This is a genomic window from Cupriavidus phytorum, from assembly GCF_003254285.1.
Classification (GTDB): Bacteria; Pseudomonadota; Gammaproteobacteria; order Burkholderiales; family Burkholderiaceae; genus Cupriavidus; species Cupriavidus phytorum.
Genome location: NZ_QKZN01000008.1, coordinates 1 through 54,190 on the forward strand (window position 1 = coordinate 1; position 54,190 = coordinate 54,190).

The 54,190-nt window shown below is 68.6% G+C and carries 59 protein-coding genes (1 of these 59 cut by a window edge); 18 read left to right on the forward strand and 41 right to left on the reverse strand.

From position 1 onward, the window contains the following. From C7416_RS19745 to C7416_RS19805, 13 genes are all read right to left on the reverse strand, one after another. Positions 1-290, reverse strand: a 290-nt coding sequence (locus C7416_RS19745; RefSeq protein WP_309250941.1) for a carboxyl transferase domain-containing protein, incomplete at its 3' end; no start/stop codon positions are given. A gap of 61 nt (positions 291-351) precedes the next feature. After that, complete coding sequence (locus tag C7416_RS19750) at positions 352-1,029, reverse strand: glutathione S-transferase family protein (protein ID WP_111520504.1); 678 nt, start codon at positions 1,027-1,029, stop codon at positions 352-354. Continuing rightward, the gene (locus C7416_RS19755) at positions 1,026-1,484 is read right to left on the reverse strand and encodes a YchJ family protein (protein WP_111520505.1); all 459 of its coding nucleotides are present in this window, start codon (positions 1,482-1,484) and stop codon (positions 1,026-1,028) included. The genes C7416_RS19750 and C7416_RS19755 overlap by 4 nt, the downstream gene beginning before the upstream one ends. Further along, positions 1,481-2,167 (reverse strand): HAD family hydrolase, encoded by a 687-nt coding sequence (locus tag C7416_RS19760; RefSeq protein ID WP_018006630.1) that lies wholly within the window; start codon positions 2,165-2,167, stop codon positions 1,481-1,483. The genes C7416_RS19755 and C7416_RS19760 overlap by 4 nt, the downstream gene beginning before the upstream one ends. Beyond that, a complete protein-coding gene (locus tag C7416_RS19765; RefSeq protein ID WP_111520506.1) occupies positions 2,164-2,820 on the reverse strand; it encodes a 2-hydroxychromene-2-carboxylate isomerase in 657 nt (218 codons plus the stop codon). The genes C7416_RS19760 and C7416_RS19765 overlap by 4 nt, the downstream gene beginning before the upstream one ends. A 106-nt stretch (positions 2,821-2,926) precedes the next feature. Next, complete coding sequence (locus C7416_RS19770; protein ID WP_111520507.1) at positions 2,927-4,057, reverse strand: acyl-CoA dehydrogenase family protein; 1,131 nt, start codon at positions 4,055-4,057, stop codon at positions 2,927-2,929. 32 nt (positions 4,058-4,089) lie between these two features. After that, positions 4,090-4,770, reverse strand: coding sequence for an SDR family oxidoreductase (locus tag C7416_RS19775; protein ID WP_111520508.1), 681 nt, complete (start codon positions 4,768-4,770; stop codon positions 4,090-4,092). A 79-nt stretch (positions 4,771-4,849) separates the two neighbouring features. Continuing rightward, positions 4,850-6,028, reverse strand: a complete 1,179-nt coding sequence (locus tag C7416_RS19780; protein WP_111520509.1) for an acetyl-CoA C-acetyltransferase — start codon at positions 6,026-6,028, stop codon at positions 4,850-4,852. 51 nt (positions 6,029-6,079) lie between these two features. After that, on the reverse strand, positions 6,080-6,751 hold the full coding sequence (gene can / locus C7416_RS19785) for a carbonate dehydratase (RefSeq protein WP_012351453.1): 672 nt from the start codon (positions 6,749-6,751) through the stop codon (positions 6,080-6,082). Then, positions 6,748-8,601, reverse strand: a complete 1,854-nt coding sequence (gene aceK / locus C7416_RS19790; protein WP_111520510.1) for a bifunctional isocitrate dehydrogenase kinase/phosphatase — start codon at positions 8,599-8,601, stop codon at positions 6,748-6,750. Before aceK ends, can begins: the two co-directional genes overlap by 4 nt. Positions 8,602-8,722: 121 nt before the next feature. Beyond that, positions 8,723-9,904 (reverse strand): isovaleryl-CoA dehydrogenase, encoded by a 1,182-nt coding sequence (locus C7416_RS19795; RefSeq protein ID WP_111520511.1) that lies wholly within the window; start codon positions 9,902-9,904, stop codon positions 8,723-8,725. Between the two features lie 75 nt (positions 9,905-9,979). Then, positions 9,980-10,456 carry a PaaI family thioesterase gene (locus C7416_RS19800; RefSeq protein ID WP_111520512.1) on the reverse strand — a complete coding sequence of 159 codons (477 nt, stop codon included), beginning with the start codon at positions 10,454-10,456 and terminating at the stop codon, positions 9,980-9,982. Between the two features lie 124 nt (positions 10,457-10,580). After that, positions 10,581-11,021, reverse strand: coding sequence for a MerR family transcriptional regulator (locus tag C7416_RS19805; protein WP_111520513.1), 441 nt, complete (start codon positions 11,019-11,021; stop codon positions 10,581-10,583). 212 nt (positions 11,022-11,233) lie between these two features. On the opposite strand from C7416_RS19805, the gene C7416_RS19810 reads away from it, so the two are divergent. Beyond that, positions 11,234-12,310: an MBL fold metallo-hydrolase gene (locus C7416_RS19810; protein WP_111520514.1), complete on the forward strand. Its 1,077-nt coding sequence runs from the start codon at positions 11,234-11,236 to the stop codon at positions 12,308-12,310. A 5-nt stretch (positions 12,311-12,315) separates the two neighbouring features. Here C7416_RS19810 and C7416_RS19815 read toward each other — a convergent pair whose 3' ends face one another. The 5 genes from C7416_RS19815 to argS all read right to left on the reverse strand — a co-directional run bounded on the left by C7416_RS19815 (position 12,316) and on the right by argS (position 17,457). Next, positions 12,316-13,149, reverse strand: coding sequence for a helical backbone metal receptor (locus tag C7416_RS19815; RefSeq protein WP_111520515.1), 834 nt, complete (start codon positions 13,147-13,149; stop codon positions 12,316-12,318). 1 nt (position 13,150) lies between these two features. Next, on the reverse strand, positions 13,151-13,957 hold the full coding sequence (locus C7416_RS19820; RefSeq protein WP_111520516.1) for an SDR family oxidoreductase: 807 nt from the start codon (positions 13,955-13,957) through the stop codon (positions 13,151-13,153). Positions 13,958-14,059: 102 nt separating this feature from the next. Beyond that, the gene (locus C7416_RS19825) at positions 14,060-14,695 is read right to left on the reverse strand and encodes a thiol:disulfide interchange protein DsbA/DsbL (protein ID WP_062796259.1); all 636 of its coding nucleotides are present in this window, start codon (positions 14,693-14,695) and stop codon (positions 14,060-14,062) included. Positions 14,696-14,832: 137 nt separating this feature from the next. Continuing rightward, positions 14,833-15,546, reverse strand: a complete 714-nt coding sequence (locus C7416_RS19830) for an SPOR domain-containing protein (protein WP_111520517.1) — start codon at positions 15,544-15,546, stop codon at positions 14,833-14,835. A 123-nt stretch (positions 15,547-15,669) separates the two neighbouring features. Continuing rightward, positions 15,670-17,457: an arginine--tRNA ligase gene (argS, locus tag C7416_RS19835; protein WP_111520518.1), complete on the reverse strand. Its 1,788-nt coding sequence runs from the start codon at positions 17,455-17,457 to the stop codon at positions 15,670-15,672. A 277-nt stretch (positions 17,458-17,734) separates the two neighbouring features. Between argS and C7416_RS19840 the strand changes: the two genes are divergently transcribed. Further along, positions 17,735-18,058, forward strand: coding sequence for a DUF1840 domain-containing protein (locus tag C7416_RS19840; RefSeq protein ID WP_111520519.1), 324 nt, complete (start codon positions 17,735-17,737; stop codon positions 18,056-18,058). Positions 18,059-18,250: 192 nt separating this feature from the next. Here the strand turns inward: C7416_RS19840 and C7416_RS19845 are convergent, their stop codons facing one another. Both C7416_RS19845 and C7416_RS19850 read right to left on the reverse strand, forming a co-directional pair. Next, positions 18,251-18,679 carry a DUF883 family protein gene (locus C7416_RS19845; RefSeq protein WP_111520520.1) on the reverse strand — a complete coding sequence of 143 codons (429 nt, stop codon included), beginning with the start codon at positions 18,677-18,679 and terminating at the stop codon, positions 18,251-18,253. Positions 18,680-18,732: 53 nt separating this feature from the next. After that, positions 18,733-18,900, reverse strand: a complete 168-nt coding sequence (locus C7416_RS19850) for a DUF1328 domain-containing protein (RefSeq protein WP_010812883.1) — start codon at positions 18,898-18,900, stop codon at positions 18,733-18,735. 332 nt (positions 18,901-19,232) lie between these two features. On the opposite strand from C7416_RS19850, the gene C7416_RS19855 reads away from it, so the two are divergent. After that, positions 19,233-20,636, forward strand: coding sequence for a sensor histidine kinase (locus tag C7416_RS19855; protein ID WP_111520521.1), 1,404 nt, complete (start codon positions 19,233-19,235; stop codon positions 20,634-20,636). Positions 20,637-20,670: 34 nt separating this feature from the next. On the opposite strand, the gene C7416_RS19860 is transcribed toward C7416_RS19855, so the two are convergent. The 5 genes from C7416_RS19860 to C7416_RS19880 all read right to left on the reverse strand — a co-directional run bounded on the left by C7416_RS19860 (position 20,671) and on the right by C7416_RS19880 (position 26,714). Beyond that, on the reverse strand, positions 20,671-21,078 hold the full coding sequence (locus C7416_RS19860; protein ID WP_111520522.1) for a response regulator: 408 nt from the start codon (positions 21,076-21,078) through the stop codon (positions 20,671-20,673). Positions 21,079-21,133: 55 nt separating this feature from the next. Next, on the reverse strand, positions 21,134-21,766 hold the full coding sequence (locus C7416_RS19865) for a response regulator (RefSeq protein ID WP_018006648.1): 633 nt from the start codon (positions 21,764-21,766) through the stop codon (positions 21,134-21,136). A 395-nt stretch (positions 21,767-22,161) separates the two neighbouring features. Next, the gene (locus tag C7416_RS29195) at positions 22,162-22,623 is read right to left on the reverse strand and encodes a hypothetical protein (protein WP_181461279.1); all 462 of its coding nucleotides are present in this window, start codon (positions 22,621-22,623) and stop codon (positions 22,162-22,164) included. 263 nt (positions 22,624-22,886) lie between these two features. Further along, entirely contained in the window at positions 22,887-25,634 is a 2,748-nt protein-coding gene (gene metH, locus C7416_RS19875; protein ID WP_111520523.1) for a methionine synthase, read from the reverse strand. Between the two features lie 18 nt (positions 25,635-25,652). Next, positions 25,653-26,714, reverse strand: coding sequence for a homocysteine S-methyltransferase family protein (locus C7416_RS19880; protein ID WP_111520524.1), 1,062 nt, complete (start codon positions 26,712-26,714; stop codon positions 25,653-25,655). 210 nt (positions 26,715-26,924) lie between these two features. On the opposite strand from C7416_RS19880, the gene C7416_RS19885 reads away from it, so the two are divergent. Then, positions 26,925-27,317, forward strand: a complete 393-nt coding sequence (locus C7416_RS19885; RefSeq protein ID WP_111520525.1) for a rhodanese-like domain-containing protein — start codon at positions 26,925-26,927, stop codon at positions 27,315-27,317. A gap of 107 nt (positions 27,318-27,424) precedes the next feature. On the opposite strand, the gene C7416_RS19890 is transcribed toward C7416_RS19885, so the two are convergent. The 4 genes from C7416_RS19890 to C7416_RS19905 form a co-directional block, all read right to left on the reverse strand. Further along, positions 27,425-27,682, reverse strand: a complete 258-nt coding sequence (locus C7416_RS19890; protein ID WP_012351433.1) for a BTH_I0359 family protein — start codon at positions 27,680-27,682, stop codon at positions 27,425-27,427. Between the two features lie 237 nt (positions 27,683-27,919). Further along, the gene (locus tag C7416_RS19895) at positions 27,920-28,762 is read right to left on the reverse strand and encodes an alpha/beta fold hydrolase (RefSeq protein WP_111520526.1); all 843 of its coding nucleotides are present in this window, start codon (positions 28,760-28,762) and stop codon (positions 27,920-27,922) included. 53 nt (positions 28,763-28,815) lie between these two features. Continuing rightward, positions 28,816-29,823: a DUF3108 domain-containing protein gene (locus C7416_RS19900; protein ID WP_240988131.1), complete on the reverse strand. Its 1,008-nt coding sequence runs from the start codon at positions 29,821-29,823 to the stop codon at positions 28,816-28,818. Between the two features lie 58 nt (positions 29,824-29,881). Then, positions 29,882-30,715: an IclR family transcriptional regulator gene (locus tag C7416_RS19905; protein WP_111520527.1), complete on the reverse strand. Its 834-nt coding sequence runs from the start codon at positions 30,713-30,715 to the stop codon at positions 29,882-29,884. Between the two features lie 180 nt (positions 30,716-30,895). On the opposite strand from C7416_RS19905, the gene C7416_RS19910 reads away from it, so the two are divergent. The 7 genes from C7416_RS19910 to rfaE2 all read left to right on the forward strand — a co-directional run bounded on the left by C7416_RS19910 (position 30,896) and on the right by rfaE2 (position 38,040). Beyond that, the gene (locus C7416_RS19910) at positions 30,896-31,894 is read left to right on the forward strand and encodes a Bug family tripartite tricarboxylate transporter substrate binding protein (protein ID WP_111520528.1); all 999 of its coding nucleotides are present in this window, start codon (positions 30,896-30,898) and stop codon (positions 31,892-31,894) included. A 74-nt stretch (positions 31,895-31,968) separates the two neighbouring features. After that, positions 31,969-32,949 carry a fumarylacetoacetate hydrolase family protein gene (locus C7416_RS19915; protein WP_111520529.1) on the forward strand — a complete coding sequence of 327 codons (981 nt, stop codon included), beginning with the start codon at positions 31,969-31,971 and terminating at the stop codon, positions 32,947-32,949. 128 nt (positions 32,950-33,077) lie between these two features. After that, positions 33,078-33,911 carry an enoyl-CoA hydratase/isomerase family protein gene (locus C7416_RS19920; RefSeq protein ID WP_111520530.1) on the forward strand — a complete coding sequence of 278 codons (834 nt, stop codon included), beginning with the start codon at positions 33,078-33,080 and terminating at the stop codon, positions 33,909-33,911. A 65-nt stretch (positions 33,912-33,976) separates the two neighbouring features. Then, a complete protein-coding gene (locus tag C7416_RS19925; RefSeq protein ID WP_111520531.1) occupies positions 33,977-34,807 on the forward strand; it encodes a PhaM family polyhydroxyalkanoate granule multifunctional regulatory protein in 831 nt (276 codons plus the stop codon). A gap of 32 nt (positions 34,808-34,839) precedes the next feature. Then, positions 34,840-36,117: a patatin-like phospholipase family protein gene (locus C7416_RS19930; RefSeq protein WP_111520532.1), complete on the forward strand. Its 1,278-nt coding sequence runs from the start codon at positions 34,840-34,842 to the stop codon at positions 36,115-36,117. A 201-nt stretch (positions 36,118-36,318) separates the two neighbouring features. Continuing rightward, a complete protein-coding gene (locus C7416_RS19935; protein WP_062796223.1) occupies positions 36,319-37,182 on the forward strand; it encodes a ferritin family protein in 864 nt (287 codons plus the stop codon). A 363-nt stretch (positions 37,183-37,545) separates the two neighbouring features. Beyond that, positions 37,546-38,040: a D-glycero-beta-D-manno-heptose 1-phosphate adenylyltransferase gene (gene rfaE2, locus C7416_RS19940; RefSeq protein WP_111520533.1), complete on the forward strand. Its 495-nt coding sequence runs from the start codon at positions 37,546-37,548 to the stop codon at positions 38,038-38,040. A gap of 29 nt (positions 38,041-38,069) precedes the next feature. Here the strand turns inward: rfaE2 and C7416_RS19945 are convergent, their stop codons facing one another. From C7416_RS19945 to C7416_RS19955, 3 genes are read right to left on the reverse strand one after another with little or no spacing between them, the layout of a single operon-like run. Further along, positions 38,070-38,282 carry a hypothetical protein gene (locus C7416_RS19945; protein WP_111520534.1) on the reverse strand — a complete coding sequence of 71 codons (213 nt, stop codon included), beginning with the start codon at positions 38,280-38,282 and terminating at the stop codon, positions 38,070-38,072. Positions 38,283-38,316: 34 nt separating this feature from the next. Continuing rightward, a complete protein-coding gene (locus tag C7416_RS19950) occupies positions 38,317-39,168 on the reverse strand; it encodes a type III pantothenate kinase (RefSeq protein WP_111520535.1) in 852 nt (283 codons plus the stop codon). Beyond that, entirely contained in the window at positions 39,165-40,040 is an 876-nt protein-coding gene (locus C7416_RS19955) for a biotin--[acetyl-CoA-carboxylase] ligase (protein ID WP_111520536.1), read from the reverse strand. The genes C7416_RS19950 and C7416_RS19955 overlap by 4 nt, the downstream gene beginning before the upstream one ends. Before the next feature lie 183 nt (positions 40,041-40,223). On the opposite strand from C7416_RS19955, the gene C7416_RS19960 reads away from it, so the two are divergent. The 5 genes from C7416_RS19960 (at position 40,224) to C7416_RS19980 (ending at position 45,143) form a co-directional block, all read left to right on the forward strand. Then, positions 40,224-41,360: an MlaE family ABC transporter permease gene (locus tag C7416_RS19960; RefSeq protein ID WP_111520537.1), complete on the forward strand. Its 1,137-nt coding sequence runs from the start codon at positions 40,224-40,226 to the stop codon at positions 41,358-41,360. Further along, the gene (locus C7416_RS19965) at positions 41,357-42,217 is read left to right on the forward strand and encodes an ABC transporter ATP-binding protein (RefSeq protein WP_181461280.1); all 861 of its coding nucleotides are present in this window, start codon (positions 41,357-41,359) and stop codon (positions 42,215-42,217) included. Before C7416_RS19960 ends, C7416_RS19965 begins: the two co-directional genes overlap by 4 nt. After that, positions 42,214-43,158 (forward strand): MlaD family protein, encoded by a 945-nt coding sequence (locus tag C7416_RS19970; protein ID WP_111520539.1) that lies wholly within the window; start codon positions 42,214-42,216, stop codon positions 43,156-43,158. Before C7416_RS19965 ends, C7416_RS19970 begins: the two co-directional genes overlap by 4 nt. A gap of 65 nt (positions 43,159-43,223) precedes the next feature. Continuing rightward, the gene (locus C7416_RS19975) at positions 43,224-43,874 is read left to right on the forward strand and encodes an ABC-type transport auxiliary lipoprotein family protein (RefSeq protein ID WP_404851325.1); all 651 of its coding nucleotides are present in this window, start codon (positions 43,224-43,226) and stop codon (positions 43,872-43,874) included. A gap of 18 nt (positions 43,875-43,892) precedes the next feature. Next, positions 43,893-45,143, forward strand: coding sequence for a VanZ family protein (locus C7416_RS19980; protein ID WP_111520541.1), 1,251 nt, complete (start codon positions 43,893-43,895; stop codon positions 45,141-45,143). A 37-nt stretch (positions 45,144-45,180) separates the two neighbouring features. Here the strand turns inward: C7416_RS19980 and pcp are convergent, their stop codons facing one another. From pcp to pxpB, 6 genes are all read right to left on the reverse strand, one after another. Continuing rightward, entirely contained in the window at positions 45,181-45,831 is a 651-nt protein-coding gene (gene pcp / locus C7416_RS19985; protein ID WP_111520542.1) for a pyroglutamyl-peptidase I, read from the reverse strand. A gap of 16 nt (positions 45,832-45,847) precedes the next feature. Continuing rightward, on the reverse strand, positions 45,848-46,798 hold the full coding sequence (locus tag C7416_RS19990; RefSeq protein ID WP_012351412.1) for a DUF979 domain-containing protein: 951 nt from the start codon (positions 46,796-46,798) through the stop codon (positions 45,848-45,850). Between the two features lie 10 nt (positions 46,799-46,808). Then, positions 46,809-47,546 carry a DUF969 domain-containing protein gene (locus C7416_RS19995; protein ID WP_111520543.1) on the reverse strand — a complete coding sequence of 246 codons (738 nt, stop codon included), beginning with the start codon at positions 47,544-47,546 and terminating at the stop codon, positions 46,809-46,811. Positions 47,547-47,653: 107 nt separating this feature from the next. Then, positions 47,654-48,394, reverse strand: a complete 741-nt coding sequence (gene pxpA / locus C7416_RS20000) for a 5-oxoprolinase subunit PxpA (protein WP_111520544.1) — start codon at positions 48,392-48,394, stop codon at positions 47,654-47,656. Positions 48,395-48,428: 34 nt separating this feature from the next. Next, positions 48,429-49,448 carry a 5-oxoprolinase subunit C family protein gene (locus C7416_RS20005; protein ID WP_111520545.1) on the reverse strand — a complete coding sequence of 340 codons (1,020 nt, stop codon included), beginning with the start codon at positions 49,446-49,448 and terminating at the stop codon, positions 48,429-48,431. Then, positions 49,445-50,092, reverse strand: a complete 648-nt coding sequence (pxpB, locus tag C7416_RS20010; RefSeq protein WP_111520546.1) for a 5-oxoprolinase subunit PxpB — start codon at positions 50,090-50,092, stop codon at positions 49,445-49,447. Before pxpB ends, C7416_RS20005 begins: the two co-directional genes overlap by 4 nt. A gap of 211 nt (positions 50,093-50,303) precedes the next feature. Here pxpB and C7416_RS20015 point away from each other — a divergent pair, with 211 nt between their 5' ends. Further along, complete coding sequence (locus C7416_RS20015) at positions 50,304-50,582, forward strand: ribbon-helix-helix domain-containing protein (RefSeq protein ID WP_012351407.1); 279 nt, start codon at positions 50,304-50,306, stop codon at positions 50,580-50,582. A 103-nt stretch (positions 50,583-50,685) separates the two neighbouring features. Here C7416_RS20015 and lipA read toward each other — a convergent pair whose 3' ends face one another. From lipA to C7416_RS20030, 3 genes are all read right to left on the reverse strand, one after another. Next, positions 50,686-51,690 (reverse strand): lipoyl synthase, encoded by a 1,005-nt coding sequence (gene lipA / locus C7416_RS20020; protein WP_111520547.1) that lies wholly within the window; start codon positions 51,688-51,690, stop codon positions 50,686-50,688. Positions 51,691-51,730: 40 nt separating this feature from the next. After that, entirely contained in the window at positions 51,731-52,459 is a 729-nt protein-coding gene (gene lipB / locus C7416_RS20025; RefSeq protein WP_111520548.1) for a lipoyl(octanoyl) transferase LipB, read from the reverse strand. 159 nt (positions 52,460-52,618) lie between these two features. Next, positions 52,619-52,987, reverse strand: a complete 369-nt coding sequence (locus C7416_RS20030; RefSeq protein ID WP_111520549.1) for a DUF2917 domain-containing protein — start codon at positions 52,985-52,987, stop codon at positions 52,619-52,621. A gap of 247 nt (positions 52,988-53,234) precedes the next feature. Here C7416_RS20030 and C7416_RS20035 point away from each other — a divergent pair, with 247 nt between their 5' ends. Then, a protein-coding gene (locus C7416_RS20035) for a transcriptional regulator GcvA (RefSeq protein WP_018006681.1) crosses the window boundary here: on the forward strand, positions 53,235-54,190 show its 5' portion. 1 nt of this gene lie beyond the right edge of the window; only the first 956 of its 957 coding nucleotides appear in the window; it begins with the start codon at positions 53,235-53,237; only part of the stop codon is in view: it crosses the right edge, with 2 bases visible at positions 54,189-54,190.

Sequence of the window (54,190 nt, forward strand, 5' to 3'; positions counted from 1 at the left end):
CGGCCGATGCCGGTGATGATGCCGGCGCCGGGCGCGGCATCGTCGTACATGTCGTACGCGGCCAGCTGCGACAGCTCCAGGAACGGCGTGCCGGGATCGAGCAGCTGCTGCACGCGCTCGCGCGGCAGCAGCTTGCCGCGCGCCAGGTGCTTGTCGCGCGCGGCCGCGCCGCCGCCTTCGGCCAGCTTCGCGATCTTCGCCTTGAGGTCGGCCACCAGCGCCCGCATGGACTCGGCATTGGCCTTGAAGGATTCGGAGCGGGCGTTCAGTTTGCTTTCGAGCGTGGGCATCTCGGAGTCTCTTGCCAGATTGGGTTGTGCGCCGCCTGCCGCCGTCCTGCCGCGGCCGGCCTCAGCCGGCTGCCTTGGGCAACGGGTGCCCGGGCATCAGCTCATACGGATGCTTCCAGCCCGGCAAGGCGCGAAAGCGCTCGGTCCACGCGTGGATATGCGGATATTCCTTGCGCCAGTGCACGCCGATCTCGTCATCGAAGAAGACGTAGCCGGCCAGCGAGAAGTCGGCGATGGTGGGGCGCTCGCCCAGCACGAAGTCGCGTCCGTCCAGGTGTGCGTTCAGTACGTTCCACGCGCCTTCGCAGCGCGCGCGGAAGAACTCCAGCACGGCCGGATCGGGCGACCTGGCGAAGGTGCGCATGAAGCGATAGGTGGCGGTGTACGAGGTGAACTTGTGGTTGTCGAACAGCAGCCAGCGCAGCACCTCGGCGCGCTCGACTTCGTTGCGCGGGCCGAACGCATCCAGGCGCTTGGCCAGCGTCTCGAGGATGGCGCCGGACTGCGACAGGCGCTGGCCACCGAACTCCAGCACCGGCACCTCGCCCATCACGTTGATGGCACGGTATTCCGGGGTGCGGGTCTCGCCGTTGAAGAAATCGACAAAGCGCGCCCGCCACAACGGCTGGCCGCGCTGCACGCCGACGGTTTCCAGCAGCTGCGCCACCTTGTAGGCGTTGCCGGACTGGGCAAAGCAATACAGCAGGTACTCGGGCTCGTTCTGCTTGTCGGTGCTCATGGTCTCTCCCCGATGATGTCGCCATCCACATAAAGCCAGCGCGGCGCCTCGCCCGGGGCGCGCGCCTCGCAGACAAAGCGGCTGCGCTCATGCAGCCGCCAGGCGCGACCGCCTACCTTGTAGCGCGCCACGAATTCCACTTCGGCATGCGTGTCGTCCTGCTGCGCATGCGCCTTGACCGCCAGGCCGAGCCAGCGCGTCGCGGTGTCGGGCACCAGGTCGGCCGGGCAGGTGGACGCATGCCAGGTCTGGCGCAGCCAGTCGATATCGTTCAGCACATAGGCGCTGTAGCGCGAGCGCATCAGCGCCTCGGCATTGGGCGGCAGCGCCTCGCCGCGGTGAAAGCGGCCGCAGCAGGCGTCATAGTCAGCGCTGCCGCACGGGCACGGCACCGGGCCGGCCTTGGGCAGGCGCTGCGCCGCCTTGGTTGCCTTCGCCGCCCTTGCGCCCGTCATCCCACCAGCTCCGGCAGCTCGCGCATGTCGGTGAAGATGATGCGCGCGCCGGCCTCGCGCAGCTGCGCGGCATCGTTGCGCGCGGCGTAGCCGAACACCGTCATGCCGGCCGCCACACCCGCGGTCACGCCGGTCGGGCTGTCTTCCACCACGGCGCAGCGCGCGGGCTCGACGCCCATGGTGCGCGCGGCCAGCAGGTACACGTCCGGTGCCGGCTTGCTGCGGGCCACCTCGGTGGCCGAGAAGATATGCTCGCGCTGGTCCTGCTGGAACAGCTCGACCAGCCCGGTCTTGGTCAGCTGCAGCTTGACCTTGACGCGGTCCGCGCCCGACGCCACGCACACCGGCATGCCGGTAGCGGCGACCGCGCGGATGGCTTCGCGCACATGCGCCACCGCCGCGACCTCTTCTTCCAGCACCGCATTGCGGCGCGCCAGCCAGGTTGACAGCCAGTTCTCGGGCAGCGGCGCGCCGCGCATGCGTTCGATCATGTCAAGTTCTTCGCGCACCGCGCGGCCCAGGAACAGGCGCGTGGAGTCTTCCAGCGAGATCTCGATGCCGAGCTCGTTCAGCATCTGGTTGAGCACGCGGTTGACGATGGGCTCGCTGTCGACGAGCACGCCGTCGCAATCGAAGATCACACAATCGAAGCGGCCGGAATGGCCGGGGGTTGCTGCAGTCATGCGGGTTTCTTTTCCTTGGTTTCGGGGTTGGGCACGGCCCTGAGCTCGGTCTGGCGGCGGCTCTTCAGGTGGGCCTCGACCTGGTCGAAGCGGTCGAAGCCCCAGAACGGCTCGCCGTCGACGATGACGAAGGGCGAGCCGAACACGCCCTTGGCCATCGCCACTTCGATCTCGGCCTTGAGCTGGTCCTTGATCTGGTAGCTGGTGGCGCCGGCATCGAGCGCCTGCACGTCCACGCCCAGCGGCTCGGCCAGCTTCATGATCTCGGCCGGCTCGGCGATGTTGATATCGTCGACGAACAGCGCGCGGTACACCGAGCGGGCAAAGGCCGCGGCCAGGTCGTCGCCGTGATGGTTCTGCAGCCACAGCATGGCGCGCGCGGCATGCGTGGTCGGCAGCGGGAAATGCGTGGGGCGCTTGTAGTCGATGCCGTGGAAGCGCGCGGTGCGCTCGAAGTCGCGCCAGCTGTAGTCGCCCTTGAGCGGCAGCTGCGGCAGCGGCGACGCGCCGGTGGTCTTGAACACCACGCCCAGCAGGATCGGATGCCAGGCGACGTTGCGCCCGTACTTCTGCGCCAGGTCGTCGATACGGGTGCTGGCGAAGTAGCCGTACGGCGAAGAGAAATCGAAGTAGAAGTCGATCGCTGCGGTCATGTCGGGGCCCTATTCTTGTGGTTGCAGGTCCGGTTGCGGGGGAAAACGTGACGCGGGCGTGACGCCGGCGCGGCACGCCTGCCCATCGTACGCGCAAATGGCGGCGCTAGGCCAGCGCGCGCGCGATCAGGATCTTCTGGATGTCGCTGGTGCCCTCGTAGATCTGGCACACGCGCACGTCGCGGTAGATGCGCTCGACCGGGAAGTCGCTGACATAGCCGTAGCCGCCGAACACCTGGATCGCATCGGAGCAGACCCGTTCGGCCATCTCGCTTGCGAACAGCTTGGCCATCGCCGCCTCCTTCAGGCACGGGCGCCCGGCATCGCGCAGCGCGGCGGCGTGCCACACCATCTGGCGCGCGACGTCGATGCGCGTGGCCATCTCGGCCAGGCGGAACTGCACCGCCTGGTGCTGGAACAGCGGCTGGCCGAAACTCTCGCGTTCCTTGGCATACGCAAGCGCCGCTTCAAACGCGGCGCGCGCCATGCCGATGCTCTGCGAGGCGATGCCGATGCGGCCTCCCTCCAGCCCCGACAGCGCCATCTTGTAGCCGCCGCCCTCGTCGCCGAGCAGGTTGGCGGCCGGCACGCGGCAGTCCTCGAACAGGATCTGCGCGGTGTCCGACGAATGCTGCCCGAGCTTGTCCTCGAGCCGCGCCACCACGTAGCCCGGGGTCGAGGTCGGCACGATGAAGGCGCTGATGCCGCGCTTTCCGGCGGCCTTGTCGGTCACCGCCAGCACGATCGCCACGTCGGCGTTCTGGCCGCTGGTGATGAACTGCTTGACGCCGTTGAGCACGTAGTGGTCGCCGTCGCGGACCGCCGTGGTGCGCAGCGCCGCGGCATCGGAACCGACGTGCGGCTCGGTCAGGCAGAACGCGCCCAGCATCTCGCCGCGCGCCAGCGGCACCAGCCACTGCTGCTTCTGCGCCTCGCTGGCGAACGACATCAGCATGCTGCACACCGGGCAGTTGTTGACGCTGATGACGGTCGAGGTGCCGCCGTCGCCGGCCGCGATCTCTTCCAGGATCAGCGCCAGCGACAGGTAGTCGAGCCCGGCGCCGCCATACTGCTCCGGCACCGCCACGCCATACGCGCCCAGCGCTGCCAGCTCGCGATGCACGTCCTTGGGGAAGGTCTTGTCGCGGTCCCACTGCGCGGCCTGCGGCGCGATCACTTCCTGCGTGAACTGGCGCACGGCGTCGCGGATCATTTCCTGTTCGGGGGTCAGCAGCATGTCGGTTCGGTGATGAAGTGTGCGGGCCGCCCTTACCAGGGGATGGGCGTGCCGTCGTAGTTGTGGAAGGTGCCGTTGTCGCGGCGCTTGACGCCGGCCAGCACCTGGCGCATGCCCTTGACGCTCTGCTGCACGGTCAGGTCGGCTTCCTGGCCGCCCATGTCGGTCTTGACCCAGCCCGGATGCAGCGCGACGCAGGTGGCGTGGCGCGCATCCAGCGCCACCGCGCGCAGCGCCGCGTTGGCGCCGGCCTTGCTGACGCGGTACAGCCAGCTGGTGCTGTGCTCCATCGCGCCGATGCTGCCCATGCGCGACGACAGCACCGCCAGCACGCCGCCATGGCCCGACTGCCCGGCCTCGACATAGGGCAGCAGCAACGGCAGCGCCATCATCGGCCCGAGCACGTTGACATGCATGACGCGGTCGAACTCCGGCGGCGTGACCGGTTGCGCGCTCTCGGTGCGCGGCCCCATCACGCCGGCGTTGTAGATCGCCACGTCGAGCGCCTCGCCATCGAGCTTCCAGCCCAGGCCCGCCACCGCGCCGGCATCGGACAGGTCGGCCTGGTGCGCCTCGGCGCCGAGCGCCTCCAGCGCACCGACGCCTTCGGGCGTGCGCGCCGCCGCGATGACGCGCCAGCCGTCGGCACGGTACTGGCGCACGAATTCAAGGCCGATGCCGCGCGAGGCACCGAGGATGAGGGCGGTTGGCAAGGTGGGCCTCCTTTTTCTGGTTTCGCTCCCCTCTCCCATTTATGGGAGAGGGGAGCAAACAAAGCGGGAACGGATCGCGTTACAGGATCTCGATCCCCACCGCCGTCGCCTCCCCGCCGCCGATGCACAGGCTCGCCACGCCCCGCTTGCCGCCGGTCTTGCGCAGCGCGCCGATCAGCGTGGTCATGATGCGCGCGCCCGAGGCGCCGATCGGGTGGCCCAGCGCGCAGGCGCCGCCGTGGATATTGACCTTGTCGCGCGGGATCTTGAGGTCGTGCATGGCCGCCATCGGCACCACGGCGAAGGCCTCGTTGATCTCGAACAGGTCGACGCTGTCGGTGTTCCAGTCGAGCTTGCGGTACAGCTTGGCGATGGCCTCGACCGGCGCGGTAGTGAACCAGCCCGGTGCCTGCGCATGAGTGGTGTGGCCCAGCATGCGCGCGATCGGCTGCAGGCCCAGCGCCTTCGCGGTCGAGGCGCGCATCATCACCAGCGCCGAGGCGCCGTCGTTGATCGACGACGACGAGGCCGCGGTGATGGTGCCGTCCTTGGCAAACGCCGGCTTGAGCGACGGGATCTTGTCGAGCTTGATGCGGCGCGGGCCCTCGTCGGTATCGATCACCGTGTCGCCGCCCTTGCCCGATACCGTTACCGGCGCGATCTCCCAGCGGAAGTCGCCGTTCTCGGTGGCCTGCTGCGCGCGGCGCACGCTTTCGATTGCAAATTCGTCCTGCTGCTGGCGCGTGAAGCCGTACTTGGCGGCGCAGTCCTCGCCGAAGGTGCCCATGGCGCGGCCCTTGTCATACGCGTCTTCGAGGCCGTCCAGCATCATGTGGTCGTAAATCATGCCGTGGCCGATGCGATAGCCGCCGCGACCCTTCGGGATCAGGTACGGCGCATTGGTCATGCTCTCCATACCGCCGGCGACGGCAATGTCGAACGAACCGGCGACCAGGCCGTCATAGACGGTCATGGCCGCGCGCATGCCCGAGCCGCACATCTTGTTGACGGTGGTGCAGCCCGTGCCCAGCGGCAGGCCCGCGCCGAGCGCCGCCTGGCGCGCCGGGGCCTGGCCCTGGCCGGCGGGCAGCACGCAGCCGAACACCACTTCCTCTACCTGCTCGGGCTTGAGCCCGGCGCGCTCGACCGCCGCGCGGATGGCCACGGCGCCGAGCTGCGGCGCGGTGACGCTGGCGAATTCGCCCTGGAACGCAGCCATCGGCGTGCGCGCGGCTGAAACGATGACGATCTCTTCCATGTCGGGTCTCCTGGATCGGTAGCTAGGTATCGGTGGTGGCGGATAGATGGTTTAGCGAATCGAGGCCTGCGGCGGCTCGCCGTACTGGCGGTAGGCCGCGGCCAGCTGCTCGTGCAGCTCGTCGTTGTTGCTGGCGGCCATGCCGAGGTCGCGCAGCAGGCCGTCGGACACGCCGTAGATCCAGCCGTGCACGGTGATGGCCTGGCCGCGGGCCCAGGCGTCCTGGATCACGGTGGTCTGGCAGACGTTGTTGACCTGCTCGATCACGTTGAGCTCGCACAGCCGGGTATGGGCGTCTTCCTCGCGCAGGATGGTGCCGAGGTAGGACTCGTGCTTGTCGGCCACGTCGCGCACATGGCGCAGCCAGTTGTCGGCCAGGCCGATGCGCTCGCGCTTGAGCGCCACCTTGACGCCGCCGCAGCCGTAGTGGCCGACCACGGTGATATGGCGCACCTTGAGCACTTCGACCGCGAACTGGATCACCGACAGCGCGTTCAGGTCGCTGTGCGCGATCACGTTGGCGATGTTGCGGTGGACGAACACCTCGCCCGGTGCCAGCCCCAGGATCTGGTTGGCCGGCACGCGCGAATCGGAGCAGCCGATCCACAGGTATTCCGGCGCCTGCTGGTTGGCCAGGCGGGTGAAGAAGGCCGGATCTTCCGCATTGACGCGGTCGACCCAGTCGCGGTTGTTGCGGAACAGCTGGGCGATGGCGTCATTCATGCGACTCTCCTTGCAGGGCCGGCAGCGGGCTGTGGGTGGGGGTGTGGGCCGGGCTGATCGACGGACGGCTCGGCGCCGTAGCGGTGAATGAATCGCTCTGAAGCGTGATAGGCAAAAAAGTCATGGACATGTCCGGCCAGCAGCCGGTCCTTGTGGCTCTGCCACATGGCAGGGTCAAAAAAATCCGCATGGTGGCGCAGGAACGCCGCGCCTACGCGCGGATCGCCCAGCAGGAAGGTGCGGAAGGTCTCGGGAAAGATGTCGTGCGGACGCACCGTGTACCAGACTTCGCCCGACATCTCCTCTTCCTCGTTGCGCGGCTGCGGCACGTGGCGGATGTTGCAGTCGGTCAGGTACTCGATCTCGTCGTAGTCGTAGAACACCACGCGCCCGTGGCGCGTGACGCCAAAGTTCTTGTACAGCATGTCGCCCGGGAAGATGTTCGCCGCGATCAGCTCCTTGATCGCGTTGCCGTACTCGATCACGCCGTGCTCGACCTGCGCGTCGGAGCCCTCCTGCAGGTAGATGTTCAGCGGCGTCATGCGGCGCTCGATATAGACGTGGCGCACCACGATCTCTTCGCCGCCGTCCTTGGCGCGCTGGTATTCGATCATCGATGGCGCGTGCTGCTCGAACTCGCGCACCAGCGCCTCGTCGAAGCGCGACAGCGGGAACGCCACGTCGGAGTATTCCAGCGTATCCGCCATGCGGCCGACGCGGTCGTGCTGCTTCACCAGCTGGTACTTCGACTTGACCAGCTCGCGCGTGGTTTCCTTGGGCGCCGGGAAAACATCGCGGATCACCTTGAACACGTACGGATACGACGGCAGCGTGAACACCAGCATCACCAGCCCGCGGATGCCGGGCGCGACGATGAACTTGTCCGACGAATGCTGCAGGTGGTGCAGGAAATCGCGGTAGAACAGGTTCTTGCCCTGCTTCTGCAAGCCCAGCGAGGTATAGATCTCCGCGCGCGGCTTGCGCGGCATGATGTCGCGCAGGAAGGTCACGTAGGCCGACGGGATCTCCATGTCGACCATGAAGTAGGAGTGCGTGAACGAGAACAGGATCAGCAGCTGTTCCTTCTTCAGCAGCACCGTGTCGAGCACCAGCTTGCCCGACGGCCCGTGCAGGATCGGGATCGCCAGCGGGAAGGTGCGGTCGCCGTTGACGATGCGGCCGATGATGAAGGCCGCCTTGTTGCGGAAGAACAGCGACGACAGCGTATGGATCTGGAAATTCGGCGCGATGCGAAGGTCGCCGAAATGCTCGCCGACGGCGCGCACCACGTAGCCGATGTCGCGCTGCAGGTCCTCGAACGGCCGCTCGAGCTGGAAGTTGTGGACGATGCGCTCGAAACACGCAGCCATGCCCTCGCGGCTACCCGGATAGTAGGCGCGGAAGGTCGGGCGCGTCGGCGATTCCTCATTCTCGATGTACTCGGTCGAGATCGCCGGGCGCACGAAGATGAAATCGTTGTTGAAGTACGAGCGGTGCAGGATGCGCGTGCACACCGAGTTGAAGAAGGTCTCGGCCAGCTCGGGCTGGTGGTGGTTGGTCAGCAGCCCGATGTAGTGCAGCTTGATCTGCTGCCAGATCTCGTCCTCGATATTCTCGGCGTCGTACTCGTCTTCCAGGATCACGCTGGACTCGCGCACGCGCTCGTTGTAGAAGGCGATGCGGTCGCGCTGGATCTGCTGCAGCCCGTGCCAGTCGCCGGCCTCGAACTTCAGCTTGGCCTGGTGGCTGACCTCGCGGAACAGGCGGTAGTGCTTGTCGAACCCGTCGAGCATCGTTCTCGCCACATCGTAGGCAATCTGCGAGGAGAGCAGTTTGGGGAAGTGGGACATGGGTCGACGGGGACGACTGCGTGACGGTCTTGCGACGGGTAGTGAGATTGTAAATGGGTTCCGGGCCAGCGCCCCGGATGTCCGGGGGCGCCGGAGGTGATTCCGGCGTCCCCGCGCACCGTTACATCGTTTCCGCGAACAGCTCGCGCCCGATCAGCATGCGGCGGATCTCCGAGGTGCCGGCGCCGATCTCGTACAGCTTGGCGTCGCGCCACAGGCGGCCGGCCGGGTACTCGTTGATATAGCCGTTGCCGCCCAGGATCTGCACGGTCTCGCCCGCCATCCAGGTGGCCTTTTCCGCGGTGTACAGGATCACCGCGGCGCAGTCCTTGCGCACCTGGCGCACGTGGTCGCTGCCGAGCGCGTCCAGGTTCTTGCCGACCGTGTACAGGTAGCTGCGCGCCGCCTGCAGCGTGGTGTACATGTCGGCCACCTTGCCCTGGATCAGCTGGAATTCGCCGATGCTCTGGCCGAACTGCTTGCGGTCGTGGATATACGGCGTGACCACGTCCATGCACGCCTGCATGATGCCGACCGGGCCGCCGGACAGCACCGCGCGCTCGTAATCCAGGCCGCTCATCAGCACCTTGGCGCCGCCATTCTCGGCACCCAGGATGTTCTCGACCGGCACCTCGACGTCCTCGAACACCAGCTCGCCGGTGTGCGAGCCGCGCATGCCCAGCTTGTCCAGCTTCTGCGCCACCGAGAAGCCCTTCATGCCCTTCTCGACGATAAACGCGGTCATGCCGCGCGCACCCAGCTCGGGCTCGGTCTTGGCGTAGACCACCAGCACGTCGCAGTCCGGGCCGTTGGTGATCCACATCTTGGTGCCGTTCAGCACGTAGCGGTCACCCTTCAGTTGCGCGCGCAGCTTCATGCTGACCACGTCGGAGCCGGCGTTGGGCTCGCTCATCGCGAGCGCGCCGATCCATTCGCCCGAGACCAGCCTGGGCAGGTACTTCGCCTTCTGTGCCGGCGTGCCGTTGCGATGGATCTGGTTCACGCACAGGTTGGAATGCGCGCCGTACGACAGGCCCACCGAGGCCGAGGCGCGGCTGATCTCCTCCATCGCGATCATGTGGGCCAGGTAGCCCATATTGGCGCCGCCGTATTCCTCGGCCACGGTAATGCCGAGCACGCCGAGGTCGCCCATCTTTTTCCAGGCGTCCATCGGGAACTGGTCGGTGCGGTCGATCTCGCCGGCGCGCGGGGCCAGTTCGGCCTGGGCCCAGTCGCGCACGGCGCCGCGCAGCATTTCGATGTCTTCGCCCAGATCGAATTTCAGGCCTGGCAGTTCAGTCATGATGGTCTCCTGTAGGAATCGGTGTGTCGGTGTGTCGGTGTGTCTATGGGTTCCGGGGTCGCCGGATCGATCGGTTCAGACGTGGCCCAGCGTCTTGACCACGCACAGCGTCATCAGCATGGTCGCCACCGGCTTGCGGCGGCCTTGCTGCTCGACGTAGACATCGCCCTGCGCCACGATCAGCGTGCGCCCGGGCTTGAGCACCCGCCCCACCGCCACCAGGCGTTCGCCCTGGGCGGGGGACAGCAGGTTGATCTTGTACTCGGCGGTCAGGCCCGCCTCTTCTTCGCCGACCAGCGTCAGCGCGGCATAGCCGCAGGCGCTGTCGGCCAGTGCGCCGACCACGCCGCCGTGGAAGAAGCCGTGCTGCTGGGTCACGCCCTCGGACCACGGCATTGCCAGTTCCACTTCGCCGCGCTGCACGCGCGCCAGCTCGGCGCCGAAGGTGCGCATCAGCCCCTGGCGCGAGAAACTGGTGGCAATGGCGTCGGCCCGCGCGGCGGACAGCGGTTCCGGTTCAGCGGGCACGGCATGGGCGAGAGAGGCGGTCATGGCGGGTTCCGGTGTGGGGGCCTGTCTGGATGGACAGCGCACGGCCAACGCGCTGTCCGGCTATTCTATTTACGTTTACGTAAACGTCAATGCTGGATCGCACGGAGGCATGCACAAATGCCGCTCAGGCGGCATGGCTCTGGTCCTGCGCGTCGTCGCCGCTCTGCGCCGCCAGCAACGCCCTGCACTGGCGCTCGTGCTGGTCGATCTCGGCCAGTTGCGCCTGCAGGTCTTCCATCTGGCGCTCCAGCGTGCGGCGGTGCGCGGCGAGCGCGACCAGGAACCGGTCCAGTTGCGGGGCGGTATCGCGCGGCGATTCATAAAGATCAAGGATCTCGCGGATCTCGTTGAGAGTAAGCCCCAACCTCTTGCCCCGCAGTGTGAGCTTGAGCCGGGTCCGCTCACGGCCGTTGTAGACGCGCTTGCGCCCGCCCGGCCCTTCGCGCTGCGGCGACAGCAGGCCCTGGTCCTCGTAGAAGCGGATGGCACGCGGCGTGACGTCGAATTCACGCGCGAGGTCGGTAATGGTGTAGGTGGCGGAAGCCGCCGCTGGCGTCGCTGACATGGCCTGACCAAAGAAAGTGAACGGTCGTTCGTTGCGAAGTCAAGTTTTCGCTTAAGATGGAAACGAACCCGTATGGTTGACGTTTACGTTAGCGTCAACCAGATCGGCTGGCAACCGGTGCTTGCACGCCCCCCCTCGCGCATGATCGGGGACGTGCCGGCAGAACGAGAAAGCCCGCGCGCCGCCGCCAGGCTTCGACCACGAGACTCCTCATGAACGCACTCGAACACCAGCTCCAATACCCGTTCGGCGAAACCATGCCGGCGCCCGGCACCAGGCAGGAAGTCGCCCCGGGCGTCTACTGGCTGCGCATGCCGCTGCCGTTCGCGCTCGACCATATCAACCTGTGGCTGCTGCGCGACCGCCTGGACGGACGCGAGGGCTGGACCATCGTCGACTGCGGCATCACCAACGACACCATCAAGGCGCACTGGGAAACCATCTTCGCCAACGAGCTGGAAGGCCTGCCGGTGGTGCGCGTGCTGGTCACGCACAGCCATCCCGACCACGTCGGCCTGGCGCACTGGCTGTGCCGGCGTTTCGACGTGCGCCTGTGGATGAGCCTGGGCGACTACATGAGCGCGCGCGTGATGGGCAGCGGCACCGGGGCCGGGTCGAGTGCCGGCGGCGAGGCCGCCGCCGCGCATTTCGCGCTGCATGGCCTGACCGATGCCGACAGCCAGGAGAAGCTGCGCGCGCGCAAGACCTATTACCCGTCGCTGGTGCCGGACCTGCCGACGCAATACCGCCGCCTGATGGAGGGCGACACGGTGCGCATCGGCACCGACGCGGCCACCTCCTGCTGGCGCGTGATCACCGGCTTCGGCCATTCGCCCGAGCATGTGGCGCTGTATAACGCCGCCACCAATGTGCTGATCTCCGGCGACATGGTACTGCCGCGCATCTCGACCAATGTCAGCGTGTTCGACATGGAACCCGAGGCCAATTCGCTGCAGCTTTACCTGGATTCGCTAAGCAAGTACGAGCCGCTGCCGCAGGACGTGCTGATCCTGCCGTCGCACGGCCGGCCCTTCCGCAACCTGCATACCCGCATCCTGCAGCTGCGCGAACACCATGCCGACCGCCTCGCCGAAACGCTGGAGGCGTGCCGCGAGAAGCCCTGCTGCGCGCACGACATCGTCAGCGTGATCTTCAAGCGCCAGTTCGACATCCACCAGATGACCTTCGCCATGGGCGAGTCGCTGGCCCACCTGCACTGCCTGTGGCACCGCGGCGAGCTGGTGCGCGCAACCGGCGACGACGGCGTGATCCGCTTCCGCGCCGCCTGAGGTCCTCAGTTGGCGGCCGCCAGCGCCGCCAGGTAGCGCACCCCGTCGACGGCGCGGCTGCCGTACCAGGACAGCATCTCGCCGTCGACCAGCAGCACCGGCTTGCCGAGCTGGCGCTCGAGCGCCTCGGCATGGTCTTCGGTAAAGCGGTAGGGCTCGGTCGACAGCAGCACCAGGTCGAGCTCGCGCACCAGCGCATCGCTCCAGCGGAAGGTCGGGTAGCGCTCGCCGGGCGCATTCGGACGGCTGCAGTTGCCGCCGTCGCAGGCCTGCATGGCGTCCGCGCCGCCGGGCCAGGTCTGCCAGTTGGCCAGCGCCAGCATGCGGCTGATATAGGTGTCGCGCGACACCGTCATCCACGGGTCCTGCCAGATCGCGTACAGCACGCGCCGTGGCGGCCATGGCCGCACGCGGATCGCATCCAGTTGCGCCTGCAGCGCCGCGCACAGCGACTCGGCCTCGGCATGGCAGCCGAAGATGCCACCCAGCAGCCGGTACAGCCCGAGGTTGTCTTCCGGCGCGCACGGATGGGTGACGATCACGTTGGGCACGAAGCCGCGGATCTCGTCGACCGTCTCGCGCCGGTTCTCGTCGATATTGACCACCACATGGGTGGGCGCCAGCGCGCGCAGCCGCGCCAGGTTGACGTCCTTGGTGCCGCCCACCTTGGGCACGGCACGCACCGCCGGTTCCGGATGGATGCAGAAGCCGGTGCGCGCCACCATCTGCCGCGCCAGCCCGAGCGCGAACAGCAACTCGGTCACGGACGGCACCAGCGAGGCGATCCGCACCACGCCGGTGGCGGCGGCATGCTGCTGGCCGATGGCGTCGCGCCACATCTCAGGGCTCCCGGGGTGCGTCGGCGCGGCGCGGCTTGCGCGGTGCGCCTGCGGCGAGCGCGTCGTACAGCCAGCGCGGCATCACGTGCAGCAGCGCCGCCACCACGCCCATCGGCCACGGGATCACGCGGAAGCGCCGGCCCGCCGCGATCACGCGCACGGCCTTGCGCGCGAATACGTCGGCATCGGTCAGGAACGGCATGCGGTACGGGTTGTGCGCGGTCATCGGCGTGCGGATATAGCCGGGCGCGATCGTGACCACGCGGATGCCGTGCCGGCGCTGCTCCAGCCGCAGGCTTTCGAGCAGCTTGATCACCGCCGACTTGGAAGCGCTGTAGGCCCCGGCCCCCGGCAGCCCGCGCACGCCGGCCACGCTGGCAATGCCCACCAGCGTGCCGCGCCGTCCGAAGTGGCCGGGCTCGCGCGCCTGCATCGCATGCAGGAAAGGCTGGAAGGTGGTCAGCACGCCGAACCAGTTGGTCTCCATCACCTGGCGGAAGGCGTCCAGGTCCTCGCGCTCGCTGGCGACAGTGCCGACCGAGACTCCGGCGTTGGCGATCACCACGTCCGGGCAGCCGAAATGGTCAAGGAAGTCCTGCGCCGCGCGCGCCATCGCCTCGGCATCGCGCACGTCGGCACCATAGACGCGCACCGCGCCGGGGTTGGGCAGCGTCGCCACGAATTCGCGCAGCGCGTCCTCGCGCCGCGCCACCAGGCCCAGGATGGCGCCCTGCGCGGCGTATTCGCGCGCAAGCGCCTGGCCCAGGCCGCTGGAGGCGCCGGTGAGGAAGACTTTGAGGGGACGCATGAGGGCGGGAACTCTGAATAAAAAAAAACGGCTGGTACAGGATACCAGCCGTTTGGCTTGCCACAGGTTCTTGCTCCTGGATGGGAGCAAACCCTCAGCCCATCACATCTTCTTCGCCTTGATCTGCTCCACCAGGTAATCCATGGTCTGCACCGCGCCCTGCTTGTTGCCGGCGATCGACGGCGAGGTCACGTACTTGCCCTGCACCACCACGGTCGGCACGCCGTCGATCTTGTAGGCGTCGGCGATCTTGTTGGCGCGCTGCGAATTGGTCGTCACCGTGAACGAGTTGTACGCATCCAGGAAGGCCTTGCGGTCGACGCCGTTCTTGGCCATGAAATCGGCGATCTCGTTGGTGTCGGTCAGGCGCTTGCGCTCCGTGTGGATCGCGCTGAAGACCTTGTTGTGCATGGCGTCGAGCTTGCCGATGGCTTCCAGCGCGTAGAAGATCTTGGTGTGCGGCAGCAGGTCGTCGCGGAACGCGACCGGCACGCGCTTGAACACCACGTTGCCGCCCTGCTTCTTGACCCAGGCTTCCAGGTCGGGCTCGAAGTCATAGCAGTGCGGGCAGCCATACCAGAAGAACTCGGTCACCTCGATCTTGCCCGCCGCGACCGGCTGGGGCGTCTTCAGGACCTGGTACTCCTTGCCTTCGGTGGGTGCCGCCTGCGACGGGGCGGACATCAGCAGGCCGCCCACGGCGGCGAACATGGCGAACAGTGCGGCGAGTTTTTTCATTTGAGAACGGCCTTGCGGTTTGGACGATGAGCGTATGACAGCGGCGGCGGCACCCGGTTCATCGGTGCGCCCGCCGCTTCTGGCGGGAACCTGTTGCTGCGGTGTTGCGGCGGTTACCGGGTATTAAGCGGTGCCGCCTACTGCTTGGTAAAGCGGATCACCGAGGCCTCGAAACCGGACGACTGCAGCCGGTCGCGTGCCTTGTTCATGTCTTCGATGCGGTTGAACGGCCCCAGGCGCACCCGGTACATCTTGACCCCGTTGACGTCACGCTCGGTGATGCGGGCCTCGAAGCCCTGCATCGCCAGGTTGGCCTTCTGGCGGTCGGCGTCGTCCGACGAGCGGAACGCGCCCACCTGCAGCAGATAGCCCACCTTGTGCGCGTCGGCCTGGGCGATCTCGGCGATCGGGTCCGACACCGGCTTCTCGGCCGGCTTGGTGGCGAGCGGCTTGTCGGCCGGCTTCTCGACGGGCTTGTCCAGCGGCTTGTCCACCGGCTTCTCCGCCGGGCGGGTCGCCACCGGCGGCTGGCCGTTCTGCTTGGGCTCGGGCTCCGGCGCCTGGCCCACCGGCTTGGCCGGGGTCTTGCTCCACAGCGGCTTGTTGGGGTCGCTCGGGCCTTCGTCGGCACGCTGGGCCGGGGCCGGCAGCTGGCTGGTGACGTTGCCGGGCTCGCTTGGCCGGGGGGCGTGTTTCTGCTGGAACGGCGTCGGCGACTTGGTGATGTACAGGGCGACCACCACGGCGATGGCCAGCCCGACGATCAGCCCGAGCACCAGGCCCAGGAACGTACCGCCGCGCTGCTGGCTGCGGCGGACATTGCGCGACTCGCGCTTGCGTTGCTGTTGCATGAAGTCCTCTTCGGTGATGCCGGGATTATAGAGCCAGTGCCGCCGGCGGCCGCACCGGATCGTCCCCGGGGCCGGCTGGCCCCGTGCGTCGCCGGCGGCCCGGGCCGGGCGCCGGTTGCGCGCTTACATGCGGCGCGGGGCGGACACGCCGATCACCGCCAGGCCGTTGCGCAGCACCTGGCGCGTGGCGGCCAGCAGCGCCAGGCGCGCACGCTTGACGACTTCGTCGTCGACCAGCACGCGGTCGGCGTTGTAGAAGGCGTGGAAGTCGCCGGCCAGGTCGCGCAGGTAGAACGCCACCGCGTGCGGCGCCAGTTCCGAGGCGGCGGCCGACAGCATGTCCGGGAACTCGGCCAGGCGCTGTCCCAGCGCCAGCGCCTGGGCGCTGGCCTCGGCGCCGGTCACGGCGGCCAGGTCGGCGCCGGCCAGCTCGGCCAGGCGCGTTTCCCAGTCCGCGCCGCCCCACGACTCGAAGATCGAGCAGATACGGGCATGGGCGTACTGGACGTAGTACACCGGGTTCTCGTCGTTCTGCTTGAGCGCCAGGTCGACGTCGAACACGAACTCGGTATCGGCCTTGCGCGACAGCAGGAAGAAGCGCACCGCGTCGCGGCCGCGGGTGAAGTGCGCCGGCCAGTCGGCCACGCCGCCGTCCAGGCAGCCGCGGATGGTCTCGTCGCCACCGTTGGACCATTCGATCAGGTCGCGCACGGTGACGTAGGAGCCGGCGCGCTTGGAGATCTTGACCTCCTCGCCGTTCTTCATCACGGTCACCATCTTGTGCAGCACGTAGTCGGGATAGCCCTGCGGGATGCCGATGTCCAGGCCCTGCAGGCCGGCGCGCACGCGCGCGATGGTGCCGTGGTGGTCGCTGCCCTGCACGTTGATGACCTTGGTGAAGCCGCGCTCCCACTTGGTGGTGTGGTAGGCGACGTCCGGCACGAAGTAGGTATAGGTGCCGTCGCTCTTCTTCATCACGCGGTCCTTGTCGTCGCCGTCGTCGGTGGTGCGCAGCCACAGCGCGCCCTCGCTCTCGTAGGTCTTGCCTTTACCGATCAGCGACTGCACCGCTGCGTCGACGCGGCCGTCGCTGTACAGCGACGACTCCAGGTAGTAGCGGTCGAACTTGACGCCGAAGGCCTGCAGGTCGATGTCCTGCTCGTTGCGCAGGTAGGTCACGGCGAACTTGCGGATCGAGTCGATGTCCTCGACGTTGCCCGACGCGGTGACCGGCTCCCCGTCGGAGGCGCTGACGGTCTTGCCGGCAAGGAAGTCGGCGGCGATGTCGGCGATGTAGTCGCCGTTGTAGGCGGCCTCGGGCCAGCTGGCATCGCCCGGCTTGAGGCCGCGCGCGCGCGCCTGCACCGACAGCGCCAGGGTCTGGATCTGCACGCCGGCATCGTTGTAGTAGAACTCGCGGTGCACGTGCCAGCCCTGCCACGACAGCAGGTTGGCGAGCGCATCGCCCAGTGCCGCCTGGCGGCCGTGGCCGACGTGCAGCGGGCCGGTCGGGTTGGCCGAGACGAACTCCACCAGCACCTGGCCATGCACGCCGCGCTCGCGCGCGCCGTAGTGGTCGCCCTGGTCCAGCACCGCGCGCAGCACCTCGGCCTTGGCCGCCGGCGTCAGGCGCAGGTTGATGAAGCCGGGGCCGGCGATCTCCATGGTCGCGACCAGCTGCTGCGCGCGCGCATCGGCCTGCACCGCGGCGACGATGCGCTGCGCCAGCTCGCGCGGGTTGCTCTTGAGCGCGCGCGCGACCTGCATCGCGACATTGCAGGCGAGGTCGCCATGGGCGGCCACCTTGGGCCGCTCGAAGGTGACCGCGGGCAAGGTGGCATCAGCCGGGGCGAGCGCGCGCACGGCATCGGTGAACGCGGCGGCAAGATTGGAGGTCTGAACAGGCAGCATGGATGTCGGAAGCCCTGTGGGCTGGTATTCAGGCGCAGGCCCCGCGGGCCGCGCCGGCGCCACGACCACGGCAAGTGACGGCGAATCAACGCCGCGCCGCGTGACAGGCATGGGAATCGGGAACGCGCAATTTTATCAGGTGCTATGCTGACATCATGCGCAAGGACGGCCACCGACCACAATCCGCCCCGGCGGCCGCGCCAGATCGTGCCCGAACCGGCGCGGCATCCCGCCCCGGGGACGCCGCCCACCGTTCTCCGTCAAAGGAAAAACCATCATGCTGATCACCTTCAAATCCCACGCCGCGCAGGACCTGATCATGATGAAGGACCTGGCCGTGACGCTCCTGGGCATCATCGGCAAGCATCTCGGGGAACGGGGGGTGATCACCGTCGAAGAACTGCCGCACGCGATCCACAAGCTCGAAGCGGCCGTGGCCGATGCGCGCCGCGTACATCCGGCCGACACCGCGGTCGAACCCCGGCCCGATGCCGACGAGGAAGAGGAAGAGCCGCTGCACCTGGGGCAGCGCGCCTATCCCTTCCTCGACATGCTGCGCGCCTCGCAGCGTGAAGGGGCCAATGTCCTCTGGGGGGTCTGAACATTCCGCGGGCCGCAAGGCGCTGAGCGCCGCTGCGGGCCAGTCCACCGCCCGCGGATAAAAAAACACCCGGCGTCACAACTGGCGGCCGGGCTTCCGGACGAGGGTTCCGGAAAGGGGGGAATTCCGGCGGAGCCCGGCTGGCAGGCCAACTGGATCTCCGCGTCAGGTGTTGTCGGCTAATCCGCGCGTTTATTCCTCATCGGCATGGTGCCGGCCGTTGGCCAGCAACAGCCCGATCACCGCGCCGACGGCGGCTGCGATCGCCACCGCCTTCAGCGGGGATTCGGCCACGCGGTGCTGGGCCTGCACCACCGCGCCATCCACGCGTTCGCGCGCGCGCATCATGCCGTCGGCAGTCTGGGCGCGCAGGCGATGCGCCATGTCGCTGGCGCGTTCGCGCAGGCGGTGGCCGGCCTGCAGGCTCTCGGCAGAGCCCTCGCGCGCCAGCACCTGGATGGTGTGCTCGAGCTGCGAGATCAGCGACTTGACTTCGCTGGACACCGGCGCCGCAGCCTCGCGCGTATCGCGCGCGGCATGCTTGATATGGCGGATCGCACTGTCGGCACTGTCGGACAGGTGGTTCAGTTCCTTCCGGACTTTAGGGTTCTGCGTCAGCATACGGTCTCCTCAGGTTCGGGTCGACGAGGGCGTGATGCCGGCTTGCGCCGGCCTTATCGTCCCCTGCGAACGAGTCCCATCACCGCGGCGACCAGCGCCACGACCAGGAAGATGAAGAACAGGATCTTGGCGATTTCGACGGCGCCGGCGGCAATTCCGCCGAAGCCGAAAATCGCGGCGATCAGGGCGATGACGAAAAATACGAGTGCATATTGCAGCATGGCTAGGCTCCCGAAGATTTCGGACCAGGCCAGGCGCACTGGCTGGGCCCATGTGAGGCTTGCGCCAACGGGTGCAAGCTCATAGCCTCATCGTAGAAAGCCACGCTTCGTGCCAATACCGACAGGCAGCCGATTCCACTGTCAGCCAAGTCCTACAACGCCTGCCGGGCGCCGCGCGGGCCCCGCGCAGCACGCGCAACCGGGCTGCCGTGCGGGCGCGAAGCGCGATGCGGAAGCCGGCGCCGGGTTGACCCATGGCGGTCGATGTGATTCCATGGGCCCTCCCTTGGCGCCGCGACGGGCGAGCGCGCCTTCTCGATAGGAATTGCCCCATGTTCAAGCAGTCATTTCTCCCTCACACGCTGTTGCTGGCGGGCGGCATCCTGCTGACCCTGGCAGTGCTGGTGGCGTCGGAAACCGGCAATATCCGCCTGCGCGAAAGCTATACCGACGTGATCCGCTCGCAGCGCCTGCAGACCGAGCTGGCCGCGCTCAACGGCGAGCTGGTCAATGCCGAGGCCGGCCAGCGCGGCTTCCTGCTGACCGGCAAGGAAAGCTACCTGGAGCCGTACTACAAGGCGCTGCCGCGCATCGCCGAGCTGATGGCGCAGATCCGCGCGGGCTACGCCAATGACCCCGAAGGCCTGAAGCAGTTCGGCGACACCTCCAAGCTGGTCAACAGCAAGCTCAACGAGATGGCGCTGACGCTGGTGTACGGCAAGCGCGACCTGGAAGTGGCGCTGGACCTGATCCGCACCGACTACGGCAAGCAGACCATGGACAACGCGCGCCGCGGGCTCGACCAGCTGCAGGCGCGCGAGGCCGGCGCGGTCTCGCACCGGCTCGAGGGCGCCGAGAACGACGTGCAGCTGTCGCGCTACGGCATCGGCCTGCTCACCGCCATCAACATCATCCTGCTGATGGCGGTCGGCATCGGCCACGCCAAGCGGCTGGCGATGGCCGAGGCGGTGCGCACCCAGCTGGAAGAGGAAAGCGTGCGGCTGGACCGCAAGGTGCGCGCGCGCACGCGCCAGCTGTCGGCGCTGGCGGGCCACCTGCAGCGCGTGACCGAAGACGAGAAGACCCGGCTCGCGCGCGAACTGCATGACGAACTGGGCGCGATCCTGACCGCGATCAAGCTGGACCTGCACTGGGTGCGCCGCAAGGTACAGGCGGACCAGCCGGTGGCGGCCGAGCGCCTGACGCGCGTGATGCTGCACGTGGACCAGGGCATCCAGATCAAGCGCCGCCTGATCGAGGACCTGCGCCCCACCGTGCTGCTCAACCTGGGCCTGCGCGCGGCAGTCACTCAACTGGTCGAGGAAGTGGGCGCGCGCAACAACTGGGAGACCGACGTCAGCGTGCCCGAAGACCTGCCAGCACTACGCGACGAAGCCGCGATCGCGCTGTACCGCATCGTGCAGGAATCGCTGACCAACGCCAGCAAGTACTCCGAGGCCCGGCACGTCGAGGTGTCGCTGGCGTGCCAGGGCGAACTGCTGACGCTGACCGTGCGCGACGACGGCAAGGGCCTGCCGCCGGACTTCGACGCTGGCAGCACCGCCGGCCACCACGGCCTGTTGGGGATGGAACAGCGCGTCACCGCGCTGGGCGGCAGCATGCGGATCGATTCGTCGCCGGATGCCGGGGTCCGGATCCGGATCGAGGTGCCGCTGACCGCATCGGTGCTGGCGCCCGCTGAAGAACCGGAGAGCCCGGAGCCGGCACGGGCCTGAACGGGCCTGAACGGGCCTGAACGGGCCTGACGCGTCAGGGCTGAAGCGCAGCGTGTTCCTCGATCACGCGGAACACCTGCTCCAGCTCGAGCGACTTGTCGAAGAAGTAGTCGGCGCCCGCCTCGGCGCACTGGCGCCGGTACATCTCGAGCTGGGCATGGTTGGTGTAGACGATGCGCACGGTGCCCGTGCCGGCGCGCTGCATCGCGCGCAGCACGTTGATGCCGTTACCCTGGCGCAACTGCAGGTCGACGATGGCGACGTCGTACTTGCCGGCGGCGAGCAGGCGCAGCGCCAGGGCTTCAGTATCGGCCCAGTCGACGTTCTCGATAAACGGGAAATCCTTCAGGTATTCGAGCAGCATGCCGCGCAGGACCGCCGAATCTTCAATCAGCAGCACGTTCAGCGCCCGGTAGGAAGTGTTCGAATCCTGCTCCGACATATTTTGTATTGCGGGTCCCTTCCGGGGCGGCCCGCGCGGGGCCGCGATTGAACTGCTATTCCACCAGGCCGTTCTTGATCGCGTAATAGGTCAGGTCGGCGTTGGTCTTCATGCCCATTTTCTCCAGGATGCGCGAACGGTAGGTGCTGACGGTCTTGACGCTGAGGAACAGCTCGTCGGCGATCACCGAGACCGACTGCCCGCGCGACAGCTTGCAGAAGATCTGGAACTCGCGCTCGGACAGCATCTGGTGCACCGGCTGCTCGGTCGGCTTGTCGAGCCCGCCGATCAGCAGGTCGGCCACCGTGGCGCTGACGTAGCGGCGGCCCTGCGCCACCGTGCGGATCGCCTTGACCAGGTCGTCGGGTGCGCTTTCCTTGGTCAGGTAGCCGGACGCGCCGGCACGGATCAGGTTGATCGCGTACTGGTCTTCCGGGTATGTCGACAGGATCAGCACCGGCAGGTCGGGCTTGCGCTGGCGGATCAGCTTGAGCACATCGATGCCATTGCGGTCCGGCATCGAGATGTCCAGCACCAGCACGTCGAACTCGGCATCGCGCAGCTGCGCCATGACTTCGTCGCCACTGCCGGCCTCGCCGGTCACCTGGATATCGGGTTCTTCGGAAATGAACTGACGCAGCCCGGCACGCACAATCTCGTGGTCGTCGGCGATCAGGACGCGGATCATGTGGGGCTCCACGGGTTTAACGGACCGGCACTTCGGCCCGGTGCACGTCGGGTGCAGGCGGAACCGCTTGCGATGTTGTCATTGTAGTGCCGCGCGCGCGCTCAGGCTGTCGGTGTCAGGCTGACAATGCGGCGTGGCGGCAAGGCCGGCGGCGGGCACGCCGCGGGCAACTTCAGGCTGCCGCAAAAGCAAAGCGGGACGGATAGGATCCGTCCCGCTTTGCTGCGGCGCGTCAGGCCCGTGCACTTCCCTGGAGGGGGCCTGGCGCCGCCGGCACCGGTAGAGGCTGGGGCTAGTACTGCAAGCGACTATCCGGGTGCTTACTGCGCGGGTGCTTACTGCGCGGGTGCTTACTGCGCGGGTGCTTACTGCGCGGGTGCTTACTGCGCGGGTGCTTACTGCGCCTTCGCGCCGGCTTCCGCGCCGGCACTGACGCCCACGTTCGCGTCGGCCTTCGACTTCTTGGTCGACTTGGCGGCGTGCTTGCCATGCTTGGCCTTGCTGCCAGCCTCTGCCTTGGCCGAGCCGGTGGCGTCGACGGCGGTGCCGGCGCTCTTGTCGACGGCGGCGCCCGCGGTCGACAGGCCCTTGTCAGCGGCGGTGCCCGCTGCCGACAGGCCCTTGTCGGTCGCCGCGCCGGCGGTCGACAGGCCCTTCTCGGCCGCGCCCGCGGCACCCGTGGCGGCACCGCCGACGGCGTTCAGGCCACCCTGTGCCGCCGCGGCGGGCGAGGGCGTGGTCACCGAGGCACCGACGTCGGCCTTGGCGCCGACGGCAGCGCCGGTACCTTGGGCCATGGCCAGCGAGGAAGCCGCGGCGATCGACAGGGCGGACAGGGAGAGCAGCAGTTTCTTCATGGACAGAACTCCTTTCAGGATGCCCCACGGCGAACAATTCGCCGCGGTGATCACGCTGGTGATTGCGTGTATCGAGCCCTCAGTCTAGGGAGCCGGGTTGCGGCGGTCTGTGAGCAGTTGAAAGGCACTGTAAGGAGTTGTGAGGCGGCCCGCACGCCACCCTGGCGGCGCCGTGCGGGCCATTCGCTCCGCTTTTCCTGCTGCATCAAAGGGCTGGCGGCGGAGCACCGCCGCCGCCGTTGCCGCCCGGGCGTCGCACCCGGTTACAGGTTGGGCGCGAGCGCGCGCGCCAGCGCGGCGCGGTCTTCGTGGCGGCGGGCCGCCATGTCGTCGAGCTGGTCCTGGCCGATCTTGCCGATGGTGAAGTAGGTCGACTCGGGATGCGCCAGGTAGAAGCCGCTGACCGAGGCCGCCGGCGTCATCGCCAGCGACTCGGTAATGCCCATGCCGATCTCGGCCGCGTCGAGGAATTCGAACATCGGCCCCTTGACGGTGTGCTCCGGGCAGGCCGGGTAGCCGGGCGCGGGACGGATGCCGCGGTACTTCTCGGCGATCAGCTCGTCGTTGCTCAGCGCCTCGGCGGCGTCGTAGCCCCACAGGTCCTTGCGCACGCGCTCGTGCAGGCATTCGGCGAAGCCTTCGGCGAGGCGGTCGGCCAGCGCCTTGAGCATGATCGCGCTGTAGTCGTCGTGGTCGGCCTCGAACTGGGCTTCCTTCTTGTCGACACCCAGGCCCGCCGTCACCGCGAACACGCCGACATAGTCGGCGATGCCGCTGTCCTTCGGCGCGACAAAGTCCGCGAGACAACGGTTGGGCCGGCGCACGCCGTCGACCACCGGGCGCTCGCTCTGCTGGCGCAGGTTGTGCCAGGTCAGCGCGACCTTGCTGCGGGTCTCGTCGGTGTAGATCTCGATATCGTCGTCGTTGACGGTATTGGCCGGCAGCAGCGCGATCACGCCGTTGGCAGTGAGCCAGCGGCCCTGGATCAGGCGCGACAGCATCGCCTTGCCATCCGAGAACACCTTGCGCGCCGACTCGCCGACGATCTCGTCGTTGAGGATGTCGGGGAATTTGCCGGCCAGGTCCCAGGTCTGGAAGAACGGGCCCCAGTCGATGTAGTTGGCCAGCTCGGCCAGGTCGTAGTTGCGGAACACGCGGCGGCCGATGAACTTCGGCCTCGGCGGCACGTAGCGGCTCCAGTCGATCGGCGTCTTGTTGGCGCGCGCCTGCGCCAGCGTCACCATCGGCGTGGCCTTCTTGTTGGCGTGCTGGGTGCGGATGCGCTCGTAGTCGCTCTTCAGCTCGTCCAGGTACCGGGCCGCGCCCTCGTCCGACAGCAGGCTCGACGCCACGCTGACCGAGCGCGATGCGTCCGGCACGTACACCACCGGGCCTTCGTAGTTGGGCGCGATCTTGACCGCAGTATGCACGCGCGAGGTGGTGGCGCCGCCGATCAGCAGCGGGATCTTCTTCACGCGGAAGTAGTCGTCGCGCTGCATCTCGGACGCCACGTAGGCCATTTCTTCCAGCGACGGCGTGATCAGCCCGGACAGGCCGACGATGTCCGCGCCCTCGACCTTGGCCTTGGCCAGGATCTCGTTGCACGGGACCATCACGCCCATGTTGACCACTTCGAAGTTATTGCACTGGAGCACCACCGAGACGATGTTCTTGCCGATGTCGTGCACGTCGCCCTTGACCGTGGCGATCACGATCTTGCCGCGCGCCTTGACGTCGCCGCCGGCCTCGGCCAGCAGGCGCTTCTCTTCCTCGATGTAGGGCAGCAGGTGCGCCACCGCCTGCTTCATCACGCGCGCGCTCTTGACCACCTGCGGCAGGAACATCTTGCCGGCGCCGAACAGGTCGCCGACGATGTTCATGCCATCCATCAGCGGGCCTTCGATCACCTCGATCGGGCGGCCGCCGCGCGCCGCCACCTGCTGCCGCACTTCCTCGGTGTCTTCGACGATAAAGGTGGTGATGCCGTGCACCAGCGCATGCGCCAGCCGTTCGGCCACCGGCACCGGCTGCTCGGGCGTGCCGCGCCAGGCCAGGTTCTCTTCCTTCTTCGCGCCGCCGCCCTTGTAGCGGTCGGCGATTTCCAGCAGACGGTCGGTGGAATCCTCGCGACGGTTCAGCACCACGTCTTCGACGCGCTCGCGCAACTCGGGATCGAGCTGGTCATATACGCCAAGCTGGCCGGCGTTGACGATGCCCATGTCCATGCCCGCGCCAATGGCGTGGTACAGGAACACGGTGTGGATCGCCTCGCGCACCACGTCGTTGCCGCGGAACGAGAACGACACGTTGGAGACGCCGCCGCTGACCTTGGCGTACGGCAGGTTCTGCTTGATCCAGCGCGTGGCCTCGATGAAGTCCACCGCGTAGTTGTTGTGCTCCTCGATGCCGGTCGCGACCGCGAAGATGTTCGGGTCGAAGATGATGTCTTCCGGCGGGAAGCCGACTTCATTGACCAGGATGTCGTAGCTGCGCTGGCAGATCTCGGTCTTGCGCGCGAAGGTGTCGGCCTGGCCCTGCTCGTCGAAGGCCATCACCACGGTGGCGGCGCCGTAGCGGCGGATCAGCTCGGCATGGTGACGGAACTGTTCCTCGCCCTCCTTCAGCGAGATCGAGTTGACCACCGGCTTGCCCTGCACGCACTGCAGCCCGGCCTCGATCACCTCCCACTTGGACGAATCCAGCATGATCGGCACCCGCGCAATGTCGGGCTCGGACGCGATCAGGTTCAGGAAGCGAACCATCGCGGCCTTCGAGTCCAGCATGGCCTCGTCCATGTTGATGTCGATGATCTGCGCGCCGTTCTCGACCTGCTGGCGCGCCACCGCCAGCGCCTCGTCGAACTGGCCGTTCAGGATCATGCGCGCGAAGGCCTTGGAGCCGGTCACGTTGGTGCGCTCGCCGACGTTGACGAACAGCGTGTCGTCGTCGATGGTGAAGGGCTCGAGGCCGGACAGGCGCATCGGGCGCGGGGGCAGTTTGTTCTCGCTCATGTTGTCAGGCTCTCGGGCTCAGGCGGCGTCGCGGTACTGGCCGGGCCAGCTGCGGGGTTTCTTGTCGGCCACGCGCTGGGCGATGGCGGCGATATGCTCGGGCGTGGTGCCGCAGCAGCCGCCCACCAGGTTGACCAGCCCGGAGGCGGCGAACTCTTCCACCAGCGACGAAGTGACCTCGGGGGTTTCGTCGAAACCCGTGTCGCTCATCGGATTCGGCAAACCCGCGTTGGGGTAGCACGACACCGCGGCGTCGCAGATCTTGGCCAGCTCGGCGATATACGGACGCATCAGCGTCGCGCCGAGCGCGCAGTTCAGGCCGAAGGTGACCGGCCGCGCGTGGCGCAGGCTGTTCCAGAACGCTTCGACGGTCTGGCCCGACAGGATCCGGCCCGAGGCATCGGTCACGGTGCCCGAGATCATCACCGGCACGCGTTCGCCGGTGTCCTCGAACAGCTGGTCGATGGCGAACAGCGCGGCCTTGGCGTTGAGCGTGTCGAAGATGGTCTCGACCAGGAACACGTCGGCGCCGCCCTCGAGCAAGGCCTTGCCCTGTTCGTAGTACGACTCGCGCAGCTCCTCGAAGGTGACGTTGCGCGCGCCGGGGTCGTTCACGTCGGGCGAGATGCTGGCGGTCTTGGGCGTCGGGCCGAAGGCGCCGGCGACGAAGCGCGGCTTGTCGGGCGTGCTGTACTTGTCGCAGGCAGCGCGCGCCAGGCGCGCGGCCTCGACGTTCATCTCGTACGCCAGCCCGGCCATCTTGTAGTCTTCCTGCGCCACGCGCGTGGCGCCGAAGGTATTGGTCTCGATCAGGTCGGCGCCGGCGGCCAGGTATTGCTCGTGGATCTCGCTGATGACCTGCGGGCGCGTCAGCAGCAGCAGTTCGTTGTTGCCCTTGACGTCGACCTTGTGGTCGGCGAAGCGCGTGCCGCGGTAGTCGGCTTCGCTCAGCTTGTAGCGCTGGATCATGGTGCCCATGGCGCCATCCAGGATCAGGATGCGTTCTTGCAGCAGCCGGGGCAGCTCGGCAGCCCGGGTGTAGGGGCGCGGTGCGGCCGCGCGGGAATCAGGGGCACTCATGGCGGGGAACTCTGGAAAGGCGGGGCCGGCGGAGCTTCGACGGTAGGCCGCGGTGGCCGATGGCGGCCAAAGAGGTGCGATTTTATCAGGTGTATCAAGGCCTTGCGGGCGCCGTCGGTTGCCTGCCGGACGCTCCGGCGCCTACACTGAGAGACGTAAACATCACCGTCCGGCGGCCTGCGCCGCGCCCCCTCCGTCCCGCTTCCGACCATGCAACACCTGTCCCCTACCGACGCCCACGCCTTGCTGGCGCAATCGCCCGAGACGCTCTTCATCGACTGCCGCAGCGAGATGGAATACCTGTTCGTCGGCCATCCCAAGGGCGCGCACAACGTGCCCTGGAACGACGGCCCGGACTGGGAGGTCAACCCGCATTTCGTGCAGATGGTGAAGAAGCTCGCCGGGCAGGCGTCGGCGCGGCCGGTGCTGCTGATCTGCCGCAGCGGCAACCGCTCGTCCGCGGCGGCCCGCGCGCTCGAGGGCGCGGGGTTCTCCAACGTCCAGTTTGTGCTGCACGGCTTCGAGGGCGACCTCGACGCGGAGCGTCACCGCAATACGCTCAACGGATGGCGCCACGACGGGCTGCCGTGGGAGCAGTACTGAGGCCATCGCGTTCGGCCGCAAGCAAGCAAAAGCCCGCCGAAGCGGGCTTGGTATTCGTCGCAAAACCGGGCGGGCGGCGGCTCGGGGCACCGGCCCGGCGAAGCCGCTCAGTGCATCACCAGCGGGTGCGTCATCACATTGTCGAACTTGCCGAGGAAGTCATCGACCTCCTCCACCGACGGCTCGCTTTCGATCAGCCGCTTGACGTCGGCACGGAAGCTCTCGGCGAGCTGGCCGCCAAGGAAAATCTCGCGCTTCAGGTTCTTGTCGACGATTTCGTAGCCGCCGAACTCCAGCGGCGCTTGCTCAACATCCGCACCGAACTCGACGATGCAGTAGTTGTCACTGTTGTAGATCATTTGCATGGCACACCTCCTGGGCGTCATGGATGGGCGGCTCGCCCTTGTGGTTCTTGCCTCAGTTGTTGCCATGAGGGGGCGCCGCGGCTTTACCTCCAAACTTGGGGTGACCGGCGGGATATCAAGTTATTCACAAGTTATTCGGTGCCTGTCACCACGTTGCCACGATTTTCTGCCTTACATGAATTGGGCATCGGCCAATGCAACAAGTTTCTTGAGCCTGGAACATCAGTGTGTTGCTTGTCACGGAACGTCGCACTGGCCCCCGCATGCGGCGCTCCCCAGGAAGGCGTCCAGCGCGGCGTGGAAGCGTTCCGGCTGCTCCACGTGCACCAGGTGCGCCGCTTGCGGCACTACCTCGAGCCTGGACCCGGAGATCGCCGCGGCAATGCTCTGTGCCATCGCCACGGTGGCGCCCTGGTCCTGCTCGCCCGCTACTACCAGCGTAGGACAATGAATGCGGGAAAGCGCGCCCGCCAGGTCGAAAGCCATGATGGCCTCGGCCACACCCACGTATCCACGTACCGGAGTCGCCACCAGCATGTCGCGGATACGCAACACTTCGTCCGGATGTGACGCATGGAACGCCGGCGTCAGCCAGCGTCCGAGGGTGGCGTCGGCCAGACCCGCCATGCCGTGGGCCTCGGCCTGGCCGATGCGGTTGTGCCACATCGGGTGGGCTTCCATCGGCGTCTGGCTGTTGGTCGCCACCAGCGTCAGTGACAGCAGCCGTTCGGGATGGCGCAGCCCCATGCTCTGCCCGATCATGCCGCCGACCGAGATGCCGCAGAAGTGCGCCTGCGGAATCTGCAGCGCGTCCATCACCGCGACCACGTCGTCGGCCAGCCGCGTCATGGTGTAGGGGCCGAGCGGGGCATCGCTGGCGCCATGGCCGCGCAAGTCGGGGCGCACCACGCGGTAGCGGCCGGCCAGGTGCCGGGCCGTAACGTCCCACAGGGTATGGTCGGCCGCCAGGGCGTGGGTCAGGATCACCCATGGCCCGTCGGCGCCGTCCAGGCGCACGTGCAGGTCGGCGCCGTCGGCATGGATGCGGCGGGTTTCGGTGGGCGGCGTGGCAACGGTCATGGCTGGGACTCCTTTCGGTCAAGCATGCGTTGGAAATGCGCAAACCTGCAGCGCTACGGTCCTTCCTTGCCGCGGTACACCAGGTCGATCTGGGTGCCGTCGGGCTCGGTCTGGCGCAGCCGCACCGGCATCCAGCCGAGCGACGGTGCCAGCCAGACCTCGACGCGGCGCCGGTCGTTGGGGCGGCGCGGCAGCCGCACAAAGTGCTTGGCGCGCACCACGCCCTGGCCGGTGTCGACCTCGACCTCTCCAACATACTGCACTTGCATCGGTTCCACATCCCGGGTGTCTGCCACCTGGAACGATTCCGTCACACCGGGCGTGACGTAGCGCTGCGGATTGCCGCGCACCAGCCCCACCAGCTGCAGGAAGACGCTGAAGCGGTCCTGCGCGCCGGGCGGGAACGGCGCCTGCGCGCCCGAGGCAAAGGCCACGGTGCCGGCCGCGGTGTCGATGCGCGAGGCCTCGACCTTGTTGCGGCGGCGCTCTTCGTAGCGCTCCGGCAGCAGCCCCTGCTCGGCCAGCGCGCCGCTGCTCTGGAAGGCAAAGCGGAACCACAGCACGCGGGTCTCGACCGCGAGCCGGTAGCGGCTGCCGTCCTGCTCCCAGCGGATCAGGCCGTCCGGGTTCTGCACGCCGTTGACGAAGCTGGCGTAATGCATGGTCGCCGACGGGGGCGCGCTGTAGCGCACGCCGTTGACGCCGCCCTGCGGGCCGCCGGACGGGGCCGGGGCGGCGGCTGCGGGCGCGGCCGCGCTGCCTTCGCCGCCACTGCCGGCGGCCATCTCGGTAGCGCCCTGCGGGCTGGTGGCAAGCGGCGGCGCCGGCTCGGGCGCGGGTGCGGGCACTTCCGGTTCGGGCCGCGGTGCCGCGGGCTTGGGCTGCGGGCGCGGGGCGCGCGCGATCGGTCGTGGCTTGGGTGGGGCCGGCGGCGCCGGCGGCGGCAGCAGCACGGCTTCCAGCGTGGGGGTATCGCTGACATCGACCGGGATCAGCGGCCCGGGCATGCGCACCAGGCCCACCACCGCCAGCAGGTGGACCAGCAGCACCAGCACAATCACAAAGATCCAGCGGCGCCGGCGCCAGACGCGGGGATCCGCGCCGCGCCGGGCGTCAGGTTCAGGCGTGGCCGGTTTGTCCGGCCGGCGTGGCGGCACCAAGGTAGCCGAGTTCCGATGAGAGCTGTTGGGCGATGGCGCGCACGCGGCGATCCATCGTACCGCCCCATTCTGCATCGAATATGCTTTGCGCGCCCAGCACGATCAGCCCCATGGCGAGATGGCCGTTGGCGTCGAACACCGGCATCGAGAACGCGTTGATGCCCGGCAGCACGCCGCCGAGCGTGCGCGCGGCACCGTGCGCACGCACCTCGGCGCAGATCGCGTCGTACTCGGCCAGCGTGCGCGGCATGTCGGGCACGCCGTCATGGCCGCGTGCGCCCAGTTCGCGCTCGATCAGCGGCAGGGTCTGCTTGCGCGGCAGGTAGGCGCCGTAGAGCCGCCCGGTGGCGGAGTTCAGCATCGGCATCACGTCACCCAGGCGCAGGCTGACCGTGACCGGGTGGCTGGACTCCTCCCAGTGCACCACCGTGGGACCATGGTTGCCCCACACCGCGATGCCGGCGGTCAGGTCCAGCTCGTCGCGCAGCTGCGACAGGATCGGGCGCGCCTTCTTGACCGGGTCGAGGCGGTTCAGCCCGGCCAGCCCCAGTTGCAGCGCGAACGGCCCCAGGTCATAGCGCCCGCTGACAGGGTCCTGCGCCACCGCCCCAAGCCGCATGAAGCTGACCAGGTAGCGGTGGGCCTTGGCCGGGTTCATGTCGGCGGCGGCGGCGAGGTCGCGCAGCATCATCGCGCGCGGCGATGCCGCCAGCGCCTGCAGCAGCCTGAAGCCCACCTCGATGGACTGGATGCCGGAACGCAGCTTGGCGTCTTCTTCTTCGATCTCTGACATGCGGGTGGCAGGGCGTGTGCCTGCTGGCTGGGGGAGGGAAAAATCCTAGGTAAATTTACTATAGCGAAATCGATTTACCAATTTTTAAGCGCTCGGTAGACTTTCTCCGCTACAGACCTGGCCGGCGGGCGCACGTGCAGCCCGCCATACCGGGCCCCCGTTTTACCATGGAGACCAACGATGCGCCCCCCTGGCTACTTCCGCCCCGCCCTCGCCGCCCTCTGCGCCCTCCCCCTGCTCGCCCTGCTGTGCGCCGCCAGCACTCCCGCGCGCGCCGACACCTGGCCGTCGCAGCCGATCCGCTGGGTGGTGCCCTACCCCGCCGGCGGCGGCACCGATGTGGTCGCGCGCACCGTGGCCCAGGCGATTACGCCGGGGCTGGGCAAGCAGGTGGTGATCGACAACCGGCCGGGCGCCGCCACCATCGTCGGCGCCGATGCGGTGGCGCATGCCAGGCCCGACGGCTACACCGTGCTGACCGCCGATACCGCCACGCTGGCCGCCAACCCGTCGTTGTACAAGAAGCTGCCGTACAACGCCGACAAGGACTTCGTCTATATCGGCCAGCTGGCGCGCTTCCCGCTGGTGCTGGTGGCCAACCCCAATTTCCCGGCGCGTACGCTCAAGGAAGCGATCGACTATGCGCAGAAGCACCCGGGCAAGGTCAACTTTGCCTCGCCGGGCGCCGGCAGCCCGCACCACCTGGCGATGGAGCTGTTCATGGACCAGACCCGGGTCAAGATGACGCACGTGCCCTACAAGGGCGCCGCGCCCGCGGTGCAGGACCTGCTCGCGGGGCAGGTCGACCTGATGTTCCTGGACCTGGCCTCGGGCCAGCAGAACGTGCAGGCCGGCAAGCTGCGGGCGCTGGGCGTGGCCACGCCCAAGCGGCTCACCGTGCTGCCGAGTGTGCCGACCGTCGCCGAAGGCGGCGTGGCCGGCTTCGAGGCCTACGCCTGGCAAGGCATGGTGGCGCCGGCCGGCACGCCCAAGGCCGTGGTCACGCGGCTGAACGCCGAGCTGGTCAAGGCGCTGAAGACGCCCGAGGTGCAGAAGAAGCTGGAAGGCGTGGGCGTCGAAGCGGTGTCGAGCACGCCCGAGGAATTCGCCAGCTACGCGCGTGCCGAGGCCGAGCGCTGGGGCAAGCTGATCAGGGCCAAGGGCATCACGGTCGACTGAGCGCCGCGCGCGCCGCGTTAGACTAGCGCCCATCGCGCCTGCCCGGCAGGCGCCCCCGATCCCTACCGCATCCCATGAAACTCGCAACCCTGAAGGACGGTTCGCGCGACGGCCAGCTGGTGGTCGTGTCGCGCGACCTGAAGACCGCGCACTTCGCCACCGACATCGCCGGCAAGCTGCAGACCGTGCTCGACGACTGGCAGTTCTACGCACCGCAGCTGCAGGACCTGTACGACGCGCTCAACGGCGGCCGCGCGCGCCATCCGTTCCCGTTCGCGCCGAAGGACTGCATGGCGCCGCTGCCGCGCGCCTACCAGTGGGCCGACGGCTCGGCCTACGTCAACCATGTCGAGCTGGTGCGCAAGGCGCGCGGCGCCGAGATGCCGCCCGAGTTCTGGACCGACCCGCTGATGTACCAGGGCGGCTCCGACGATTTCCTCGGCCCGCACGACGACATCGTCTGCGCCAGCGAGGCCTTCGGCATCGACTTCGAGGCCGAGGTGGCCGTAATCACCGGCGACGTCAGGATGGGCGCCACCCCGGAGCAGGCCGGCGAGGCCATCCGGCTGGTGATGCTGGCCAACGATGTGTCGCTGCGCAACCTGATCCCCGCCGAACTGGGCAAGGGCTTCGGCTTCTTCCAGAGCAAGCCGGCGACGGCGTTCTCGCCGGTGGCGGTGACCCCCGACGAGCTGGGCGAGGCCTGGCGCGAGCGCAAGGTGCACCTGCCCATGACCGTGCACTGGAACAGCAAGAAGGTGGGCCAGCCCGACTGCGGCACCGACATGGTGTTCGACTTCGGCCAGCTGATCGCCCATATCTGCAAGACCCGCAACGTGCGCGCGGGCAGCATCGTCGGCTCGGGCACGATCTCCAACGTCGACCGCAACAAGGGCTACTGCTGCATCGCCGAGAAGCGCATGCTCGAGACCATCGACGAAGGCAAGCCGGTGACCGAATTCATGAAGTTCGGCGACGCGGTCAAGATCGAGATGTTCGACGCGCAGGGCCACTCGGTGTTCGGCGCGATCGACCAGCTGGTGGCGGCCGCCTGAAGCACGCCGGGCCGGGGAACGCAGCCGCGCGCCGGATTTGCATATAATTAACCGACCGATCGGTTGGTAAATTTGATTGCAGTCACCTGCGTCCGGCGCCCGCGCTGGCGTCCACCTCAAAGGCCCCCATGACCACTCCTTCCGCTGACACCGCCGCCCTGTCCCCGCGCTACGCGCGCTACCGCGCGCTGACCCTGCGCCGCCACGGCCCGATCCTCGAAATCGTCATGGGCGCGGCCCAGTCGGCCAACCAGAAGCTGGCCACCGCCGACGCCAACATGCACCGCGAGCTGGCCGAAATCTGGCGCGACGTCTCCGCCGACCCCGAGGTGCGCGTGGCACTGATCCGCGGCGAGGGCAAGGGCTTCTCCGCCGGCGGCGACCTGGCACTGGTCGAGGACATGGCCAACGACTTCGACACCCGCACGCGCGTCTGGCACGAGGCGCGCGACCTGGTCTACAACGTCATCAACTGCGACAAGCCGGTGGTCTCGGCGATGCACGGCCCGGCCGTCGGCGCCGGGCTGGTGGCAGGCCTGCTGGCCGATATCTCGATCGCGGCGAAGACCGCGCGCATCGTCGACGGCCATACCCGGCTGGGCGTGGCCGCGGGCGACCATGCGGCGATCGTGTGGCCGCTGCTGTGCGGAATGGCCAAGGCCAAGTACTATCTGATGCTGTGCGAGTCGGTCAGCGGCGAAGAGGCCGAGCGGATCGGCCTGGTCTCGCTGGCGGTGGATGAGGACGAACTGGTGGCGCGCGCGTTCGAGGTGGCCAACCGGCTGGCGGCAGGGTCGCAGAGCGCGATCCGCTGGACCAAGTACGCCCTCAACAACTGGCTGCGCATGGCCGGCCCCGCGTTCGATACCTCGCTGGCGCTGGAATTCATGGGTTTTGCCGGCCCCGACGTGCACGAAGGCATGGCGAGCCTGCGCGAAAAGCGGCCGCCTCAGTTCAGGTAACGACGACGCAGCCGCGCTCCCGGAGGTCCGGGCACCGGGCTGCGCCGCACACGGAGCGCGCGACCATGTTCGGACAGATTCCCGATTTCACCAATGGCTTCGACTTCATGCGCCGGCTATGGGGCGGCGGCGCAGGCATGCCCGCCGGCCTGATGCCCGGCCTGCAGGCGATGACGCCGCCGATGGACCTCGAAGACCTCGACAAGCGCATCGCCGACCTGAAGGCGGTGGAAAGCTGGCTGCAGCTCAATACCAACCTGCTGCGCACCACCATCCAGGGACTGGAAGTGCAGCGCGCCACGCTGGTGGCGCTGCAGACCTTCGGCAACGCGCTGTCGCCCGAGGCGATGCAATCGGCGATGGAAAACGTCGCGCGCGCCGCCAACGCCCCCAGCGCCGAGGCGCCGCAACGCACCGGCGCGGATACCGGCGCCGGTACCAGTGCGGACACGGGCAGCGCCGCGCAGCCCGAGCCGGCGGCCGCCGAGCCAGCGCAGGCTGGCGCCAGCGACGCCGAGACCGCTCCGGCGCCCAACGCCGCGCTGTGGTGGGACATGCTGCAACAGCAGTTCAACCAGATTGCCAGCAGCGCCGCGGCGGCCAGCATGGTGCCGTTCGGCATGGGCGGCTTTGGCGCCGCGGGCGCCGCCACGCCAGCCGGCACCGCCCAGTCCGGCGCAGAGAAACCCGGGACCGCGGCAGCCGGCAAGACGCCTTCGGCTGGCACCGCCAGCCCTGCCGCGAAGAAGGCGCCGGCGAAAAAGGCGCCGGCGAAGAAAACGGCTGCCAGCAAGCCAACCAAGGCCAAGCCGGCGCGCGAGGCCGAAGGTGGCCATGGTGGCAACGGCAGCGGCAACGGCGGCAGCAACGGCACGGGCGGCAGCGTCACCAACTGAGCCTGCCGCTGCCTGACGCCCCCATCCCACCCATGCATCGCGATTCGCTGCCACTGCCCCCCGCGGCGCCCGCTTCCACGCCGAACCCCGCCGCCACCGCCCTGATCCTGATGGGCGGCGGCGCGCGCGCTGCCTACCAGGCCGGCGTGCTCAACGGCGTGGCGCGCATCGCCGCGCGCCATGGCAAGGCGCAGGCCGCGCTGCCGTTCGGCATCCTCGCCGGCACCTCGGCCGGGGCCATCAACGGCGCGGGGCTGGCCATCCATGCCGGCGACTTCGAGGCTGCCACGCAGAGCCTGGGCGCGCTCTGGCACAGCATCCATGCCGACGAGGTCTACCGCACCGATGTGCTGCGCGTGGGCGTGTCGGGGGCGCGCTGGCTGTCGACGCTGGCGCTGGGCTGGGCCACGCAGCGGCGCGCGCCGCGCGCGCTGTTCGACAACACCCCGCTGGGCAGCATGCTGGGCGAGCTGTTCGAGCCCGCACGGGTGCAGGCCAGCCTCGACAGCGGCGCGCTGCAGGCGTTCGCGGTCACGGCGCTGTCGTACAGCACCGGGCGCCACGTGACCTTCTACCAGTCGCACCACCGCATCCATCCGTGGCACCGCAGCCAGCGCATCGCGGTGCCGGCGCAGATCACGGTGGACCACCTGCTGGCCTCGTCGTCGATCCCGTTCCTGTTCCCGGCCATGCCGCTGGAACTCGATGGGCACCACGAGTGGTTCGGCGACGGCACCATGCGCCAGATGTCGCCGCTGTCGCCGGCGATCCACCTGGGCGCGTCGCGCATCCTGGCGATCGGCGCGGCCTCGCGTCAGCGCTCGGGCTGGTTCGACACCATGCCGGGCGGCGGCTATCCGTCGCTGGCGCAGGTGGGCGGGCAGGCGCTCGCCAGCATCTTCCTGGACGGCCTGAACGCCGACCTGGAGCGGCTGTTGCATATCAACCGGCTGCTGGCGCGCATGCCCGAGGTGGCCGGCGACCGCGAGGGCTGGCGCCCGGTGCAGGTGATGACGGTGGCGCCCAGCGAGCCGATCGAGGCCATCGCCGCCGAGCACCAGAAGCAGTTGCCGCGCACCGTGCGCGCGCTGCTGGCGCCGCTGGGCGGCACCGAGGCGCGCGGCGCCGCGTTTGCCAGCTACCTGCTGTTCGAGCCGGCCTTTACGCAGGCGCTGATCGCGCTGGGCGAGCGCGACGCCGAAGCCCAGGCCGACGAACTGGCGGCCTTTCTCTACGGCATCGTCCCAGGCACGGCGCCGGCCGCGCCCGACACCGGCGACCACGCGGCCGAGCAGGCAGTCTCTCCCTGAGTTGCCGCCGTCACATGACGGTCGCACAGGCGCTCGCGCTGGCACTTTGGCCCGCCGCCGCGGCGCTGATCGCCCGGAAAATGCAGAAGGCGCCGGCAAACCCCGCCCGGCGTTGCATATTTGCCCCGCTCCGGCCTAAAAAAGGAGAGAAGAGAATAATTCGCATCTGGTAGAATCTGCCCGTAATTTCAAAGGCTTACCATGCTCTACCCCGAACTGTTCAAATCGTTGGAAGCCGTCCGCTGGCACATGGACAAGGACATCCCCTGGGAGTCCTTCGACGCCAGCATGCTGACGGACGACCAGGCCAAGACCATTCGCATGAATGCGATCACGGAATGGTCCGCCCTGCCCGCGACCGAGATGTTCCTGCGCGACAACCGCCACGACTCTGACTTTTCGGCGTTCATGAGCATCTGGTTCTTCGAGGAACAGAAGCATTCGCTGGTGCTGATGGAGTACCTGCGCCGCTTCCGTCCGGACCTGGTGCCGACCGAGGAAGAACTGCACGCGGTGCGCTTCGAGTTCGACCCGGCGCCGCCGCTGGAAACGCTGATGCTGCATTTCTGCGGCGAGATCCGCCTGAACCACTGGTACCGCCGTGCCGCCGAATGGCACACCGAGCCGGTGATCAAGCATATCTACCGCACCCTGTCCCAAGACGAAGCCCGCCATGGCGGCGCCTACCTGCGCTACATGAAGAAGTACCTGGCGCAGTTCGGCGACAGCGCACGCGCGGCCTTCGCCAAGATCGGCGTGCTGATGGCATCGGCGCGCCGCACCGAGAAGCCGCTGCACCCGACCAACCTGCACGTCAACAAGGCGCTGTTCCCCAACGACACGGTGCAGTCGCGCCTGCCGGACCCGGACTGGCTCGAGAAATGGCTGGACGAGCAGATCCGCTTCGACGAAGGCTGGGAGAAGAAGGTCATCGAACGGATCCTGCACAATATGTCGCTGCTGTTCGAGCGTACCTTCGAAAGCGTGCAGGACCTGAACCGCTACCGCAAGGAGCTGAACGCCAGCCTGCAAGGCGCCGGCGCGGCCCGCCCGGCGCAGGCCTGAGCGGCCCGGTCCGGATAAAAAAAATGCCCCGCCGAAGCGGGGCATTTTTTTACCTTCGCGCATTCCCGACAAATGCGGCCCGCGGCGGCACGCCGGATCGTCCGGCCCCTCGCGGGTAGGGTGCTACGCCGTTTTCCTGTTCCCGGAAATACGGTGCCGCGGATGATAAGCGCGCCAGCCGCCGCGCAGGTAGTAGCCGGTTACTACATCCCTTGTCGCCATCCTCGTCGTGCTGTCGCCTGCGCCGTGCCGCGATGGCATCAGCCAGCGCGGCACGGAGCGCACGGCAAGAACAGGTACCATTCGGGCAAGCGCGCCGGCTCCGCCACGGTGCCGGCCTCCAACTTTCCCATGTCCCGATCCATGTCCGTACCCGCCTTCGAATCCAAGCTGACTCCCGCCGACGACACCGCCGCGCTGGCCGCGCGCATCGCCGCGCTGCCGCGCCCGCTCGTATTTACCAACGGCGTCTTCGACATCCTGCATCGCGGCCATGCCACCTACCTGGCGCAGGCGCGCGCGCTGGGCGCGAGCCTGGTGGTCGGCGTCAACAGCGATGCCTCGGTGAAGATGCTGGGCAAGGGCGACGACCGCCCGCTCAACCATGAGACGGACCGCATGGCGCTGCTGGCCGCGCTGGCGTCGGTCGACCTGGTGGCGATGTTCCGCGAACAGACGCCGGTGGAGCTGATCCGCCTGGTGCGTCCCGACATCTACGTCAAGGGCGGCGACTACGATATCGACACGCTCGAAGAAACCCGGCTGGTGCGCAGCTGGGGCGGCCAGGCCTATGCCATCCCCTTCCTGCACGACCGCTCCACCACCAAACTGCTGACCAAGGTGCGCCAGGGCGGCTGAGCCGCCGCGCCTGCATTATTTGGCCCGAACTAAGCGCCCGGCGCCGACGCCGGCGTGGCCGGCGGCGCTTGCAGCCGCATGCGCTCGCCCCGCACCTGCTGCTCCAGCCGGTGCGGCTCGCGCGGCGATTCGAACCAGCCCGACAGCGGCTGCGCGCCGAACGCGCCCAGCACCGCGGCCAGCAGCACCGCGTTGGCCAACAGCAGCAACAGCAATGCGATGCGCAGGGAGCGGGTGATCATGGGGGAATCGGATCGAGGTGGGGACGTGGCGCCGTTACGCGTCGGCCATGGCCATCGCATGCAGGCCGAGCAGCACCAGATTATCGTGCATCTCGAACGGCACCGCGAGCGCCCCTGCCAGCGCGCCGCGGGCGCCGCCTGACAGCAGGCAGCGCGGCGGGCGCGCAGCATCGCCGCGCTCGCCCAGCGCGCGCCAGGTGCGCTCGATGGCGCCGGCCTGCGCGGCCAGGCAGCCGGCGGCAATGGCGTCGTGGGTGTTGTCGGCCCAGCGCCGCTGCGCGCCCGCCACGCTGCCGGCCTCGCCCACATCCAAAGCCGGCAGCTGCGCCGTATTGCGCGCCAGCGTGCCCAGCATCAGCGCCAGCCCCGGCAGGATCAGCCCGCCTTCGAAGCGCGCGCCGCCAGCCTCCGTCACGGTGACGATATCGAGCGTGGTGGCGGTGCCGGCGGTGACCACCAGCAGGGTTTCGCGCGGCAGCCAGCGGTGCGCGCCAACCGCGCCGGTCCAGCGGTCGACGCCCAGCTGGGTCGGTTCGCGATAGCCGTTGGCAAGGTCGCCATGCGCGGCGGCGCTGCGTACCCATTGCACCGGCGCGCAGCCGCCGAAGGCATCGACCAGCGCGGCATCGACGGCGGCGGCGATGACCGACCCGGCCACATTACTGATCCACACCGACGGCATCGGCCCGCTGGCGCGCAGTGCGCGCAGCTCGGCGGCCAGCGTCCGCAGCGCGCCGTCGTCGGCATGCGTCACCGCGCCGGCGTGCTGCCACGGCGTCGGCAGTGCAGGGATGCCAGTGGTGGCAGGCAGCGCCGCACCGGCGTCGCACCACGCCCACTTGAGCCGGGTATTGCCGATATCGACCAGCAGGCGCGGCGCGTTCATGCGTCTCCTTCCTGGCCGGGGGCGGGCCGCAGCGACAGCTCGCCGCTGGCGATGCGCTCCAGTCCGGCGGGCGTTTCCAGCAGCAGGTGGCCGGCCTCGTCGACGCCGCGCGCCATGCCTTCGGCGATCACCTGGCCGTCGTGCAGCAGCCGCACCGGCTGGTCGCGGTAGGCGTCGGCGGCGGACCAGCGCCGCGCCATCGGCCCGAAGCCATGTGCGAGGAAGTCCGCGCGCATCGCCACCAGCCGCTCCAGCACCGCGGCCAGCAGGCGCGGCGCATCGCGCCCGGCATCGAAGCCCGGCATGGCCTCTGCCACGCCCGCCAGTTCGCGCCCCAGCGCGGCTTCCATCTGCGCATCGCGCACCAGGTTCAGGCCGATGCCGATCACCGCCCAGACCCGCTGCGGACCCGCCGGCACCGATTCGATCAGGATGCCGGCCAGCTTGCGACCGTCGATCTGCAGATCATTGGGCCATTTCAGCCCCACCCGCGCCCCCAGCGCCGGCGCCACGTCGCGCAGGGCCTCGGCCAGCGCCAGGCCCACCGCCAGGCTCAGGCCGGTCAGCTGCGCCGGCGCCAGCGCCAAAGGCAGCGCCACCGAGAAAGTCATGCCGGCCTGTCCCTGCCACGGCCGCCCCTGGCGTCCGCGCCCAGCGGTCTGGCGATAGGCCAGGCGCAGCGTGCCGGCGTCGGACCACGGCGCCTGGCGGCACCGCGCGGTCAGGTCGGCATTGGTCGAGCCGGTTTCCTCGACCAGTTCCACAGTCCAGTCGCGCAGCGCGGGCGACAGCATGGCGCGCAGCGCGCCTTCATCGATGCGCCACGACGTGGCAGTGGAAGGATCGGGCGGATTCGGAGGAACGGCGGACATGCGCGGCAATGGATGGGAATGGGCGGGGTCGCGGTCGGCACAGGCGGGATTCCGGCCTGCAACCGGCGTCCGCGGCAGATGCCGCATTGTAGCCGTGCCGCGCGCCAGGGCATGCGGCCGGGCACGGCGCGGTCGCGCCAGCCGGGCGCGTGGCTTAGAATCGAGACTCGGCCATCACATCGCTTGCCCTTGGAACGCCAGACGACGCCAGACTTCCAGATCACGCGCGGGCACGGAACCGTCAGCGTACAGCTGCGTGGCGACTGGACCGCGCTCGCGCTGGCCGGCTGCCGCCAGGCGCGGCAGCTGCGCGCGCAGCTGCACGAGTTGGCGCAGGCCCCGGATCACGCGCAATGGTCGCTGGCCGGCGTCGAGCGCCTCGACCATATCGGCGGGCAGTTGCTGTGGCAGGCCTGGAACGGCGCGCTGCCGCAACGGCTCGAGGCCAGCGAGGGCCAGCGGCGCGTGTTCGAGCGCATCGCCGCGGTGCAGGACGAGGGCTGGAAGAAGCACATGGTGGACCGCTTCAACCCGGTCACGCTGTTCGGCGCCAACGTGCTGTCGTTCGGCGCGCAGCTGGGCAACGGCATCACCATGCTGGGCCAGCTGGCGTTCGACCTGCTGCGCTTCGCGCGCATGCCGCAGCGCGGCCCGTGGCGCGAGATCTCGGCCAATATCTACAACGTCGGCTACAAGGCGCTGGGGATCACGGCGCTGGTCGGCTTCCTGATCGGCATCGTGCTGTCGTACCTGTCGGCCAACCAGCTGCGCACCTTCGGCGCCAGCACCTTCATCGTCAATATCCTGGGCATGGCGGTGATCCGCGAACTGGGGCCGGTGCTCGCCGCGATCCTGATCGCGGGGCGCTCGGGCTCGGCCATCACTGCGCAGATCGGCGTGATGCGCGTGACCGAGGAGCTGGACGCGATGCGCGTGATGGGCATCTCGCACGGCTTCCGGCTGATCATGCCGCGCGTGATCGCGCTGGCCATCGCCATGCCGCTGCTGGTGGCGTGGACCGACGTGATGGCGCTGGCCGGCGGCATGCTGGCCGCGCGCATGCAGCTGGGCATCAGCGCCACCTTCTTCCTGCGCGAGCTGCCCGATGCGGTGCCGGTGGCCAACCTGTGGCTGGGGCTGGGCAAGGGCGTGGTGTTCGGCATCCTGATCGCGCTGACCGCGTGCCATTTCGGGCTGCGCATCAAGCCCAACACCCAGAGCCTGGGCGAAGGCACCACCGCCTCGGTGGTGACCGCGATCACCATCGTGATCCTGGCCGACGCGGTCTTCGCCATCCTGTTCAAGGACGTGGGCCTGTGAGCGCGGCGCCAGTGAACCCGACCCGGCCAGGCGCGACGCAGCCGGCGCCGGAGCGCACTCCGGTGATCGAGGTCCGCAACCTGGTCAAGCGTTTCGGCAAGGCGGTGGTGCACGACCATGTGGACCTGGACGTCTACCGCGGCGAGGTGCTGTCGATCGTCGGCGGCTCGGGCAGCGGCAAGACCGTGCTGCTGCGCCAGATCGTCGGGCTGGAGCGTCCCACCTCGGGCACCATCAAGGTGTTCGGCGAGGATCCGGCGCGGCTGCGGCCGGCCCAGCTGCAGGCGCTGCGCAGCCGCTGGGGCCTGCAGTTCCAGCGCGGCGCGCTGTTCTCGGCGCTGTCGGTGATCGACAACATCGCGCTGCCGCTGCGCGAGCTGCGCGCGCTGCCCGACAACCTGATCTGCCAGGCGGCGCTGCTCAAGCTGCAGCTGGTGGGGCTGTCGGCGCGGGATGCCGACAAGATGCCGTCGGACCTGTCCGGCGGCATGATCAAGCGCGTGGCGCTGGCGCGCGCGCTGTCGCTGGAACCCGAGCTGCTGTTCCTGGACGAACCCACTGCCGGCCTGGACCCGATGGCGTCCGACGACTACGTCGCGCTGATCCGCGAGCTGCGCCGCGAGCTGGGCCTGACCGTGGTGATGATCACGCACGACCTCGACACGCTGGTGGCGCTGTCCGACCGCGTCGCGGTGCTGGCCGACCACAAGGTGATCGCGGCCGCGCCGATTGCGCAAGTGGTGGAGGTGGACCATCCCTTTATCCGCGAGTATTTCCTGGGCGAGCGCGCCCAGCGCGCCCTGCAGGCGCTGCCCCAGCCCGGGCAGCCCGCGGCGCCGCCCCCTGGAGAAGCATGATGGAAAACAAGTCCCACGCCTTCCTCGCCGGCGTGTTCACCATCGGCCTGGCCGTGCTGGTGCTGTTCGCGATCTTCTGGTTCAGCAGCGACCACGCGGTGCGCGTGCCGTACGACCTGATCACCCGCTCCACCGTCAACGGCCTGGGCCCGCAGGCCGACGTCAAGTACCGCGGGCTGGCGGTGGGCAAGGTCGAGTCGATCAAGTTCGATCCGCAGGTGCCCGGCCAGATCATCGTGCGCGTCAACGTCAACCGCGAAACGCCGATCACGCGCACCACCTATGCCACGCTGGGGTTCCAGGGCGTGACCGGGATCGCCTACGTGCAGCTCGACGACTCCGCCGCGCACGACGGCACGACCGCCTCGCCGCCGCTGCCGACCTCGCCGCGCGCGGTGGCGCGCATCGCCATGCGGCCCGGCTTCTTCGAGGAACTGGAAAAGCGCGGCGATTCGCTGCTGACCCAGGCCGAGACCCTGATGGGCTCGCTCAACGACATGTTCCGCGGCGCCAACCGCGACGAGCTGATGGCGGCGATCCGCTCGGTGCGCAAGACCGCCGAAGACTATTCGCGCCTGTCCGATTCGCTCGCGCCGGCGGCGCAGCGCCTGCCGAAAGTGGCCGAGAACCTGAACGCGACGCTGGAATCGACCCGGCGCCTGACGCAGGAACTGGCCAATCCCAACGGCACCGTGATGCGCACCGTCGACAGCGTCGGGCGCGACCTGCAGGGGGCGGCCGCGTCGGTGCAGTCGGCCGCGGGCACCTTCAGCGAAGAGACCCTGCCGCAGCTCAATGGCCTGGCCCGCGACGCGCGCCAGACCGCGCGCAGCTTCGAGCGCGCCGCCGGCCAGTTCAACGAGAGCCCGAGCAGCGTGCTGTTCGGCGCCCCCGCACCCACGCCAGGGCCGGGCGAGCCGGGCTTCAGCGCGGCCCCGTAGCGCGGCCGCCCTGCGACAAAGCCCGCCCCATCGATCACGCCACACGCCAACCGCGAGAATCCGCCGTGAACCCTGCGACCGAGATGCCACGCTTGCTGCGCTCCGCACCCGCCCGCCTGCGCGCGGCCCTGCTGCTGTTCTGCGCCGGGCTGGCGCTGTCGGGCTGCGCGCTGACGCGCGGGGAACCGACCATCACCTATGACCTGGGCCCGGCCGTTGCCACCGGAGCGGCCTCCGGCAGCGGGAACCCTGCGCCCGCAGCGCTGCCCAAACTGCGCGTGGCGCAGACCGACGGGCCCAACTGGCTGGAAGGCAATGCGCTGTTCTACCGGCTCCAGTACGCCCAGGCGCAGCGCCTGCAGGCCTATGCCACGCAGCGCTGGGTGATGTCGCCCACGCGCCTGTTCGACGAACGCCTGCGCGAGGCCGTGGCCGCGCGCGGCACGCTGGGCTGGTCCGGCGACAGCAGCGTGCCGGCGCTGAAGGTGGACCTGCTCGAGTTCGACCAGGTGTTCGACAGCGCCACCACCAGCGAGGGCGTGGTGCGGCTGCGCGCCACCGTGTACCGGCACGGCATGCTCGGCCAGCAGACCTTCGAGGCGCGCCGGCCCGCGCCCAGCGCCGACGGTGCCGGCGGCGTCAAGGCGCTGGCCGAAGCCAGCGATGCCGTGATTGCCGCGCTGCTCGACTGGATCGGCACGCTGCAGCTAAAGTAAAGCAACAGGAGATTTGCCATGGAGCCGGCTCCCCCGCCGCTCTCCGCGCCGCCGCCGGCGGCTGTGCCAGCACCACCCGCGACCGCGCCGCAGCACTCGCCGCTGGCGCGCGTGGGGCTGCTCTGCTTCACGCTGCTGGTGATCTATGCCAGCCTGTACCCGTTCTCCGGCTGGATCGACAACGGCATCTCGCCCTTTGCCTTCGTCAGCGCGCCCAAGCCGCGCTATATCACCGACTTCGACCTGCTGACCAACGTGCTGGGGTATTTCCCGTTCGGCGCGCTGGTGGTGCTGTCGCTGCATCCGCGCGTGTCGGGCGGGCGCGCCACGCTGGTGGCGCTGGTGGCCGGCGCCTTGCTGTCGGCGTGCATGGAGGCCTTCCAGACCTGGCTGCCCAGCCGGATCTCGTCCAACATCGACCTGATCACCAATGCGCTGGGGGCACTGCTCGGCGGCGCCGTGGTGGCGCCGTTCACGCGCGCGCTGATCGATGACGGACGGTTGACGCGGCTGCGCCATGCCTGGTTCGAGCCGCATGCCAGCTTCGCCATCATCCTGCTGCTGCTGTGGCCGTTCGCGCAGGTGTTCCCGCAGGAGCACCTGTTCGGCATGGGCGGCATCGTGCGCGAATGGCTGACCGACCCGGAATCCTGGCCGATGCAGGTGCTGCAGATGGTGTTTCCGCAGCTAGAGGCGTGGCAGGACCATATCGGCCTGCGGCCCGAGGACATGCAGAGCCAGCAGTTGCTGGAATCGCTGGTGACCGCCAGCAGCTGGATCGGCACCGGCCTATTCGCCTCGGTGGCGATGCGCCGCAGCGCGCCGATGCTGCGCATCCTGGCGGGGCTGCTGGCGGCGGCGCTGCTGCTCAAGGCGACCGCGGCCGAGCTGCAGTTCCCGACCGAAAGCGCCTTCGTCTGGCTGTCCGAGGGCGGGCGCTTCGCACTGCTGACCAGTTCGCTGGTGCTGGCGCTGCTGCTGTACCTGCCGCGCTGGCTGCGCGCGGTGCTGGCGATGGCGGCGCTGATCGTGCTGGTGGCGCTGACCAATGTGCTGCCGTCCAACCCCTACGCGTGGATCTCCGAACAGGGCTGGCGCATGGGCCGCTTCATCCACTTCAACAGCCTGGCGCAGTGGCTCGGCTGGCTGTGGCCGTTCCTGGCATTCTGCTATGTGATCTGGCGCTTCGAGCAGGTCAGCCTGCGCCGCCATGCGATGAAGAAGGCCGCGGCGCGCCGCGAGGCGGCCGCGGCCAAGCTGCAGGAGTAAGCCGGCGCGGATTGCGCGCCGACATGCGCGCCGGGGCTCAGTGCAGCTGCCCGCCCTGTTCGCGCACGTCGGCGCGGGTCGACAGCGCCGTCGCCACCGCGGTGCGCAGGCCCTTCACCAGGGTCTCGTGCGCCAGGCTCGGCTGGCCCGGATGGCGCGTGGCCTGCTCGGGCAAATACGGAATGTGGATAAAGCCGCCGCGCACCGCGCCGTCCGGCTGCCGCGCCAGCCGGTGCATCAGCCCGTAGAACACATGGTTGCAGACGAAGGTGCCGGCGGTCTGCGACACCGCCGCCGGCACGCCGGCAGCGCGCATGTCGCGCACCATCGCCTTGATCGGCAGCGTGGCAAAGTAGGCGGCCGGGCCGCCGGCGACGATGGCGGTGTCGATCGGCTGTGCGCCGGCGTTGTCGGCAATGCGCGCATCGTCGACATTGATCGCCACGCGCTCGACCGACATCTCGGCACGCCCGCCGGCCTGGCCGACGGCAATCACCACGGTCGGCCGCAGCGCATCGAGCAGTTCGGCGATCGCATCGATCGCCGCGCCGAATACGCACGGCAGCTGGCGCGCGACGATCACCGCGTCGCCGACGCGTTCCCCGTCGAGCGCGCGCACGGCTTCCCACGACGGGTTGACCGGTTCATCCTCGAACGGCTCGAAGCCGGTCAGCAGCACGGTAGTCATGGCGGGTCTCCTGCGCTTACATCAGCCAGTACAGCAGCACGATATTGGCCGCCAGGATCGCCAGCGCGGTCGGCACCTGCGCGCGGATCACGGCGTTCTTGTCGTCGAGCTCCAGCAGCGCCGCCGGCACGATATTGAAGTTGGCCGCCATCGGCGTCATCAGCGTGCCGCAATAGCCCGAGAACATGCCGATCGCTGCCATCACCGCCGGATTGCCGCCGAACATGCCGACCAGGATGGGCACGCCGACGCCGCCGGTCATCACCGGGAAGGCAGCGAAGCCATTGCCCATGATCACCGTGAACAGCGCCATGCCGACGCAATAGACCGCCACCGCCACCAGCTTGTAGTCCAGGTTGATATAGGCGGTGGTCAGGTGCGCCACGGCCTTGCCCACGCCCGCGTCGGCAAACACCAGCCCCAGCATCGCCAGCATCTGCGGCAGCACCAGCGCCCAGCCCAGCGACTCGGTCAGCCGGCGCGATTCGCGCAGGCCTTGGGCCACGGTGTCGCGCGTAAGCCAGCACACCACCGCCAGCGAGATCAGGCAGCCGATCCCCAGCGAAACGAAGGTGACGTTCTTGGGATCGAGCAGCGGCACGCCGGCGATCCTGACATCCTTGAACAGCATGGTGCCGATCACGGTCACCAGCGGGATCAGCAGCGCCGGGATGAACAGCTTGTTGCCGAGGCGGCTGGCACTGGCACGGCGCTCGGCCTCGGGCAGGCTTTCGTGCTTGCCGTGGCCGACGCCGCCGAAGCCGGCGATCAGCGCCATCACCACCGCGCCGATGCCGACCGCGGCCGGCGGCAGCCGGTCGCCGGCCAGGAACACGATCGCGTACAGCAGCCAGAACAGGCCGGTGCTGAGGCGGCGCGGATGGGCGCGGTCGGTGAAGGTCATCAGCGCGGTGATGGCCAGCACCAGGCCGGCGAGCCAGTACAGGTACTCGATCGAAATGATCATGGCGCGCTCCTTACTCGGCGCTCTGCGCAGGCACGGCGGCGCGGGCGGCGTGGGCGGAGTTGCCGCCCAGCTCGCGCTCTAGCCAGCCGTCCAGGCGCTTGAGCCGCACGGCATGGATCAGGAAGGCGCAGATCGCGGTGGGGATGCCCCACACGGCGATATGCAGCGGCTCGACCTCGATGTTCGACGACAGCAGGAAGGTATGCATCAGCGCGATCGCGCCGAACGCGACGAAGATGTCCTCGCCGAAGAACAGGCCGACGTTGTCGGTGGCGGCGCAGAAGGCCAGCACGCGCTGGCGCACCGGCTCGGGCAGGTGGCCAAAGCGGTTCTCGGCCGCGCCTTCGGCCATCGGCGCCAGCAGCGGGCGCACCATCTGCGGATGGCCGCCGAGGCTGGTCAGGCCGATCGCCGCGGTCAGCTCGCGCACGCCCAGGTAGACGATCAGCAGGCGCCCGACCGTGGCCGAGGCAATGCGCGCGATCCACGCCTGCGCATGCTCGCGCAGCCCGTGGCGCTCCAGCAGGCCGATCACCGCCAGCGGCAGCAGGATGATCAGCGGCAGGTTGCGCGCCTTGACGAAGGCGGTGCCGATCGCGGAGAAGATCTGCATCAGCGGCATCGGCGCGGCGAGCCCGGTGGCCAGCGCGGCGAGCACCACCACCAGCATGGGATTGAAGCGCAGCACGAAGCCGACGATGATGACGCCGACCCCGACAAGGGGCCAGAGATTGACTGCCTGTTCCATGGAAACACCAAACGAAGATAGCGAAGGCGCGCGGACAGCAGCCGTCGTGACGCGTGACGGGGCAGGCCGCGTGGGGAGAATGCCGGCGTGAAGGCGGAAAAACGCGCTCAGTCGCCGGCGCGGATCGCGATGCCTTCAGCGCCCAGCCGTTCCCGGATGCGGCGCGCAAAGGCCAGCGCGTGGGCGCCGTCGCCGTGCAGACACACGGTTTCGGCCTGAATCGGTACCCAGGTGCCGTCGATGGCGCGCACGCGCTGCTCGCGCACCATGGTCAGGGTCTGGTCCAGGGCGACTTCCTCGTCCTCGTGCAGCGCGCCCGGCGTGCCGCGCTTGACCAGCGTGCCGTCGGGGTTGTAGCCGCGGTCGGCAAAGACCTCCTGCTTGACGCGCAGGCCGGCCTCCTTGGCCACGTCGATCATCTGGCTGCCGGCCAGGCCGAAGAACACCAGGTCGGCGTCGAAGTCGCGCACCGCGCGCACGATTGCGCGCGCCAGAGCCGGATCGCGCACGGCCTGGTTGTACAGCGCGCCATGCGGCTTGACGTGGTGCAGCACCGCGCCCTGCGCGCGCACGATCGCGGCGAGCGCGCCGATCTGGTACAGCACGTCGGCGTAGACGTGTTCCGGGTCGCGCTGCATCTCGGTGCGGCCGAAGTTCTCGCGGTCCGGATAGCTCGGGTGCGCGCCGATCGCCACGCCATGCGCCAGCGCCCACTTCACCGTCTGCACCATGGTGGCGGCGTCGCCCGCGTGCCAGCCGCAGGCGATATTGGCGGAGCTGATCAGCGCCAGCAGCGCCTCGTCATTGCCACAGCCTTCGCCAAGATCCGCGTTCAAATCGATCTGCATTGCCATTCTCCTGTGCGGCGCCCGGGCGCCTTGCTTATGCTGCCGCCCGCGTGCGGGTACGCCGCCGCGCGGCAATGGGCATGCCATCGCCCTGCCACCGCAGCGCCTGCTCGATCTGCCGCAGGTAGCGTGCCAGCTCGTCCTGCGCCACCTGCGCCTGCGCCAGCGTGACCTGCACGAAGCGCACCGGCGCGCCCAGCGGCACCTGCGCCAGCCGCCACAAATCCGCTTCGATCACCACGCCGATCTTGGGATAGCCGCCGGTGGTCTGCGCATCGGCCATCAGCGCGATCGGCTGGCCGCCCGGCGGCACCTGCATCACGCCCGGCATCACGCCGTGCGAGAGCAGGTCGGCGCTGCGCTCGGGGCGCCGCGCCAGCGCCGGGCCAGCCAGGCGCAGGCCCATGCGGTTGCTGTTGGGCGTGACGGTCCAGTCGGCCTGCCACAGCGCGGCCTGCGCGGCCGCGTCGAAATCCTCGTATTCCGGCCCCGGCAGCATGCGGATCGCCGTGGCCTTGCCTTCGACCGCGGCGGGCAGCGCCCACGCCGGCGCCTGCACGCCGATCCAGTCGGTCTCGGCATCCAGTCCCGGCCGCCCCGCGGGCAGGCGGTCGCCCTCCTGCAGCGCGCGGCCGCCCAGCCCGCCGAAGCCCGACTTCAGGTCGGTGCTGCGCGAACCCATCACCGGCTCGACCGCAATGCCGCCCGCCACGCACAGGTACACGCGCGTGCCGCCGCGCGTCGACGGCAGCGTCAGGGTCTCGCCCTTGTGCGCGTCGAACGCATGCCACGACCACACCGGCATGCCGTCCAGGTTGGCGCCGCATTCGGCGCCAGCCAGCGCCACGCGCATATCGGCATGGAAGCGCACGGCGGCGCGTCCCAGCGTGAATTCAATGGCGGCGCAGCCGGGCGCATTGCCAAGCAGGCGGTTGCCGACTTCCACCGCCAGCATGTCCATGGCACCGCAGCGGCCCACGCCAAAACGGCGGAAGCCGGTACGGCCCAGGTCCTGCACCGAGGCCAGCGCGCCCGGACGAAGGATCTCGATCACGCGATGATTTCCTCGGCGACAAAGCGCACGGTATCGCCGGGCGCGAACAGGGACGGCGGATCGCGATCCGCCACGAAGAGCTCGGCGTCGGTGCGCCCGATCAGCTGCCAGCCGCCCGGCAGCACCGCCGGATAGATGCCGGTCTGCTCGCCGCCGATGCCGACCGACCCGGCCGGCACCGCCAACCGCGGCTCGCGCCGGCGCGGCGTGGCCAGTTCCGGCGCCAGCCCGCCCATGTAGGCAAAGCCGGGCTGGAAGCCGAGGAAGTAGACCACGTACTCGCCCGCCGCATGGCGGCGCACCACTTCCTGCGGCGTCAGGCCGGTATGCGCGGCGACGTCGCCCAGGTCCGGGCCATGCTCGCCGCCGTAGCGCACCGGGATCTCGACCAGCTTGCCGGTCGCATTGCGCGCCTCGCCCGAGGCCCACGCCAGCTTCAGGTTGCGCTCGAGCGCGTCGACGTCGGCACTGCCGTCGAAGATCACGGTCAGGTTGTTCATGCCCGGCACCACGTCGACCACGCCGCGCCAGTCCGCGGCGCGCGCGGCCATGGCCCAGATGCGGCGCTGGACTGCCAGCGATGCGGGCGGTGCGACGCTGTACAGCAGCGCCTGCTCGGCAAGTCGGTGGACGGTGCAGTTCATGAGATTCCCGGTAGCGCACTTGCTAGCCAGTGTAGGCAGACAAGCCGGAATGTGACGTCTTTGTATTTCATCGATAATTTATCGATGAATTCATCATATCGAAATGGACCGGGCGGGGACAGTCGGGGTTGACCCTAGGAGGGCGCAGGTCGGCGGGTGGGCGGCGCTAATCGGCGGGAGTAGGATTAAATCCTACCGATGGGAGATCGTCATGCGAACCACGCAACAATTGAGCGTCACGCTGCCGACCGAGATGGCTCAGGCGGTCAAGGACAAGGTGCGGTCTGGCGAATATGCCAGTGAGAGCGAGGTCATCCGCGATGGCCTGCGTGCATTGCTGGCACGTGACCGGGCCGTGGACGCGTGGCTGCTGCAGCAAGTTGGCCCTGCCTACGATGCGCTCCAGACCGATCCGTCCCGTGCCGTGACCGCGGATGACGTTCGTGCTCGTCTGGCTGCCAGACAGGCTGGGAAAGCCAAAGGCCGATGAGAATCTTGACGACGACCAGTGGCGCCTGGCCAAGAGGCGGGCACGAGCGAAAACAAAAACGGCCGGGGAATCCCCGGCCGTTTCTTATTCCCAATCAACCTGCTCAGGCAAACCCGGCCTGATGCGCCTGCTGGTCGGCGTGGTAGGAGCTGCGCACCATCGCGCCCACGGCGGCGTGGGTGAAGCCCATCTTGTAGGCCTCTTGCTCGAACATCTTGAAGGTGTCGGGATGCACGTAGCGCAGCACCGGCAGGTGGTGGTTCGACGGCGCCAGGTACTGGCCGATGGTCAGCATGTCGATGTCGTGCGCGCGCATGTCGCGCATGACTTCCAGGATTTCCTCATCGGTCTCGCCCAGGCCGACCATCAGGCCGGACTTGGTCGGGACGTTGGGGTTGCGGCGCTTGAACTCCTGCAGCAGCTTGAGCGAGTGCGCGTAGTCGGCGCCCGGGCGGGCCTGCTTGTACAGGCGCGGCACGGTTTCCATGTTGTGGTTCATCACGTCGGGCGGGCACGCCTGCAGGATGTCCAGCGCCTTGTCCAGGCGGCCGCGGAAGTCGGGCACCAGCACTTCGATGCGGGTGCCGGGCGACAGCTCGCGGGTCTGCGAAATGCAGTCGACATAGTGCTGGGCGCCGCCGTCGCGCAGGTCGTCGCGGTCGACGCTGGTGATCACCACGTAGTTCAGCTTGAGCTGGGCGATGGTGCGGGCCAGGTTGCCCGGCTCGTTCACGTCGAGCGGATCGGGGCGGCCGTGGCCGACGTCGCAGAACGGGCAGCGGCGCGTGCACTTGTCGCCCATGATCATGAAGGTGGCCGTGCCCTTGCCGAAGCATTCGCCGATATTCGGGCAGCTGGCTTCCTCGCACACCGTCACCAGGTTGTTGGCGCGCAGGATGTCCTTGATCTCATAGAAACGCGAATTGCCGGTGGCGGCCTTCACCCGGATCCAGTCCGGCTTCTTGAGCTTCTCGGCCGGCACGATCTTGATGGGGATGCGCGCGGTCTTGTCGGCCGACTTCTGCTTGCGGGTCGGGTCGTACTGCTCCGCGGGGGACTGCGGGGCTTCGCTGGAAGCTGCGTTCGGGGCGATCAGTGCGTCGCTCATACATTTCTCCGCACGCGCTCGGCGTGCATTTCGCTTTTGACTAGGAGGCCAGGGCCGGGGCGGCAGCTTCTTCGGCCGCCAGCACGCGAGCTTCGTGCGCTGCCAGCACCTCGCACAATGCAGCCGCCAGGCGCTGTGCGATCTCGGGTTGTGTTGCCGCGGTCACGGGCACCGGGGCGCCGTCGGCATCCGCCACCGGGCAGGTGGCGCCCGCGCTGGCCATGTCGACCGTTTCCAGTCCGGCATAGCCGCAGGGATTGATGCGCAGGAACGGCGACAGGTCCATCTGCACGTTGAGGCTGACGCCGTGGTAGCTGCAGCCGTTGCGGATCTTGAGGCCGAGCGCGGCAATCTTGGCGCCCTGGTGCGGCCCGCCGGACAGGTAGATGCCGGGGGCGCCGGGCTTGCGTTCGGCTGCGAGATTATACGCCGCGAGCGTGTCCAGCACGGCTTGCTCGATGCCGTGCACCAGCTCGCGCACCATCAGCCGGCGGCGGCGCAGGTCCAGCAGCAGGTAGGCCACCACCTGCCCCGGGCCGTGATAAGTGATCTGTCCGCCACGGTCGATTTGCACCACGGGGATCCGCTCGTCCGGAGCCAGCAGGTGCGCGGGGTCGCCCGCCTGGCCCAGCGTGTAGACCGGCGGATGCTCGACCAACCAGACCTGGTCAGGCGTCTCGGGGGTGCGTGCGGCGGTGAAGGCGCGCATCGCGTCGAAGCACGGCTGGTAATCCTCTCGGCCGCGTTCGATGATCTGAATCGGATGCATGGCGAGAGTGTAACGAAAAGGGCCGGCTTGCGCCGGCCCCGAACCTGGCCCATTCAGCGTGCGCGCGGCGGGCAACCGTCCGATGCGTCACGCGACCAGACCAGGCGCAGATGGCCCCGGTCCCCGGGCGCTGCGGACGTTGCCTCGCCCGGCTCCGCGTCAGGAGGCGGTGACCCGGTCCTGGTTAGGCGTCCACTCCGTGCCTCGAACCAGGCGGCGCAGGCTGCGATACACCAGGTGCGGCAGGTCGGCCAGCGCCAGCGCCGGGCGGCGGGCCTCGGCAATCAGCGCCAGGCGCACCGGGTTCAGGGCGCGCGGGTCGATGCTGAGCACCACCTCGTCACCCGGGCGCAGCAGCAGGCTGCCGCCACAACGCAGCCAGTAGTCCTCCGAATCGTTCTCGCGGGTCAGCCAGACATCGGTGCCGCGGGCCTCGGCAATATGGAGGCGCTGGGCCGCATGCACCGACAGCGTGGTGACTTCGCCAGGATTCAGGGTGAACTCGGTCGTTGTGAGCACGGTTTTCATGGTGGTTCTCCGTTCAGCCGGCCCTGGCGGGGATACGCCAGACGCAGTACGGATTCGCGGCGGGACGCCGGAACTGGCCCGGCAAAGGGACCAGGCCAGTGAAATCCAGCGAATATCGTCGTGAGTAGGAGGCAACTGCGGGGGCCGGTGATGGAATATTAGTGATTGCCCGACCACTATCAAAACGATATATTTTCTTTGTTCTTGTTAGCCAATCTCACATAACCCCGATCGTCTGGAGGCGGCCATGGCCTGGAAAAGCGCCTGGGAGAAAGACCTGCCGCGCGGCTGGCACCGCGAATTGCCGCGCCTGCCGGCGCTGACCGCGCTGCGCGCGTTCGAAGCCGCGGCGCGCCACGAGAGCTTCTCGCGTGCGGCCACCGAGCTGTTCGTCACCCACGGCGCGGTCAGCCACCAGATCCGCGCGCTGGAAGAGGAACTGGGCATGCCGCTGTTCGAGCGCCACGGCAAGCGCGTGGCGCTGACCCCGGCGGGCCGGCTCTATGCCGAGCGCGTACGCGACGCGCTGCTGCAGATCGCCGATGCCACGCGCGCGCTGCAGGCCGGCAACCGCGACAAGCGCCTGACCATCAGCACCATGCCATCGTTCGCCGCGCGCTGGCTGACGCCGCGCATCGGCAGCTTTATCGAGCGGCATCCGGAACTCGATGTCGAGCTGCTGTCGTCGAACACACTGGTCAACTTTGCGCACGAAGAGGTCGATATCGCGCTGCGCATGGGCAGCGGCGACTATCCCGGCCTGTATGTGGAACGGCTGCTCGACGACGTGTTCTTCCCGGTGTGCAGCCCCGCCTTCAACGGCGGACGGCTGCCGGAGCGGCCGCAGGACATGGCGGGCATGCCGTTGCTGCGCGGCGAGGGCGATCCGTGGAAGCCGTGGTTCGAGGCCGCCGGGCTGGACTGGCCCGAGCCGCGCAAGGGCCTGCTGCTGGAAGATTCGTCGCTGCTGCTGCAGGCCGCCTCGGAAGGCCAGGGCATCGCCCTGATCCGCTCTTCGCTGGCGTGCAACGACCTGCTGTCGGGGCGCGTGGTGCGGCTGTTCGACGTCAGCATTCCGTGCCCGTGGCTGCTGTACTTCGTGTGCGCGCCGGGCTCGCTGAACCTGCCCAAGGTGCAGGCGTTCCGCGGCTGGCTGCTGCCCGAGATCGAGCGCTTCCGCGAGGTGCTGGCGCAGTGGGAGTG

Coding starts and splice junctions, on each gene's coding strand:
- C7416_RS19935 (WP_062796223.1), top strand. CDS start 36,319: ATGCTCTACCCCGAACTGTTCAAATCGTTGGAAGCCGTCCGCTGGCAC.
- C7416_RS19840 (WP_111520519.1), top strand. CDS start 17,735: ATGCTGATCACCTTCAAATCCCACGCCGCGCAGGACCTGATCATGATG.
- C7416_RS19920 (WP_111520530.1), top strand. CDS start 33,078: ATGACCACTCCTTCCGCTGACACCGCCGCCCTGTCCCCGCGCTACGCG.
- pxpA (WP_111520544.1), bottom strand. CDS start 48,394: ATGCAGATCGATTTGAACGCGGATCTTGGCGAAGGCTGTGGCAATGAC.
- C7416_RS19915 (WP_111520529.1), top strand. CDS start 31,969: ATGAAACTCGCAACCCTGAAGGACGGTTCGCGCGACGGCCAGCTGGTG.
- C7416_RS19845 (WP_111520520.1), bottom strand. CDS start 18,679: ATGCTGACGCAGAACCCTAAAGTCCGGAAGGAACTGAACCACCTGTCC.
- C7416_RS19970 (WP_111520539.1), top strand. CDS start 42,214: ATGATGGAAAACAAGTCCCACGCCTTCCTCGCCGGCGTGTTCACCATC.
- C7416_RS20030 (WP_111520549.1), bottom strand. CDS start 52,987: ATGAAAACCGTGCTCACAACGACCGAGTTCACCCTGAATCCTGGCGAA.
- argS (WP_111520518.1), bottom strand. CDS start 17,457: ATGCTGCCTGTTCAGACCTCCAATCTTGCCGCCGCGTTCACCGATGCC.
- C7416_RS19995 (WP_111520543.1), bottom strand. CDS start 47,546: ATGGAACAGGCAGTCAATCTCTGGCCCCTTGTCGGGGTCGGCGTCATC.
- C7416_RS19980 (WP_111520541.1), top strand. CDS start 43,893: ATGGAGCCGGCTCCCCCGCCGCTCTCCGCGCCGCCGCCGGCGGCTGTG.
- C7416_RS19860 (WP_111520522.1), bottom strand. CDS start 21,078: ATGTCGGAGCAGGATTCGAACACTTCCTACCGGGCGCTGAACGTGCTG.
- C7416_RS19950 (WP_111520535.1), bottom strand. CDS start 39,168: ATGAACGCGCCGCGCCTGCTGGTCGATATCGGCAATACCCGGCTCAAG.
- C7416_RS20015 (WP_012351407.1), top strand. CDS start 50,304: ATGCGAACCACGCAACAATTGAGCGTCACGCTGCCGACCGAGATGGCT.
- C7416_RS19750 (WP_111520504.1), bottom strand. CDS start 1,029: ATGAGCACCGACAAGCAGAACGAGCCCGAGTACCTGCTGTATTGCTTT.
- C7416_RS19755 (WP_111520505.1), bottom strand. CDS start 1,484: ATGACGGGCGCAAGGGCGGCGAAGGCAACCAAGGCGGCGCAGCGCCTG.
- C7416_RS19800 (WP_111520512.1), bottom strand. CDS start 10,456: ATGACCGCCTCTCTCGCCCATGCCGTGCCCGCTGAACCGGAACCGCTG.
- lipA (WP_111520547.1), bottom strand. CDS start 51,690: ATGAGCGACGCACTGATCGCCCCGAACGCAGCTTCCAGCGAAGCCCCG.
- C7416_RS19925 (WP_111520531.1), top strand. CDS start 33,977: ATGTTCGGACAGATTCCCGATTTCACCAATGGCTTCGACTTCATGCGC.
- C7416_RS19770 (WP_111520507.1), bottom strand. CDS start 4,057: ATGCTGCTGACCCCCGAACAGGAAATGATCCGCGACGCCGTGCGCCAG.
- C7416_RS19765 (WP_111520506.1), bottom strand. CDS start 2,820: ATGACCGCAGCGATCGACTTCTACTTCGATTTCTCTTCGCCGTACGGC.
- C7416_RS19895 (WP_111520526.1), bottom strand. CDS start 28,762: ATGACCGTTGCCACGCCGCCCACCGAAACCCGCCGCATCCATGCCGAC.
- C7416_RS19865 (WP_018006648.1), bottom strand. CDS start 21,766: ATGATCCGCGTCCTGATCGCCGACGACCACGAGATTGTGCGTGCCGGG.
- C7416_RS19955 (WP_111520536.1), bottom strand. CDS start 40,040: ATGTCCGCCGTTCCTCCGAATCCGCCCGATCCTTCCACTGCCACGTCG.
- C7416_RS19805 (WP_111520513.1), bottom strand. CDS start 11,021: ATGTCAGCGACGCCAGCGGCGGCTTCCGCCACCTACACCATTACCGAC.
- C7416_RS19905 (WP_111520527.1), bottom strand. CDS start 30,715: ATGTCAGAGATCGAAGAAGAAGACGCCAAGCTGCGTTCCGGCATCCAG.
- C7416_RS19945 (WP_111520534.1), bottom strand. CDS start 38,282: ATGATCACCCGCTCCCTGCGCATCGCATTGCTGTTGCTGCTGTTGGCC.
- C7416_RS19760 (WP_018006630.1), bottom strand. CDS start 2,167: ATGACTGCAGCAACCCCCGGCCATTCCGGCCGCTTCGATTGTGTGATC.
- C7416_RS19890 (WP_012351433.1), bottom strand. CDS start 27,682: ATGCAAATGATCTACAACAGTGACAACTACTGCATCGTCGAGTTCGGT.
- C7416_RS19880 (WP_111520524.1), bottom strand. CDS start 26,714: ATGAGTGCCCCTGATTCCCGCGCGGCCGCACCGCGCCCCTACACCCGG.
- C7416_RS19780 (WP_111520509.1), bottom strand. CDS start 6,028: ATGGAAGAGATCGTCATCGTTTCAGCCGCGCGCACGCCGATGGCTGCG.
- C7416_RS19815 (WP_111520515.1), bottom strand. CDS start 13,149: ATGTGGCGCGACGCCATCGGCCAGCAGCATGCCGCCGCCACCGGCGTG.
- can (WP_012351453.1), bottom strand. CDS start 6,751: ATGAATGACGCCATCGCCCAGCTGTTCCGCAACAACCGCGACTGGGTC.
- aceK (WP_111520510.1), bottom strand. CDS start 8,601: ATGTCCCACTTCCCCAAACTGCTCTCCTCGCAGATTGCCTACGATGTG.
- C7416_RS19855 (WP_111520521.1), top strand. CDS start 19,233: ATGTTCAAGCAGTCATTTCTCCCTCACACGCTGTTGCTGGCGGGCGGC.
- rfaE2 (WP_111520533.1), top strand. CDS start 37,546: ATGTCCGTACCCGCCTTCGAATCCAAGCTGACTCCCGCCGACGACACC.
- C7416_RS19830 (WP_111520517.1), bottom strand. CDS start 15,546: ATGCAACAGCAACGCAAGCGCGAGTCGCGCAATGTCCGCCGCAGCCAG.
- pcp (WP_111520542.1), bottom strand. CDS start 45,831: ATGACTACCGTGCTGCTGACCGGCTTCGAGCCGTTCGAGGATGAACCG.
- C7416_RS19930 (WP_111520532.1), top strand. CDS start 34,840: ATGCATCGCGATTCGCTGCCACTGCCCCCCGCGGCGCCCGCTTCCACG.
- C7416_RS19825 (WP_062796259.1), bottom strand. CDS start 14,695: ATGAAAAAACTCGCCGCACTGTTCGCCATGTTCGCCGCCGTGGGCGGC.
- lipB (WP_111520548.1), bottom strand. CDS start 52,459: ATGCATCCGATTCAGATCATCGAACGCGGCCGAGAGGATTACCAGCCG.
- C7416_RS19885 (WP_111520525.1), top strand. CDS start 26,925: ATGCAACACCTGTCCCCTACCGACGCCCACGCCTTGCTGGCGCAATCG.
- metH (WP_111520523.1), bottom strand. CDS start 25,634: ATGAGCGAGAACAAACTGCCCCCGCGCCCGATGCGCCTGTCCGGCCTC.
- C7416_RS19990 (WP_012351412.1), bottom strand. CDS start 46,798: ATGATCATTTCGATCGAGTACCTGTACTGGCTCGCCGGCCTGGTGCTG.
- C7416_RS19810 (WP_111520514.1), top strand. CDS start 11,234: ATGAACGCACTCGAACACCAGCTCCAATACCCGTTCGGCGAAACCATG.
- C7416_RS19850 (WP_010812883.1), bottom strand. CDS start 18,900: ATGCTGCAATATGCACTCGTATTTTTCGTCATCGCCCTGATCGCCGCG.
- pxpB (WP_111520546.1), bottom strand. CDS start 50,092: ATGAACTGCACCGTCCACCGACTTGCCGAGCAGGCGCTGCTGTACAGC.
- C7416_RS19795 (WP_111520511.1), bottom strand. CDS start 9,904: ATGACTGAACTGCCAGGCCTGAAATTCGATCTGGGCGAAGACATCGAA.
- C7416_RS19910 (WP_111520528.1), top strand. CDS start 30,896: ATGCGCCCCCCTGGCTACTTCCGCCCCGCCCTCGCCGCCCTCTGCGCC.
- C7416_RS19820 (WP_111520516.1), bottom strand. CDS start 13,957: ATGCGTCCCCTCAAAGTCTTCCTCACCGGCGCCTCCAGCGGCCTGGGC.
- C7416_RS29195 (WP_181461279.1), bottom strand. CDS start 22,623: ATGAAGAAACTGCTGCTCTCCCTGTCCGCCCTGTCGATCGCCGCGGCT.